At 55.6% G+C, this 57,671-nt stretch carries 53 protein-coding genes and 1 other RNA gene (1 of these 54 running past the window's edge); 14 read left to right on the plus strand and 40 right to left on the minus strand.

Annotated elements, in window-relative coordinates; genetic code table 11:
• On the minus strand, positions 1-1,288 hold the 5' portion of the coding sequence (gene clpA, locus JJL52_RS05580) for an ATP-dependent Clp protease ATP-binding subunit ClpA (protein WP_202051418.1). The gene continues 983 nt to the left of window position 1, outside the view; 1,288 of the gene's 2,271 nt are visible here — the first part of the coding sequence; it begins with the start codon at positions 1,286-1,288; its stop codon lies off the left edge, out of view.
• 12 nt (positions 1,289-1,300) lie between these two features.
• Complete coding sequence (gene clpS / locus JJL52_RS05585; protein ID WP_202051419.1) at positions 1,301-1,624, minus strand: ATP-dependent Clp protease adapter ClpS; 324 nt, start codon at positions 1,622-1,624, stop codon at positions 1,301-1,303.
• A 256-nt stretch (positions 1,625-1,880) separates the two neighbouring features.
• Here clpS and JJL52_RS05590 point away from each other — a divergent pair, with 256 nt between their 5' ends.
• From JJL52_RS05590 to JJL52_RS05620, 7 genes are all read left to right on the plus strand, one after another.
• On the plus strand, positions 1,881-2,342 hold the full coding sequence (locus JJL52_RS05590; RefSeq protein ID WP_202051420.1) for an NUDIX hydrolase: 462 nt from the start codon (positions 1,881-1,883) through the stop codon (positions 2,340-2,342).
• Positions 2,335-3,426, plus strand: coding sequence for a tRNA 2-thiouridine(34) synthase MnmA (gene mnmA / locus JJL52_RS05595; RefSeq protein WP_202051421.1), 1,092 nt, complete (start codon positions 2,335-2,337; stop codon positions 3,424-3,426). Before JJL52_RS05590 ends, mnmA begins: the two co-directional genes overlap by 8 nt.
• Before the next feature lie 30 nt (positions 3,427-3,456).
• Entirely contained in the window at positions 3,457-4,824 is a 1,368-nt protein-coding gene (purB, locus tag JJL52_RS05600) for an adenylosuccinate lyase (RefSeq protein ID WP_202051422.1), read from the plus strand.
• A gap of 180 nt (positions 4,825-5,004) precedes the next feature.
• Positions 5,005-6,234: a nucleoside recognition domain-containing protein gene (locus JJL52_RS05605; protein WP_236994090.1), complete on the plus strand. Its 1,230-nt coding sequence runs from the start codon at positions 5,005-5,007 to the stop codon at positions 6,232-6,234.
• On the plus strand, positions 6,235-7,524 hold the full coding sequence (gene mtaB, locus JJL52_RS05610) for a tRNA (N(6)-L-threonylcarbamoyladenosine(37)-C(2))-methylthiotransferase MtaB (protein WP_202051423.1): 1,290 nt from the start codon (positions 6,235-6,237) through the stop codon (positions 7,522-7,524).
• A 29-nt stretch (positions 7,525-7,553) separates the two neighbouring features.
• Positions 7,554-9,032 (plus strand): lipopolysaccharide biosynthesis protein, encoded by a 1,479-nt coding sequence (locus JJL52_RS05615; protein WP_202051424.1) that lies wholly within the window; start codon positions 7,554-7,556, stop codon positions 9,030-9,032.
• A gap of 10 nt (positions 9,033-9,042) precedes the next feature.
• Positions 9,043-9,525: a GDP-mannose mannosyl hydrolase gene (locus JJL52_RS05620; protein WP_202051425.1), complete on the plus strand. Its 483-nt coding sequence runs from the start codon at positions 9,043-9,045 to the stop codon at positions 9,523-9,525.
• A 52-nt stretch (positions 9,526-9,577) separates the two neighbouring features.
• On the opposite strand, the gene JJL52_RS05625 is transcribed toward JJL52_RS05620, so the two are convergent.
• The 5 genes from JJL52_RS05625 to JJL52_RS05645 form a co-directional block, all read right to left on the minus strand.
• The gene (locus JJL52_RS05625; RefSeq protein WP_202051426.1) at positions 9,578-11,239 is read right to left on the minus strand and encodes a glutamine--tRNA ligase/YqeY domain fusion protein; all 1,662 of its coding nucleotides are present in this window, start codon (positions 11,237-11,239) and stop codon (positions 9,578-9,580) included.
• Positions 11,240-11,617: 378 nt separating this feature from the next.
• Positions 11,618-14,191, minus strand: a complete 2,574-nt coding sequence (locus tag JJL52_RS05630; RefSeq protein ID WP_202051427.1) for a GGDEF domain-containing protein — start codon at positions 14,189-14,191, stop codon at positions 11,618-11,620.
• Between the two features lie 17 nt (positions 14,192-14,208).
• Positions 14,209-16,347: an HDOD domain-containing protein gene (locus JJL52_RS05635; protein ID WP_202051428.1), complete on the minus strand. Its 2,139-nt coding sequence runs from the start codon at positions 16,345-16,347 to the stop codon at positions 14,209-14,211.
• Positions 16,348-17,533: 1,186 nt separating this feature from the next.
• The gene (locus tag JJL52_RS05640; RefSeq protein ID WP_202051429.1) at positions 17,534-17,944 is read right to left on the minus strand and encodes a hypothetical protein; all 411 of its coding nucleotides are present in this window, start codon (positions 17,942-17,944) and stop codon (positions 17,534-17,536) included.
• Between the two features lie 72 nt (positions 17,945-18,016).
• Complete coding sequence (locus JJL52_RS05645; protein ID WP_202051430.1) at positions 18,017-18,544, minus strand: hypothetical protein; 528 nt, start codon at positions 18,542-18,544, stop codon at positions 18,017-18,019.
• A 148-nt stretch (positions 18,545-18,692) separates the two neighbouring features.
• Between JJL52_RS05645 and JJL52_RS05650 the strand changes: the two genes are divergently transcribed.
• The gene (locus JJL52_RS05650; protein WP_202051431.1) at positions 18,693-19,193 is read left to right on the plus strand and encodes a DciA family protein; all 501 of its coding nucleotides are present in this window, start codon (positions 18,693-18,695) and stop codon (positions 19,191-19,193) included.
• 12 nt (positions 19,194-19,205) lie between these two features.
• Here JJL52_RS05650 and lpxC read toward each other — a convergent pair whose 3' ends face one another.
• From lpxC to rsmI, 19 genes are all read right to left on the minus strand, one after another.
• On the minus strand, positions 19,206-20,129 hold the full coding sequence (lpxC, locus tag JJL52_RS05655) for a UDP-3-O-acyl-N-acetylglucosamine deacetylase (protein ID WP_202051432.1): 924 nt from the start codon (positions 20,127-20,129) through the stop codon (positions 19,206-19,208).
• 162 nt (positions 20,130-20,291) lie between these two features.
• Entirely contained in the window at positions 20,292-21,431 is a 1,140-nt protein-coding gene (gene ftsZ / locus JJL52_RS05660; RefSeq protein ID WP_202051433.1) for a cell division protein FtsZ, read from the minus strand.
• Positions 21,432-21,461: 30 nt separating this feature from the next.
• Positions 21,462-22,688, minus strand: a complete 1,227-nt coding sequence (gene ftsA / locus JJL52_RS05665; protein WP_202051434.1) for a cell division protein FtsA — start codon at positions 22,686-22,688, stop codon at positions 21,462-21,464.
• Entirely contained in the window at positions 22,666-23,481 is an 816-nt protein-coding gene (locus JJL52_RS05670; protein WP_202051435.1) for a cell division protein FtsQ/DivIB, read from the minus strand. Before JJL52_RS05670 ends, ftsA begins: the two co-directional genes overlap by 23 nt.
• Positions 23,478-24,404 carry a D-alanine--D-alanine ligase gene (locus JJL52_RS05675; protein WP_202051436.1) on the minus strand — a complete coding sequence of 309 codons (927 nt, stop codon included), beginning with the start codon at positions 24,402-24,404 and terminating at the stop codon, positions 23,478-23,480. Before JJL52_RS05675 ends, JJL52_RS05670 begins: the two co-directional genes overlap by 4 nt.
• Complete coding sequence (gene murB / locus JJL52_RS05680) at positions 24,397-25,314, minus strand: UDP-N-acetylmuramate dehydrogenase (protein WP_202051437.1); 918 nt, start codon at positions 25,312-25,314, stop codon at positions 24,397-24,399. Before murB ends, JJL52_RS05675 begins: the two co-directional genes overlap by 8 nt.
• The gene (gene murC, locus JJL52_RS05685) at positions 25,308-26,747 is read right to left on the minus strand and encodes a UDP-N-acetylmuramate--L-alanine ligase (RefSeq protein WP_202051438.1); all 1,440 of its coding nucleotides are present in this window, start codon (positions 26,745-26,747) and stop codon (positions 25,308-25,310) included. Before murC ends, murB begins: the two co-directional genes overlap by 7 nt.
• The gene (gene murG, locus JJL52_RS05690) at positions 26,747-27,799 is read right to left on the minus strand and encodes an undecaprenyldiphospho-muramoylpentapeptide beta-N-acetylglucosaminyltransferase (RefSeq protein ID WP_202051439.1); all 1,053 of its coding nucleotides are present in this window, start codon (positions 27,797-27,799) and stop codon (positions 26,747-26,749) included. The genes murC and murG overlap by 1 nt, the downstream gene beginning before the upstream one ends.
• A complete protein-coding gene (gene ftsW / locus JJL52_RS05695; protein ID WP_202051440.1) occupies positions 27,784-28,959 on the minus strand; it encodes a putative lipid II flippase FtsW in 1,176 nt (391 codons plus the stop codon). Before ftsW ends, murG begins: the two co-directional genes overlap by 16 nt.
• Entirely contained in the window at positions 28,956-30,326 is a 1,371-nt protein-coding gene (gene murD / locus JJL52_RS05700) for a UDP-N-acetylmuramoyl-L-alanine--D-glutamate ligase (RefSeq protein ID WP_202051441.1), read from the minus strand. Before murD ends, ftsW begins: the two co-directional genes overlap by 4 nt.
• Before the next feature lie 23 nt (positions 30,327-30,349).
• Complete coding sequence (gene mraY, locus JJL52_RS05705; protein ID WP_202051442.1) at positions 30,350-31,432, minus strand: phospho-N-acetylmuramoyl-pentapeptide-transferase; 1,083 nt, start codon at positions 31,430-31,432, stop codon at positions 30,350-30,352.
• Positions 31,433-31,442: 10 nt separating this feature from the next.
• Entirely contained in the window at positions 31,443-32,798 is a 1,356-nt protein-coding gene (locus JJL52_RS05710) for a UDP-N-acetylmuramoyl-tripeptide--D-alanyl-D-alanine ligase (protein ID WP_202051443.1), read from the minus strand.
• 2 nt (positions 32,799-32,800) lie between these two features.
• Positions 32,801-34,267 (minus strand): UDP-N-acetylmuramoyl-L-alanyl-D-glutamate--2,6-diaminopimelate ligase, encoded by a 1,467-nt coding sequence (locus tag JJL52_RS05715; RefSeq protein WP_202051444.1) that lies wholly within the window; start codon positions 34,265-34,267, stop codon positions 32,801-32,803.
• A complete protein-coding gene (locus JJL52_RS05720; RefSeq protein ID WP_202051445.1) occupies positions 34,254-36,092 on the minus strand; it encodes a peptidoglycan D,D-transpeptidase FtsI family protein in 1,839 nt (612 codons plus the stop codon). The genes JJL52_RS05715 and JJL52_RS05720 overlap by 14 nt, the downstream gene beginning before the upstream one ends.
• A complete protein-coding gene (ftsL, locus tag JJL52_RS05725) occupies positions 36,089-36,337 on the minus strand; it encodes a cell division protein FtsL (RefSeq protein ID WP_202051614.1) in 249 nt (82 codons plus the stop codon). The genes JJL52_RS05720 and ftsL overlap by 4 nt, the downstream gene beginning before the upstream one ends.
• A gap of 27 nt (positions 36,338-36,364) precedes the next feature.
• Positions 36,365-37,291 carry a 16S rRNA (cytosine(1402)-N(4))-methyltransferase RsmH gene (gene rsmH, locus JJL52_RS05730; protein WP_202051446.1) on the minus strand — a complete coding sequence of 309 codons (927 nt, stop codon included), beginning with the start codon at positions 37,289-37,291 and terminating at the stop codon, positions 36,365-36,367.
• Positions 37,292-37,304: 13 nt separating this feature from the next.
• Complete coding sequence (gene mraZ / locus JJL52_RS05735; RefSeq protein ID WP_202051447.1) at positions 37,305-37,772, minus strand: division/cell wall cluster transcriptional repressor MraZ; 468 nt, start codon at positions 37,770-37,772, stop codon at positions 37,305-37,307.
• A gap of 370 nt (positions 37,773-38,142) precedes the next feature.
• Positions 38,143-38,539, minus strand: an RNA gene (gene rnpB, locus JJL52_RS05740) — RNase P RNA component class A.
• 57 nt (positions 38,540-38,596) lie between these two features.
• Positions 38,597-39,460, minus strand: a complete 864-nt coding sequence (gene rsmI, locus JJL52_RS05745; protein ID WP_202051448.1) for a 16S rRNA (cytidine(1402)-2'-O)-methyltransferase — start codon at positions 39,458-39,460, stop codon at positions 38,597-38,599.
• Between the two features lie 138 nt (positions 39,461-39,598).
• On the opposite strand from rsmI, the gene JJL52_RS05750 reads away from it, so the two are divergent.
• Positions 39,599-39,997 (plus strand): YraN family protein, encoded by a 399-nt coding sequence (locus JJL52_RS05750; RefSeq protein ID WP_202051449.1) that lies wholly within the window; start codon positions 39,599-39,601, stop codon positions 39,995-39,997.
• A gap of 11 nt (positions 39,998-40,008) precedes the next feature.
• Complete coding sequence (locus JJL52_RS05755) at positions 40,009-40,596, plus strand: D-sedoheptulose-7-phosphate isomerase (RefSeq protein WP_202051450.1); 588 nt, start codon at positions 40,009-40,011, stop codon at positions 40,594-40,596.
• Positions 40,597-40,605: 9 nt separating this feature from the next.
• On the opposite strand, the gene crp is transcribed toward JJL52_RS05755, so the two are convergent.
• The 3 genes from crp to JJL52_RS05770 form a co-directional block, all read right to left on the minus strand.
• On the minus strand, positions 40,606-41,259 hold the full coding sequence (gene crp, locus JJL52_RS05760) for a cAMP-activated global transcriptional regulator CRP (protein ID WP_202051451.1): 654 nt from the start codon (positions 41,257-41,259) through the stop codon (positions 40,606-40,608).
• Between the two features lie 171 nt (positions 41,260-41,430).
• Positions 41,431-42,474 carry a hydantoinase/oxoprolinase family protein gene (locus tag JJL52_RS05765; protein ID WP_202051452.1) on the minus strand — a complete coding sequence of 348 codons (1,044 nt, stop codon included), beginning with the start codon at positions 42,472-42,474 and terminating at the stop codon, positions 41,431-41,433.
• Between the two features lie 7 nt (positions 42,475-42,481).
• The gene (locus tag JJL52_RS05770) at positions 42,482-43,462 is read right to left on the minus strand and encodes an ATP-grasp domain-containing protein (protein WP_202051453.1); all 981 of its coding nucleotides are present in this window, start codon (positions 43,460-43,462) and stop codon (positions 42,482-42,484) included.
• Positions 43,463-43,583: 121 nt separating this feature from the next.
• Here JJL52_RS05770 and JJL52_RS05775 point away from each other — a divergent pair, with 121 nt between their 5' ends.
• Positions 43,584-44,267, plus strand: coding sequence for a HisA/HisF-related TIM barrel protein (locus tag JJL52_RS05775; protein WP_202051454.1), 684 nt, complete (start codon positions 43,584-43,586; stop codon positions 44,265-44,267).
• A gap of 65 nt (positions 44,268-44,332) precedes the next feature.
• Here the strand turns inward: JJL52_RS05775 and fae are convergent, their stop codons facing one another.
• The 10 genes from fae to JJL52_RS05825 form a co-directional block, all read right to left on the minus strand.
• On the minus strand, positions 44,333-44,842 hold the full coding sequence (gene fae / locus JJL52_RS05780; RefSeq protein ID WP_202051455.1) for a formaldehyde-activating enzyme: 510 nt from the start codon (positions 44,840-44,842) through the stop codon (positions 44,333-44,335).
• Positions 44,843-44,937: 95 nt separating this feature from the next.
• Entirely contained in the window at positions 44,938-45,789 is an 852-nt protein-coding gene (locus JJL52_RS05785; protein ID WP_202051456.1) for a triphosphoribosyl-dephospho-CoA synthase, read from the minus strand.
• Positions 45,786-46,706 (minus strand): RimK family alpha-L-glutamate ligase, encoded by a 921-nt coding sequence (locus tag JJL52_RS05790; RefSeq protein ID WP_202051457.1) that lies wholly within the window; start codon positions 46,704-46,706, stop codon positions 45,786-45,788. Before JJL52_RS05790 ends, JJL52_RS05785 begins: the two co-directional genes overlap by 4 nt.
• A gap of 9 nt (positions 46,707-46,715) precedes the next feature.
• Positions 46,716-47,699 (minus strand): methenyltetrahydromethanopterin cyclohydrolase, encoded by a 984-nt coding sequence (gene mch, locus JJL52_RS05795; protein ID WP_202051458.1) that lies wholly within the window; start codon positions 47,697-47,699, stop codon positions 46,716-46,718.
• Between the two features lie 2 nt (positions 47,700-47,701).
• Positions 47,702-48,790, minus strand: a complete 1,089-nt coding sequence (locus JJL52_RS05800) for an ATP-grasp domain-containing protein (protein ID WP_236994076.1) — start codon at positions 48,788-48,790, stop codon at positions 47,702-47,704.
• A gap of 48 nt (positions 48,791-48,838) precedes the next feature.
• Positions 48,839-49,801: a beta-ribofuranosylaminobenzene 5'-phosphate synthase family protein gene (locus tag JJL52_RS05805; protein WP_202051459.1), complete on the minus strand. Its 963-nt coding sequence runs from the start codon at positions 49,799-49,801 to the stop codon at positions 48,839-48,841.
• A gap of 65 nt (positions 49,802-49,866) precedes the next feature.
• On the minus strand, positions 49,867-50,526 hold the full coding sequence (locus JJL52_RS05810; protein ID WP_202051460.1) for an HAD family hydrolase: 660 nt from the start codon (positions 50,524-50,526) through the stop codon (positions 49,867-49,869).
• Positions 50,519-51,448: a hypothetical protein gene (locus JJL52_RS05815; protein WP_202051461.1), complete on the minus strand. Its 930-nt coding sequence runs from the start codon at positions 51,446-51,448 to the stop codon at positions 50,519-50,521. The genes JJL52_RS05810 and JJL52_RS05815 overlap by 8 nt, the downstream gene beginning before the upstream one ends.
• 180 nt (positions 51,449-51,628) lie before the next feature.
• Positions 51,629-52,249 (minus strand): response regulator transcription factor, encoded by a 621-nt coding sequence (locus JJL52_RS05820; protein WP_202051462.1) that lies wholly within the window; start codon positions 52,247-52,249, stop codon positions 51,629-51,631.
• Entirely contained in the window at positions 52,239-53,534 is a 1,296-nt protein-coding gene (locus JJL52_RS05825) for a two-component system sensor histidine kinase NtrB (protein ID WP_336885043.1), read from the minus strand. Before JJL52_RS05825 ends, JJL52_RS05820 begins: the two co-directional genes overlap by 11 nt.
• A 351-nt stretch (positions 53,535-53,885) precedes the next feature.
• Here JJL52_RS05825 and JJL52_RS05830 point away from each other — a divergent pair, with 351 nt between their 5' ends.
• The 3 genes from JJL52_RS05830 (at position 53,886) to ftsH (ending at position 56,900) form a co-directional block, all read left to right on the plus strand.
• Positions 53,886-54,092 carry a DUF2934 domain-containing protein gene (locus JJL52_RS05830; protein ID WP_202051464.1) on the plus strand — a complete coding sequence of 69 codons (207 nt, stop codon included), beginning with the start codon at positions 53,886-53,888 and terminating at the stop codon, positions 54,090-54,092.
• Between the two features lie 47 nt (positions 54,093-54,139).
• Positions 54,140-54,811, plus strand: a complete 672-nt coding sequence (locus tag JJL52_RS05835) for a hypothetical protein (RefSeq protein ID WP_202051465.1) — start codon at positions 54,140-54,142, stop codon at positions 54,809-54,811.
• Positions 54,812-55,043: 232 nt separating this feature from the next.
• A complete protein-coding gene (gene ftsH, locus JJL52_RS05840; protein WP_436231510.1) occupies positions 55,044-56,900 on the plus strand; it encodes an ATP-dependent zinc metalloprotease FtsH in 1,857 nt (618 codons plus the stop codon).
• A gap of 73 nt (positions 56,901-56,973) precedes the next feature.
• Here the strand turns inward: ftsH and JJL52_RS05845 are convergent, their stop codons facing one another.
• Positions 56,974-57,558, minus strand: coding sequence for a glycoside hydrolase family 19 protein (locus JJL52_RS05845; protein WP_202051467.1), 585 nt, complete (start codon positions 57,556-57,558; stop codon positions 56,974-56,976).
• Positions 57,559-57,671: the final 113 nt, after the last annotated feature.

Raw genomic sequence — 57,671 nt, forward strand, 5'->3', positions numbered from 1 at the left:
TTTCTTCAATTTCGCCCGCATCGATTACCTGTTTGCGCTCATCTTCGGGCAGCATGCGTTGCCGGGCACCGGCTTCGTCGATCACGTCGATCGCCTTGTCCGGCAAATGCCGGTCGTTAATGAAGCGATCGGACAACTCGGCGGCCAAGCGCAGCGATTCGGTCGAGTAAACCACGTCGTGGTGCTCCTCGAAGCGGGCTTTCAAGCCCTTCAGGATCAGCACCGTGTCTTCGACGGACGGCTCCATAATATCGACTTTCTGGAAGCGGCGCGCCAATGCATGATCCTTTTCGAATACGCCGCGGTATTCCTGGAACGTTGTGGAACCGATGCAGCGCATCTGCCCCGAAGCGAGCAGCGGCTTGATCAGGTTCGACGCATCCATCACACCGCCCGACGCGGAACCGGCGCCGATGATCGTATGAATCTCGTCGATGAACAGAATCGAATCCGGCTCCCGCTTGAGCTGGTTGACCAGCGCCTTGAGGCGTTTTTCGAAGTCGCCCCGATATTTGGTACCCGCCACCAATGCGCCCAGATCCAGAGCATAAATGACGCTGTTCTTCAGCACGCGCGGCACATTTTCCTCAACGATTCGTTTTGCCAGACCTTCGGCGATCGCCGTCTTCCCGACCCCGGCCTCGCCGACCAGCAGCGGATTGTTTTTCCGGCGCCGGCATAGAATCTGAATCGTCCGCTCGACTTCCGCCTCTCTCCCGATCAATGGATCGATCCGTCCGCGGCGCGCTTCCTCGTTCAAATTGGTCGTATATTTGTCCAGCGGGCTTCCGGAGGGTTCGGCATCCGGATTCGACGTGTCGGAATTGCGGTCCTCGGACGCCTGATTTTCCTGATCGATTTTCGAAATGCCGTGCGCGAGATAATTGACCACGTCGAGCCTGGAAATGTCCTGTTTGTTCAGCAGGTAAACGGCATGGGAATCCTGTTCGCTGAACAGCGCAACGAACAGATTCGCGCCGGACACTTCTTTTTTATCGGAAGCCTGAACATGAAAGACGGCCCGCTGCAGCACCCGTTGAAATCCCAAGGTGGGCTGCGTCTCCCGCTGTACGCCTTGAGGAATCAGGGAAATGGTTTCGTCGATGAATTGCGTCAATTGCCCCCTCAAAAGTTTCATATTACAGCCGCAGGCTTTCATGATCGCCTCGGCGGAAGGGTTATCCAACAACGCCAGGAGCAAATGTTCAACCGTTATAAACTCGTGCCTTTTCTCATGCGCATTCTTAAAGGCATTATTCAAAGTAACTTCAAGTTCTTTACTTAACATAAGCTCACCAATTTATGCTTCTTCCATTGTACACATTAACGGATGCTGATGTGCACGTGAATATTCATTGACCAGATAGACCTTGGTTTCCGCCACATCCTTGGAGTAAGTCCCGCATACACCGACTCCTTGCATATGTACCTGCAGCATCACATGAGTTGCTTTCTCATGAGGCATGCCGAAAAACTCCATCAGAATTTCAACCACAAAATCCATCGGCGTGAAATCGTCATTCAATAAAATAACCTTATAAAGCGGCGGTTTTTTCAGCTTCGGTTTGGCCTCCTGTAAAACGAGGCCGTTTTGGTTATCATGCAATGGATCAAAATCAGACATAGAAATCGCGGTGAAAAATCTTTACAGACTTAACAATAATACCAAACGACAGTTGATTTCAAGCTCATACTCACTGTATTTCCCCCCGCTTTCGCCTAATTGAAGTATAGCGCTTTTTCAACGCTATAAAACGGACAAATATCAGCAATCGCTTCTACTCGTTCCGTTTGACACGATTAATGCGAAGAGTTCAATTCGTTCCCCGCTGCCGCCCCAAATCGAGTAGAATGATCGTTTTGTCATCCGAGGAAAATGAATGGTTTGGAAGCCACATGTGACCGTGGCCGCAATCATCGAGCGCGAACAACGATTCCTGCTGGTAGAAGAGGAAACCACTGACGGAATCAAACTGAATCAGCCGGCAGGGCACCTCGAAGAAGGCGAAGACCTGCTCGCGGCAGCGCGGCGCGAGGTGTTCGAAGAAACCGCCTGGCGTTTCGAACCGGAACATCTCGTCGGAATTCAGCTTTGGCGCCGAACTCCCGAGTCTCCCAGCTTCCTGCGCCTCTGTTTCTCCGGCAGTTGCCACAGCCATGAACCGGAACTTGCGCTGGACGTCGGGATCATCGCGACCCACTGGCTCACGCGCGAAGAGATACTGTCCGCCCCCCAACGACTGAGAAGCCCACTCGTCGCTTTATGCGTGGACGAATACCTCAAAGGCGCCCGTTATCCGTTATCGTTAATCCAATCCCTGCTCGATCTGAACCATGTCTAAAAATATTATCGTCGGCATGTCGGGCGGCGTCGACTCCTCGGTCACCGCGCTGCTGCTGCTGGAACAGGGCCATCAGGTGACCGGTCTGTTCATGAAAAATTGGGAGGAAGACGACGGCACCGAATACTGCACCGCGATGCAGGATCTGGCCGACGCGCAGCAGGTCTGCGACAGGCTCGGCATCGAACTGAAAACGGTCAATTTCGCGGCCGAATACTGGGACGAAGTCTTCGAAGTTTTCTTGTCCGAATTTGCGAAAGGCCGCACCCCGAATCCTGACATCCTCTGCAACAAACACGTCAAATTCAAGGCATTCCTGAATTACGCGATCGAAGACCTGGGCGCCGAATACATCGCGACCGGCCATTACGCGCGCGTCGAAGAGCGCGGCGGCGAGTACTTTTTATTGAAAGGACTCGATCCCGGTAAGGAACAGAGCTATTTTCTGTACACGATGGGCCAGAAGCAGTTGTCGCGCACATTGTTTCCGATCGGCCACCTGCACAAAAGCGAAATCCGGGCGATGGCCGAGAAAGCCGGTTTCGAGAATTCCCGGAAAAAAGACAGCACCGGCATCTGCTTCATCGGCGAGCGCAAATTCCGGGAGTTCCTGCAGCGCTACCTGCCGACCCAACCCGGCGATATCCGCACCCCGGAAGGCAAAACGATCGGCCACCACCACGGCCTGATGTACTACACACTCGGCCAACGCCAAGGGCTCGGCATCGGCGGCGTTCAAAATACCCCTGATGAGCCCTGGTATGTACTCGACAAAGACCTCGACCACAACATACTGATCGTCGGCCAGGGCCACGACCACCCGCTGATGCTGCACAATGTGCTCGAAGCCGGCCAACTGGACTGGTGCAGCAATCGGCCATTGGTCGCAACGATCCGCTGCGCAGCCAAAACCCGCTACCGGCAGACCGACCAGCCCTGCACGCTGATCCCGTTGCCGGAAAACCGCTGCAAGGCGGTATTCGACGAGCCGCAGCGCGCGATTACGCCGGGCCAGTCGGTGGTGTTTTATGATGGCGAAGTCTGCTTAGGCGGCGGAATCATCGAAAGCAAAACCAACGAATAACCTTTTCAACTATTGCACTTGTTATTTTTCATGACTCAATCCTCCGCACTCACCGCCATTTCCCCGATCGACGGCCGCTATGCCCGCCAAGTCGAAAAGCTGCGCCCGATTTTCAGCGAATACGGCCTGATCCGCTTTCGCGTGCTCGTCGAAGTGCGCTGGCTGCAGGCTTTGGCTCGCGAGGCGAAAATCGCCGAAGTGCCGATATTCAGCGAGGCGGCCCTGCTAGCCTTGAATACGATTGCGGACGAGTTTTCGGAAGCGGACGCGGCGCGGGTCAAGGAAATCGAGCGGACCACCAACCACGACGTAAAGGCGGTCGAGTATTTCCTGAAGGAAAAAATCGCCGGCAACGCGGAACTCGAAAAAGTCTCCGAGTTTTTCCATTTTGCCTGCACCTCTGAAGACATCAATAACCTATCTTATGCGCTGATGCTGAAGGAAGGCCGCATGGTGATGCTGGAACAGATCGACACCTGCATCGCGGCCGTCAAGAAAATCGCAGTCGAAACCGCAGGCCAGCCGATGCTGTCTCGCACGCACGGCCAGTCCGCGAGTCCGACCACCGCCGGCAAGGAATTCGCAAACGTCGCGGCCCGGATGGAACGCCAGCGCAAGCAGTTGGCAGAGGTCGAACTGCTCGGCAAGATCAACGGCGCGGTCGGTAATTACAACGCGCACAGCGTCGCCTATCCCGAAGTCAACTGGGAAGCCTTCGCGCAAGATTTCGTCGAATCGCTGGGCCTGACTTTCAATCCTTATACGATCCAGATCGAACCGCACGATTACATCGCCGAGCTTTTCCATACCCTGTCCCGCTTCAATACGATTCTGCTCGATTTCGACCGCGACGTCTGGGGCTATATTTCGCTCGGCTATTTCAAGCAGAAAACCGTCGCCGGCGAAGTCGGCTCGTCGACGATGCCGCACAAGGTCAATCCGATCGATTTCGAAAACTCCGAAGGCAACCTCGGCATTGCCAATGCGTTGTTTGGTTTCCTGGCCGAAAAGCTGCCGGTGTCGCGCTGGCAGCGCGATTTGACCGACTCGACCGTGCTGCGCAACATCGGCGTCGGGATCGCCCATACTAGCATTGCGATTCAATCGACCTTAAAAGGCATCGGCAAGCTGCAGATCAACAGCGAGGCGATCGAAGCCGATTTAAACGCTAACTGGGAAGTGCTCGCGGAGCCGATTCAGACCGTGATGCGGCGCTACGGTATCGAAAAGCCCTACGAAAAACTGAAGGAGCTGACCCGCGGTCAGCGCATTACGCCAGAAGAGATGCGGGCATTCATCGAGAAATTGGAAATTCCGGAGCACGCCAAAGCCAGCCTCTTGGCCCTGACGCCGCGCGGTTATACCGGCTACGCCGAAACCCTGGCAAAAAAAATCTGATCCGCTCTTGAAAATTACGGGTTTTATCCTAAACTCCAATGTAATGATTTGCCATGGTTAATGCGTATTCATTGGACTTCTCCCCCGCTTTGAGAGTTTGGTATTTCCTCTCCCAGGCTGCACCGTCCGGTGCAGCCTTTTTTTTGCCTGCGCGGCCTGTCCGCGGAACGTAAGCCAGTGCTGCTCAACCTGATCTGGAGCGGCTTTTTCCTGATCGCCTTTCTCACTGCCGCGTTCAAACTGGTACTTTTCGACGACACGCAAATTTTTGCCGGCATTATGTCCGCGCTGTTCAACCAAGCGAAAGCCGCGTTCGAAATTGCCCTAGGCCTGACCGGCGTGCTGTCGCTCTGGCTCGGCATCATGCGGATCGGCGAAAAAAGCGGCTTCATCCAATTGTTGACGCTGGGCTTGACACCGCTATTCAGCCGCCTGATGCCGGACATTCCGAAAAATCACCCGGCACTCGGTGCGATCGTGATGAACATTTCGGCCAATGCGCTCGGCCTCGACAATGCAGCGACGCCGCTCGGGATCAAAGCGATGAAGGAATTGCAGACGCTGAATCCCACACCCGACACCGCCAGTAATGCGCAAATCCTGTTTCTGGTGATCAATACCTCGTCGGTGACGCTGTTCCCGGTGACGATCTTCACCTACCGCGCCCAACTCGGCGCGGCGAATCCGACCGACGTATTCATTCCGATCCTGATCGCGACTTATTTCTCGACGCTGGCCGGCCTCTTGGCGGTCGCATTCGTCCAGAAAATCAATTTGTTCGACAAAGTCGTGCTTGCCTATCTGGCCGGGATGACTCTGCTGGTCGGCGGCCTGCTCGCTTATTTTGCCGGCCTACCGAAGGAAGAAATGCTGGTGCAATCGGCGCTGATCAGTAATGCGATCCTGTTCGCGCTGGTGATCGTTTTCATCGCCGGGGCGCTCTATAAAAAACTCAATGCCTACGAAGCATTCGTCGAAGGAGCCAAAGAAGGTTTCCAGACCGCAATCACGATTATTCCGTATCTGGTCGCAATGCTGGCCGCGATCGGCGTTTTTCGGGCCAGCGGCGCGCTGGACATCCTGAACGACGCAATAAGGTTTTTAACAGGATTGTTTCAGGTCGACAGCCGCTTTATCGACGCGCTGCCGACCGCATTGATCAAACCCTTCAGCGGCAGCGGCGCCCGCGCGATGATGATCGACACTATGAAAACGCTCGGCGCCGACTCGTTTGCGGGGCGTCTGTCCTGCATCATTCAGGGCAGCACCGAAACGACCTTTTATGTGCTGACGGTGTACTTCGGCGCGGTTGGGATCAAAAATATCCGGCATGCCGCCGGTTGTGGGATAATAGCCGATTTTGCGGGCGTAATCGCCTCTATTTTGATTGGTTATCGGTTTTTCGGATAGATGTTAGTTCATTTGCAAACCCTCGGCTGCCGGCTCAACGAAGCGGAACTCGAAACCTGGGCGCAGGATTTCGAGCGAACCGGCCATCGGATCACCGCCCAGCCGGAAGCCGCCCAGTTGATCGTTTTGAACTCCTGCGCGGTGACCCGGGATGCGGCACGCAAATCGCGCCAATCGATCCGCCGCATCCACCGCGACAACCCGCAGGCGAAGCTGGTTGTCAGCGGCTGCTATGCGACGCTGAATCAGCAGGAAGCCGAGGCGGAGCTGGGCGTCGACCTGGTGATCGGTAACCGGGACAAGGATAAGCTGGTCGAGAAAGCGCTGAGCGAATTGAACCTGGACAGCATGCCCGCGCAGGCAACCGAGCCCGGCGAATTCTCGCTGTTCACGCGCGGCCGCCAGCGCGCGTTCGTGAAAGTCCAGGACGGCTGCCGCTACCGCTGTACGTTCTGTATCGTGACCGTAGCGAGAGGCGAGGAAAAAAGCCGGTCGGTCGAGGCTGTGGTCGAGGAAATCAATGCGCTCTACAGCCAGGGCATCGTCGAAGTGGTGTTGACCGGCGTGCATCTGGGCGGCTACGGCAGCGACCTGAATAGCAACCTGGCCGACTTAATCAGAGCAATTCTTACCGAAACGGACATTCCGCGCATCCGGCTCGGCTCGCTCGAACCCTGGGAATTGTCCGACGGCTTTTTCGAATTGTTCGACAACCCGCGCCTGATGCCGCATCTGCACCTGCCCTTGCAGAGCGGTTCCGACAGCGTGCTGCGGCGGATGGCGCGGCGCTGCAAAACGCAGGAATTCACCGAAATCGTCGAGCGCCTGCGCAGCCGGATTCCGCATTTCAACGTCACCACCGACATCATCGTCGGCTTTCCGGGCGAAACCGAGCAGGAATGGCGGGACAGTTACGATTACATTGCCGCAACCGGCTTCGGCCACATCCATATCTTCACCTATTCCCGGCGCGAAGGCACCAAGGCCGCGGCGCTACCCAGCCAGGTCAGCAATGCGGTCAAGAAGCAGCGCAGCGCCGACCTGCACCGTCTGGCCGAAGAAATGAAGCTGAAATTCTACCGGGACAATCTGGGCCGCAAGTTTCCGGTGTTGTGGGAAGGCTACAGCGAGCCTTGCGGCGATAACCAGCAGCGGGTTTTCGGCTACACCCCGAACTATCTGAAAGTCGGCTGTATCGTAAGCAGGGACAAATCGGTCGAAAACCGGTTGCTCAATGCCCGTCTGGCCGAAGCGGGGCAATACTGGATTGCCGGCGAATTGACCGAATAACTCCCTTTTCGACTTTAGCCGGACCCGATATGGGCATCATCAAAAAACTCGCCTCGCAAACCGCCATCTACGGCCTCAGCAGCATTTTCGGGCGGTTTTTGAATTACCTGCTGGTGCCGCTTTATACCTACCATTTCTCGGCCGCGGAATACGGGGTGGTGTCGGAGTTTTACGCCTATGCCGGATTTTTTGCGGTGCTGCTGGTGTTCGGCTTCGAAACCGGCTACTTCCGCTTCCGCGACAAAAGCGATCCGCAGCGCGACAGCGCCTATTCGACCGCCTTGTGGTTCGTGCTGGGGGTCAATCTGGTGTTTCTGCTGTTGATCTGGCTCGTCCGGACACCGCTCTCCGAAGCGCTGCATTATGGGCATCATCCCGAGTATGTGGAGTGGTTTGCGATCATTCTCGGACTCGATGCGATCGCGTCGATTCCGTTCGCAAGGCTTCGAGCCGAAAACAGGGCGTTCCGGTTTGCGGGAATCAAGATCCTAGAAATTCTGGTCACTGTCGGCCTGAGCCTGTTTTTCATCGCCTATTGTCCGCCGCTGTACGCGAAGAACGAACACATCTGGTTCGCGCCGATCTATGATCCCGGGATCGGCCTCGGCTACGTGTTCATCGCGAATCTGGCCGCCAGCGGAGTCAAATTCGTTCTGTTGACGCCGCAGTTGAAAGGGTTGCTCTGGGGCTTCGACAAGGCGTTATTCAAAAGCATGGTGCGCTATTCACTGCCGATGGTCGTGATCGGCTTCGCGGGCATCGTCAATGAAATGCTCGACCGGGCTTTGCTGAAATATCTGCTGCCACACGACCCGCTGACCAACATGCGCATGCTCGGGATCTACAGCGCCTGTTACAAGTTGTCGATCCTAATGTCGCTGTTTATCCAGGCATTCCGCTACGCGGCCGAGCCGTTTTTCTTCGCCTACGCGGACAAGAGCGATGCGCGCCGGGTGTATGCGGACGTAATGAAATATTTCGTGATCTTCTGCATGGCGATCTTCCTGCTGGTCACCCTGTACATCGATTTCTTCCAGTATTTCATCGGCCGGGAATTCCGTACCGGGCTCGGCGTGACGCCGATCCTGCTGCTCGCGAACCTGTTTCTGGGCATTTATGTGAACCTCTCGATCTGGTACAAGCTGACCGACCGGACGCTGATGGGCGCGTTCGTTTCGCTCGGCGGCGCGCTGATCACGATCGGCCTAAATTTGTGGTGGATTCCACACTACGGCTATGTCGGTTCGGCCTGGGCGACGCTGGCCTGCTATGCATCGATGGCCTTGGTTTCGTACCTGTTGGGGCGAAAATACTACCCCGTTGCCTACGATCTCAAGCGTATCATCTTCTATATCACGTTCGGCATCAGCCTCTATTGGCTGCATGTGCCGCTGACGAGCCGCGCCGGGCTGCCGGCCTGGTCGACCGCCGCGATGCTGATGCTGAGCTATTTATTGACCGCCGCGCTACTGGAAGGCTGCAGGCGCGCGGCCCCTGTCCTTGAGTGAGGAGACGAAGATGACGCTTGACGAGCGCGATTTTCTGGAAGTGATCGAGCGCACCCCGCTGGTGTCGATCGATCTGGTCGTACAGGATCAAGCCGGACGGGTGCTGCTCGGCTGGCGCACCCGCGAACCGGCCAAGAATACCTGGTTCGTGCCGGGCGGGCGCATCCGCAAAAACGAAACGCTCGACGCCGCGTTCTCGCGCATTGCCGCCGCCGAACTGGGGACCTCTCTCGCACGCTCGCAAGCGGCGCTGCTTGGCGTCTATACGCATTTGTACGAGACCAATTTCGCCGGAGCGGCGGGTATCGATACCCATTACGTCGTGCTGGCTTATGCGCTCAGCGCGGCCGAAGCCCCCCAAAGTTTGCCCAAGGAGCAGCACAGCGCGTATTGCTGGCTGAGCGCCGGCGAAGCGTTCCGTCACCCGGAAGTACATCCATATGTGCTGCCGTATTTTGAGGCGCTTTCAGGATTAGCCGGTAACGCTGCTTAGACCGTGACGACCGATCAGACCTGCCAGGTTTTAAAAACCTGGCAGATTTCTATCACTCCTTTACCCAGCCTTCCCGAAGTGTCACGGTCCGGTTGAACACCAGGTTATCGGCCCCGCTGTCCTTGTCGAGGCAGAAATAACCGATCCGTTCGAATTGAAAGCAACTTTCGGGCGCCGCCGTCGCCAGGCTCGACTCGACCCGGCAGCCGCTGACGACCTGCAGCGAATCCGGATTCAGCACGCTCAGGAAGTTATCTTCGTTGTCCGGCTGCGGCACGGTGAACAGGCGGTCGTACAGGCGCATCTCGGCCGCCAGCGAATGAGCTTCGGAAACCCAGTGGATCACGCCTTTGACCTTGCGGCCTTCCGGGTTCTTACCGAGCGTGTCGGGGTCATAGCTGCAGCGCAGTTCGACGACATTGCCGTCCGCGTCCTTGATTACCTCGTCGCAGCGGACCACATACGAACCGCGCAGGCGCACCTCGCCGCCCGGCACCAGGCGCTTGTATTTCGGCGGCGGATTCTCGGAAAAATCGTCGCGCTCGATCAACACCGTTTTCGCAAACGGAACAGTTCGCGAGCCGAGCTCCGGACGTTGAGGATGGTTACCCAGGGTCAGATTTTCAACCTGCCCGTCCGGATAATTGGTGATCACGACGCGGAGCGGTTCGGCCACCGCCATCACCCGCAGCGAATTCTGATTCAGATCCTCGCGGATGCAGTGTTCGAGCACGCTCATCTCGATCCATGAATCTTTCTTGGTCAGGCCGATCCGCTCACAAAAATCGCGGATTGCGGCCGGAGTCACGCCTGCCCGGCGCAGCCCTGCAATCGTCGGCATCCGCGGATCGTCCCAGCCCGAGACATGCTTTTCGGTCACCAGCTGATTCAGCTTGCGTTTGCTGACGATCGTATATTCGAGCTGCAGGCGGGCAAACTCGATTTGCTGCGGCCGCCACGGCGTATTCAACTGCTCCAGCACCCAGTCGTACAAGGGGCGATGGTCTTCGAATTCGAGCGTGCAGAGCGAATGCGTAATCCCTTCGATCGCGTCCGAAATGCAATGCGTATAATCGTACATTGGATACAGGCACCAGTCGTGGCCGGTGCGCTGGTGATGCACGCGGCGAATCCGGTAAATCGTCGGGTCACGCATGTTGATGTTCGGCGAAGCCATATCGATCTTCGCACGCAGCACATATTGCCCGTCCGCATACAGGCCGTCGCGCATGCCCTGGAACAGGGACAGATTTTCCTCGACCGAACGGTCGCGGTCAGGGCTGTTCTTTCCCGGCTCGGTCAAAGTCCCGCGATTGGCCCGGATTTGCTCGGGCGTCGAACTGTCGACGTAGGCCTTGCCGTCCTTGATCAACTGCACCGCATAATCGTAAAGCTGCCCGAAATAATCGGACGCATGGCGAAGTTCGGACCACTCGAATCCCAGCCAATGCACGTCGCGCTTGATCGATTCGACATATTCCTCGCTTTCCTTTTCGGGATTGGTATCGTCGAAACGGAGATTGCAGGTGCCGTGATATTCGAGCGCCAGACCGAAATTGAGGCAAATCGATTTGGCATGGCCGATATGCAGATAACCGTTCGGTTCCGGCGGAAAGCGGGTGGCAACTTTGCCGTTGTGCTTGTTGGTCTTTAAATCGTTGTTGATGATATGGCGAATAAAATTCGCCGGCGACGGATTTTCATTAATGGACATGAACTATAGGATTTAGGATTTTAGCTTCAGTTGCGCCGTGTAAGAAAGCGCCGATAAAAGGAAATGCAATGAATCATTTATGCTACTTGATTTAGGAAATCCAGTAAAGCGAGAAAACCCCCAAATCATTGAAGTGCAGGGTGCGGACATAAACCGATGGGTCATTGCCGGAAATCACATTAAATCACATTGTTGTCTACAAAGAGATTGATTGAAGTGCGCTTGGAAGACTTAACAATATTGTGGAATTTAATGAATCGAATCCGTTGAAAACGCCGTGCAACACGGCACACTCCCTGCTTCGGAATATGATGCCGAAGTGCCGGCCGCGCTAAGGATGCGGGCTTCTTTGAAGCGGTTTTACTGGCATAATGGGCGCTAGACCGGGAAAGCCGGAATATCCGAGAGCATTAACTCCGGCGGAGCCTGGCACAATGCGTCATTTTCGTAAAGCGGCTTGGGCTTGCCGGTGAAATAACCTTGCGCATAATCGACCTGCAGACCGTTCAAGGTTTGCAAAATCACTTGGTTTTCGACAAATTCGGCGATCGTTTTCTTGCCGAGCATATGGCCGATATCGTTGATCGATTTCACCATCGCCAAATCGACCGAGTCATGTTCGATATCTTTCACGAAAAAACCGTCAATTTTCAAGAAATCGACCGGCAGGTGCTTGAGGTAAGCAAACGATGACAGGCCGCTTCCGAAATCGTCGAGCGAAAACTTACAGCCGTATTCCTTCAGGCGCCGCATGAAATCGGTAGCCAGCGTCAGATTCGCGATTGCCGCAGTTTCGGTAATTTCGAAGCAGACCTTGGCCGGCGGCATCGCCGTTCTGACGAACTCGCTTTCGATAAACCCGAGCAGATGAGGATCACTCAGGCTCGATCCCGAAAGGTTGATCGAACACAGCGACAAATATTCCAGCCGTTTGTGGTTTTCCGTAAAATAGTTGAATACGTTGCGAATCACCCACCGGTCGATCTTCGTGGCTAATTGATAACGCTCCGCGGCCGGTAAAAACGCGTTGGCCGAAACCAGGTTGCAGCTTCTATCTTTCATCCGCAGCAGAATTTCGCAATGTTCGCCTTCCCCCATCCCGAGCGGCACGATATCTTGCGCATAAAGGCAAAAAAGATCCTGCTCGAGCGCATTATTGATCCGAACCGCCCAGTTCATTTCGCCGTGATGCTGCACCAGCGCCTTGTCGTCCGCCCGATAAATATGCGTACGGTTTCTACCGGCCTCCTTCGCCGCAAAACAGGCCATGTCCGCCTGTTTCATGTGAATGTCGGAGCCGCCGTTGCGAATATCGATCATTACCAGCCCGATGCTGACGCCGATCCGGAAACTTTTGTCCTGCCAGAAGAACTGGAATTGCTCGACCGCTTGATGAATTTTGTCGGTCACCGCAACCGCCGATTCCAGCGGGCAATTTTCCATCAGTATCGCGAATTCGTCGCCACCCAGCCGGGCCAGTGTATCGTTGCGGCGGATCACCTGCGAGAACAGGCTGCTGATCTGCCGGAGCAACTCGTCTCCCGCAGCGTGGCTGCAGGTATCGTTCACAATCTTGAATTGATCGAGATCGATATAGCACAGCGCATATTCGGCATTGGATTTACGCGTCAATGCCATCACGCGTTCAAGCCGGCGATCGAACTCCTGCCGGTTGATCAATTGCGTCAGGGCATCGTGGCTTGCCTGATGGGCCAGTTTCTCGGTCAATTGCAGCGCTTCGGTGACGTCTTCCTGAATCGCGACAAAGTGCGTAATTTCGTCTTCCGAATTGATAACCGGCGCAATGGATTCGCGAGCCCAGTAAAGCTCTCCGGATTTTTTCTGGTTTCGCAATACGCCGCGCCAGACTTGCCCGGCAGAAACGGTATCCCATAAGGCTTTTTGGCTGTCTGCCGACAATCCCGAACTGAATATTTTCGACGTCTTACCGACCACTTCCGAAGCGGAATAGCCTGTCGTTTCGGTAATTTTGCGGTTCGTGTATTCGATAATTCCGTTCCGGTCCGTAATGAAAATAAAATTCGGGCTGTTGTCCATCGCATGATACAGCTTGCAAAGATCGTTCTCGACCAGTTTCCGTTCGTGAATATTTCTGATTACGCCGAAAATTCTCGGCAGTTCTTGGACATGGCTCTCGGACATGCGGAATAAATCGATCGAATAAGGATCGATGCCCATCGCGGTAATTTCTACATGCCTGAATTCGGATTCATTCCGGCACAGCAAGCGTAACTGGACCGTCATGGGGCTTCGGTCGAGGCCCACGCTCTTAAAAAGGGCGTCAGCTTTTCTCGAATCTTCCTTACAGACGAACTTCGAATAATGCTGTCCCGTCATTTCGGCCAGAGGCCGTCCCAGAATCGTTTCCACGGCTCTATTCAGATAAGAAAAACTTCCGGCCTCGTTCATCAGAAAAATAATGTCCGGAGAATTTTCTACAAAGAACCGGTGCATCTGTTCGGAATGATGCAACCGGTTCAAAATCTGCTGATTTTGGTTTTGCAAACGGATAATTTTTTGCGCTTTCGCAACGGTATTTTTCAAGGCCTTGACTTCATAGGGTTTTTTAATGAAGTCGTGAACGAAGCTGTAGCGCAGGGTTCGCCTCGCCTCCATAAAGCCCGCCTCTCCGCTGATCACGATCACTTGGGCGCTTAATCTCATGTCGTCGACATGCTTCAACACATCATAGCCGTGGCAATCGGGCATGTTCAGGTCCAGCAAAATCAGCTCCACCTGATATTTGCCCAATATGTCGATGGCCTCCCGGCCGCTTTGCGCCGCGATGACTTTGTAGCCCTCAAACTCGAAAATCTTGCGCAAACTGTCCCGAACGAGCTTTTCGTCATCAACAATCAATAATTCAATCGATTCTCCCTTTGCGCTCTCCGAATCGGCCGTATGAGATATTAGCGTTGAATCAAAAAGCATGGCGTTCACCGTTACAATTATCGGGCTTGTTTAAGAATGATTCGAGGGATATAAACGTAAAAAGCCGTGCCCGTCGCTGCCGAAGAGTCGCAGCGTATCATTCCTTTCAATTCATCAACCAGACTTTTACAGATTGTCAGGCCGAGGCCGGAATGGTCTTTCCCTTTTGTACTCGTCACTGGCGAATATAAACATTGCAAAACATCTTCGGGCAAACCCGGACCTTTATCCTCGATCTTGATCTCGACAAATTCCCCGGACCCGAAATAAATGTTGTCTTTAGTGGATACCGTTATTTTACCGCCCGAAGAAGAGGCTTCTATCGCATTTTTCAATAAATTAATCAATATTTGTTTCAGTTTGTTTTTGTTGATCAATAACGGAGGAATCGCCTGATCCAACTTAACTTCAACCTTTATTTCACGGCCAGAAAACGTACCGCCTTGAAAAAGACCTTTCAAATCAGTAACCAGCAAGTTGATATCGGTCATACCGGAATCGTCCTCCGGGGCGTTTTCGAGACTTTGAGGCAAATGCAGGAGCAATTTGCCGACCCTGTCTATTTCGTCCTGGATGATCTTGATTTCATACGTATTTTCGCCGCTTAACCGCTCCGAAAGCAAATACAGATAATTTTGAATAATGCTGAGCGGGTTACTGACCTCATGCACCAGCTTTCTGGCATGCAGTTGGTAATTTTTTCGGATTTCTTCGGCTTTTTGCCGATCGACTCTTTCGTTCGCCACGACATTCAGCAGAGCGTGCGCCGCCTCTCTCGAAAAGAGCGTGATGAAATCGGCTTTTGAAGCGAGCGCCTGTGCATCGGATTTACCGATTCCTGCCGCAATAACACCAACATGTCGCTCTCCATCGAACAGCGGAATCAGCATCAGACCGTCGGCTCCCAGCAACCGGCATATCTGACGATCGATGATGGATTTAAGATTTCGGGAACATGCATCGAACGAATGCATGATGCGTCTTTGCAACAAACATTTGGCCAGCAGGCTGTGATCCGGAGAAAGGTTAATCGTGACCGATGGCCATAGAAAATCCTCTTCCGGAAAACCGGTTACGCCTATCAAATCGTTCGTTTCGGAACGGAATAGAAAAAAAGCGGCAACCTGAAAACCGAACAATGCGCACAAATCCTTGTGTACGACGCCGACAAGCTTAGCCAGTTCGGAGTTCGCCTCCAACTGCTGCCGAACAAAGGATGACAGCATCAGCGATTTGATCCGCTCCCCCAGACTTTTCCGGGCGGATTCCCTTTGATGTACGGAAGTCTGGCATTTTATCCCCTTGCCTTCAGGAGCGTCCACCTTTATCCCGATATCGTCTGCAGACTGCCGGACCAGGCCGCCGACCTCTTCGACTATGTCGTCGATCAGCGGTTGATGGATTCCGAAGAGCTTTTCGGCCAAATCCAGGACTTCCAGTCTATTGGCGGAGTCCATGCTGGCGATGCGCCCGGCAAGATTGACGATTTTCACCAACTGGCCGCTATCGGCGATGGCTTCGAACGGCTGATATTGATGCCATACCGCATCGGATATAAAAGACTGAAGATTCCAGCTTTCAATCAAAGCCCCTCCCACTTCATTGTGATTGGCACCGAATAATCGTTTTTCCAGTTCTCCTTCCTGCCCGTCCAAATGCTGCTTCAGGAAATTCGAATAGTCCTTCGAAAAGCATTCCAGGAGAATCAGCTGGCCAATTCTGTGCAGCAATCCCGTTAAATAAGATTCGTCCGGGAAAGGGTAACAGATCAATTTCGCCAGTCTGTGCGCCACATGTGCGCAGGTTAAGGAACGATACCAGATAAGCTCGAGAAAGTCATGATTTATATGCGGAATTTCGGAAAAATACTGCTGAACCGAGCGCGTAATTGCAATCGTTTTTACCGTAGAGATCCCTAACACGACAACGACTCTATTCAAATCCGTAATTTCTCCCCATCGACGGTAATAGGAAGAATTGGCGACGGCGAGCACCTTCGAACTCAGGCTGGCATCCTGGCCTATAATGCCCGCCAGTTCGCTTATATTTACCTCGCTGTTTTGGGTAGCCTTAATCAGGTCAAGCAATACTTTCGGAACGACCGGCAAATTATTGAGGTCAACCTTGGATAAAATTGACAGTACGGCATTGTCCATATTTTTTACGCTACCCGAGTTAATCCTGTATTGATATTCGGCCTAACCCATTCTGTTGTAAAGCCATATTGGTATGCGCAAGGAAGAAGTTCTCATTTCAATAATGCGATGCGAGACTCAAAATTTCGTAACCGAAGGCAACAGGATGAGAAAAACGAGGGACACTTTTTCCGGTTCTGAATCAAATTGCAATTCCGTTTTAGAAATGAACGCGCAAAAATATCTTTCAATTATGACGCCCTTATTAATTCCCTGAAAATAATTTTCCCAGGATCCGGGGATTGATACACGACCAGATCGCGGGCGCTCTGCGGGAGCATTAGTATCACCATTCTCCGTAGTGAATGGCTGACGAAACGGGAGACGTACCGGCACAGCATCAAAGACAAAGACAGGGATTTCGCACCCCGCAGATAGAATCAGACTAATGTATTACCGGCACCTGCGCAATCTCTGTTTAAGTTTAGCCTAATTTTACCGACAGTATAGTTCTTAACTCGCGGCTATCCAACCGCGCGGCGTATAGTACGGCACGGATTTTACAGCCGCCCGGCAATGACGGCTTGAGGGATGAGTACAGATTCATGTTTGCCGATATATTGTTTTTATTCGATTTGAATGGATGGGAATAACTCGACCGATTTTGCACGGATGGCATCAAAAAGAATGAATCCAATTAAATCACCCCCTCAGATATACAGATTTTAAGGGATTATCTGCCGCCACGGCCGGCTGCATTGACCGACATAAGGGTAATAGCCTGCCGGCTCGTCACAGTAATACCAGTAGCCCGGCATCTGTCCATCAGGACATGGCCTAACGGTCTGCCAACCTTCCGGGCAAACGGTCGCTTGAGGATAATAGCTGCCGGAACTGGAACAGTAAGACCAATACCGAGCACCGTAAGCCGGATTTCTTCCGGGCGGTTGTATATAAACGGGAGGAGGAGGCGGAGCCTGATAGACCGGGGGAGAATTATAATAATAAGGCGGGTAATACGGCGGATACCCATGCGGAAAACCGAAATAGAGGCTGAAGCCCGGCGGCCGGCCCCAGACACCCCAGTAACCGCGTCCATAGGCGAATATTTCTCTGCTATTTACCGATAAAAGGATGAATGCGCTTATCGTAAAGAACCTGCTTAATTTCATCAGCCTCTCCTGATTTGCTCATACTGGCTTGAAGATCAGCGTCGGCTTCGTCCCCCGCCGCCGCTGAAAGGACTTTGCGGTCTTGACCGAATTCCGCCGCCGTCCCCACGCAGGATGCCTCCGCCTCCCCCCCATCGGCGGCCGCCCCCGCCCCAGCCTCTAGGCGCGTCCCAACGATTAACACCACCCCAACGCCTGCCTCCGCCCCAATTCCAGTTCCGGCGGGTTCGCCAGTCATAGTAGGGACGGTACGGCCGGTAAGGATAGGAATAATAGTAAGGCCGATAGCTGTAATAGGAATAAGGCCAATAACCGTAGCTGCCGTAATAGCTCACACCGACGGAAGGATAGTAAGAATCGTAATAAGCACCGGCCGGCCCGTAATAATAGCAGCCTTGCAATAAGAGCATCCCTGACAGCCCGATCAATCTGAGATATCGTTTCATTTCAACTTTTCCTCAATCTAATCCGATTGGACAATTCGTTGCCTGCCTGGGATGGGCCTATGCGGCCGAATTTCATCGGGGCGGCGATGCCGGCGCCTGGGTTCCGGGCGGAGGCGGATAAAGTGCGCCGCTTTCCGCCGGCCGATCATCAGGGTATTCATCGATGAAGTTGCCGCTGACCGGCACCCGGTTGCCGGAAGCATACATGCACTGGATATAGCTCATGTCGTACCGTTGCTGAGCCTCATAGCCAGCCGCGCTGGCTGTCCCTGAACCGGCGACCGAACCGGCCAGCAAACCCGTTCCTGCGCCGATCGCCGCACCTTCGCCCCCACCCAGCGCCGCGCCTGCCGCGGCGCCGACCGCCGAACCGGCCACCGCCGTTCCGACACCGCTGCGTGTTGCGGTCTGCCCCGGCGTTATGCCGCCGGTTTGCGCATAAGCATATTGCCGGCATTGCATATCATCGGCGCGAAACTGCTCGAATGTCTTGTTTATGCCCGGCAGCACCAATACGCTGGGTCCTGTCGGCAAAGTTGCGCAGCCGGCGGCCGCCAGCGCTGACAGAACCGGCAAAGAGATCGATCTTATTGCATTCATTGAAACTCCCCCCATTAGCGGACTATCGGTTTTCATGTCGGGATAAAATGTATAATTAGATAAATATAGGAGGAGCGGGTTCCTCAGTGGCCGTGCCTGAGCTTCCCGGCCGACCTGCTATTGACCGGAACCCAGCCGCTCTTCTATCATGGGAGCTCGCATTCGCCAACAAAAATTGGCCCCGCTTCGCCCACACTTCCGACCGATGGCTTTTAAACTAGCTCACTCTTTTCAAAACCGCGCACTGGATGTATTTCAGATCCGGCTGGCCAAGCAGCAGTCTCTGCTGCTTGCAATCCGCAGCAGGCTTCCGCCCCCCGTGACTGATCATGTTCTGCATTGCGTGGTTAATGAGAAAAAGCTGCTGCTTTATACCGATTCGGCAGCTTGGGCTTCGCAGCTGCGCTTTCTAAAGGAGGAAATTTTACAATCCGCCCGCGATGCGCATGGGGGAACGATCGATAAACTGCAAATTCGCATTTTAGCCGATCAAATCAGCGAACATCCGCAACCTCGCAGAAAGGCGAGTCTGCCTTCCTCCGAAAAAATTGCAATGCTCAGTGATCAGGCGAAAACTATGGGAGACAGCCAATTAAGGCAAGCGCTGCAGCGGCTCAGCGCAACGCTTGCGAAACTGGCAGACGAATAAAAAGGGGAAAAATCAGGCTGCCGGCCGGGGCGCTTCGGCGGAACGCATGAAGGAAATCGGCGCCTCGCTCTCGTTTTCGAACGTGACCATTTCCCAGGCATCCTTGTCTTCCAGCAAAGTCCGGAGGAGCTGGTTGTTCAGGCCGTGGCCGGATTTATAACCGGTGAACGTTCCGATCAGGCTGTGTCCGAGCAGATATAAATCCCCGATTGCATCGAGGATCTTGTGCTTGACGAATTCGTCCGCATAACGGAGACCGTCTTCATTCAAAATTTTCGCGTCGTCGACGACAATCGCATTGTCCAGGCTGCCGCCCAGCGCCAGATTGTTGCGCCGCAGCATGTCGATGTCTTTCATGAAACCGAAGGTTCTGGCGCGGCTGACTTCCTTGACGAAGGTGGTCGAAGAAAAGTCCATCGTCGCGGTTCTGAGATGTTCCGCGAAGGCCGGATGTTCGAAATCGATTGTAAAAGTCACTTTGAAGCCGTCGAACGGATCGAAAGCGGCCCATTTATCGCCGTCTTCGACCCGAACGCTCTTTTTGATCCGGATATACTGCTTCGGCACGTCCTGTTCCTGAATACCGGCCGACTGCAGCAGAAACACGAACGGCCCGGCGCTGCCGTCCATAATCGGCACTTCGGATGCGCTGACATCGATCAGCGCGTTATCGATGCCGAGCCCCGCGAAAGCCGACAAAAGGTGCTCGATCGTCGATATTTTAACGGTGCCGGCCACCAGCGTAGTCGACAGCACGGTCTCTCCGACATTGCTCGGCGAAGCTTGAATCGTGACCGGCTGATCCAGATCCACCCGGCGAAAGCGGATGCCGGTGTTCGGCTCGGCCGGATGCAGGGTCAAATAGACCTTCGCTCCGGTATGAAGACCGACGCCGGTGGCTCTGATCGAATTTTTCAAAGTGCGCTGTTTAATCATAAATGATCTGTAGAATTTAAAGCAGGGAACAGTCCATTCTATCATGTTCGGTCCGCAAAATCAGGAACCGCAGGCTCCGCCTTGGACTAGCGCTAAGATAGTCCGATAAAATGCCGTAGCGCCGGGCTGTTTGACTCGCCCGGCCTACGCGATGGCGGCCGATCAGTCGGCCTGACGCCGCAAGAATGCCGGAATATCCAGAAGCTCCAGATTGGTTTCTTTGCTGAAACGGGACTCGCGGCCTTCCGGTTTGTTGCGCATCACGGTCGGTTTATCGAATTCGTTGTAACTGGCTTCGCCGACGGCCGCCCGCTGCATCAGTTTGACCGGCGCCTTGGCCGGCTGCCGCGATCCCATACCGGTTGCGACGACCGTCACCTTCAGCTCGTCCCCAATGCTCGGGTCGATCGCGGTACCGATCTTGATGATTGCATCTTCGGAAGCGAATTCATGCACAATTTGCCCGACTTCATTAAATTCGGCAATGCCCATGTCGGCTGCGGTAATATTGACCAAAATACCTTTCGCGCCCTGGAGATTGATGTCCTCGAGCAACGGGCAGGCAATCGCTTTTTCGGCCGCTTCGCGGGCGCGCTGATCGCCGGTCGCGGAACCGGTGCCCATAATGGCAGCCCCCATCCCCTTCATCACGGTGCGTACGTCGGCAAAGTCGACGTTGATCATGCCCGGATGGACGATCAGTTCGGTAATACCTTGTACCGCATCGAGCAATACATGGTTCGCCGCCTTGAACGCATCGATCAGAGAAACGTTATGACCCAGTACCGGCAGCAATTTCTGATTCGGGATTGTGATCAGGGAATCGACATATTTTTCAAGCTCTGCGATGCCTTGCTCCGCAATTGCCTGTTTCTTTTTGCCTTCGAACAGGAACGGCTTGGTAACCACCGCCACGGTCAGAATGCCCATCTCGCGCGCCAGAGATGCAATGACCGGAATCGCGCCGGTACCGGTGCCGCCGCCCATGCCGGCGGTCAGGAACACCATGTCCGCACCCTCCAGTACTTCTTTGATGCGGTCGCGGTTTTCTTCGGCGGCCAGACGGCCGACTTCGGGGTTCGTGCCGGCGCCCAGCCCTTTGGTCAGTTCGACGCCCAGCTGGATAATCGTGCCCATATTCAACTTTCTGAGCGCCTGCGCGTCGGTATTCGCGCAAATAAACTCGACGCCCTCGATATGGCTGCTCACCATTTGCGCGACCGCATTACCTCCGCCGCCTCCGACCCCGATGACCTTAATCACCGCCGACTCGGTGCATGTATCGATTAACTCGTACTTCATAAACCACCCCTACAATTCGTCTTCATTAAGTTAAAAATTACCTTGAAACCAATTCTTTATTTTCGCCCACCAGCCCACGCCCTCATTTTCGATGTGTCTTCCGTAACTCTGGTGTTCCTTCCCGTAAATCAACAACCCAATGCCGGTCGAATAAATCGGATTTTTAACCACCTCCGGCAAGCCCATGACGTTTTGCGGGATTCCCATCCTCACCGGCATGTGAAAGATCTCCTCCGCCAGTTCGATCAATCCCGTAACCTTCGAACTGCCGCCGGTCAACACGATGCCGGCCGCAATCAATTCTTCGTATCCGCTGCGCCGGAGTTCCGACTGCACCAGCATCAGCAATTCTTCGTACCGCGGCTCGATAATTTCCGCGAGATTCTGCATCGAAATCTTGCGCGGCGCGCGGTCGCCGATGCTCGGCACGTCGATCGTGCCTTCCACATTGGCGAGCTGAGTCAAGGCGCAGGCGTATTTGCGCTTGATCTCTTCCGCGTTTACGGTGGGCGTCCTCAGCGCGACTGCGATGTCGTTCGTCACCTGGTCTCCGGCAATCGGTATCACCGCGGTATGCTTGATCGCACCGTCAACGAATACCGCAATATCGGTAGTTCCGCCGCCGATATCGATCAGGCAGACGCCCAGTTCCTTTTCGTCCTCGGTCAGCACCGCATTACACGAAGCCAACTGTTCGAGTACGATATCGTCGACCTCAAGCCCGCAGCGGCGAATGCACTTGATGATGTTCTGCTGGGCGCTGACGCTGCTGGTTACCATGTGCACTTTCGCTTCCAGGCGAATCCCGGACATCCCGATCGCTTCCTTGATACCTTCCTGCTGGTCGATCAGGAACTCCTGAGGCAAAATGTGCAGGATTTTCTGGTCGGCAGGAATCGCGACGGCACGCGCCGAATCGATTACCCGGTCGATGTCATACTGGGTGACCTCCTTGTCCCGGATCGCGACGATCCCATGCGAATTCAAGCTTTTTATATGGCTGCCGGCGATTCCCGCAAACACCGACTTGATCTGGCAGCCGGCCATCAGTTCCGCTTCTTCGATCGCGCGCTGGATCGAAATGACGGTCGACTCCAGGTTTACCACGACGCCTTTTTTCAGCCCCCGCGATGCGGTCTGGCCGACGCCGATCACCTCGATATTGCCTTCGCTGGTGATCTCTCCGACAATGGCAGCGACTTTGGTAGTGCCGATGTCCAGACCCACGATTAAATTACGCTCTGTTTTTTTTGCCATTTTTCCTGTTCTGTGTCGCTTTATTCGTAGTTTTATCACCCGTAGCCTGATCGCCCTCCGGCTTCGGCTCCGCCAGTTTGCTCCAGTCGATCTCGGGCGCATCGGGTCGCCACGTCACCGCATAACCGTTCGGATAGCGCAGATCCGCGATCGCGATGGCATCCGTCTGCTCCGGTCCCAGAATCGGCAACGTTCTTAGAAAGCGCTGCAATTTTTTCAACTGGTCTTCCCGTCCCAGCAGAATTTCCATTCCGTTCGCCAGTTTAATCCGCCACGCCCCCCGGTCGTTGATCGCAAATTCGGTCAATATCAGCGCCTGGTCTTCCAGCGCGGTCGTAACGCCTTTCATGATTTCCAGCACTTTTTGTTCCTGGCGCTGCGGCCCCGATACCTTCGGCAACATCAGAAACTGGTCGACATTGCGCGGCGAAAAGATCACCCCTTGTCCGGTAATCAGACTGTTTTCGCTCCAGCGCGCAAAAGCGGTTTTCTCGCCGATCCGGATGTCGATCGCATCCGGCCAGACCCGCTTGACTTCCACATTGTCCACCCAGGGCAGTTTCGCGACCGCCTCATGCACCGCCTGCATGTCGGCCGCCAAAAATCCCCCCTGCACCAGCGGCAACAGGGTATTTTTAATTTCGTCCTTGGTCAGGTATTGGAAAACGCCGCCGGTTCTGACATATTTGACCGGCGTCATCTGCGAGCCGTAGGCCTTGATGCCGTAACCCAATCGCCAGAACAGGACGCCGATCACCCCCAACGCGGCGAGGATTTTCCAGCTTGCATTCATTCGTTACCGTAGCTGGTCGCCAAAATCCGCCACACCAATTCGTCAAAATCCATACCGGCCTGCCGCGCGGCCATCGGCACCAGGCTGTGATCGGTCATGCCCGGCACCGTATTGATCTCGATCAGTTGCGCCTGCCCGGCATGATCGACAAACACGTCGGCCCGCGCCCATCCTTTTACGCCCAGCACTTGGCCGGCGCTGACCGCAAGCGCCTGCAATGCGTTTTCCTCGGTTTCATTGAGGCCGCAAGGGCAATGGTATTTGGTTGTGTTCGCGTGATATTTGGCTTCGTAATCGTAAAACGTGTGCGGCGTTTCCAGGCGAATCACCGGCAGCGCTTCGCCGTTCAGAATGCCGACCGTGTATTCCTGTCCTGTTACCCAAGCTTCCGCATAAACATCGCATTTATACGAAGCGGCCAGCCGATAAGCCGCGATCAACTCTTCGCGGTTATGCGCCTTGCTCATGCCGATACTGGAGCCCTCCTGCGCCGGCTTTACGATCACCGGAAAACCCAGTTGTTCGATACAGCAATCGACATCGCTTTCGCCCTTCAGCAAGGTCCAGGGCGGCGTAGGCAATCCATATCCGCGCCAGCACAGCTTCGTGCGCAGCTTATCCATGCTCAGCGCCGACGCCAGCACACCGCTGCCCGTATAAGGGATCCGCATCGCTTCGAGAACGCCCTGCAGCACGCCGTCCTCACCGCCGCGGCCGTGAATGATGTTGAAGACCCGGTCGACGGCGATGCCTTGCAAAGCCTCGACGGGACTTCCGGTTACATCGATCGCCACCGCGTCGACGCCCTTGCGTTTCAATGCTTCGTAAACCGCCGCGCCGCTTCTCAGCGAAACCGGGCGTTCCGCGGCGGTTCCCCCCATTAACACGGCGACCCGCCCAAATTGTTCCGGATTGTTATGCACTCAATGCCTCACTCGTTTCGCCGACCATGCAGACCTCGGTCTGCAGGTCGATACCATAATTGTTCTTGACGGTTTGCCGGATATGGACGATCAGCGCCTCGATATCGGCCGCCTTCGCATTGCCCAGGTTCACGATAAAATTCGCATGCTTTTCGGAAACACAGGCGCCGCCGATCGCATAACCTTTCAAACCGGACTGCTCGATCAGTCTCGCAGCATGGTCGTCCGGCGGATTCTTGAACACCGAACCGCAGCTCGGCTGGTTGGTCGGCTGCGTTCTGCCGCGCCGGTCCAGCAGTTCCCTGATTTTTTGCTGGCTGGCTTCGGTATCGCCCTCGGGTAATCGCAAAAGTGCCGAGATAAACCATTCTTTCCCGATATCGAATCCCTTCACCGACCGGTAGCCGATCCGGAATTCCTCTTTTCCCCGCACGTAAATTTCCCCGTCCGCGGACAGCATCTCGACGCTTTGCACGATCTCCCAGGTTTCGCCGCCGAAAGCCCCCGCATTCATTCTTAATGCGCCGCCCATCGTTCCCGGAATACCGGCCAAAAACTCGGCGCCGCACAGTCCCTGCTCCCCGCAAAAGCGCGCCACGTGCGCGCACGGCACGCCGGCTTCGACATACACCGTTCCGTCGGCCAGGCGCTCCATTGCCTTCAAGCGGCCCTTGGTATTGATCACGGTGCCTCGGATGCCTCCGTCCCGGACCAGCAGGTTACTGCCGAGACCGATCCAGAACACCGGCTCTTCGGGCGGCAAATGCCGGATGAAATCGATCAGATCCTGCCGGTCGAAAGGGATGTACATCCGTTCGGCGGGACCGCCCACGCGCCAGCTCGTATGTTTGGCGAGCGGCTCGTTTTCGAGCAGGCGGCCTTTCATGCTCTCGATTACCGGATTCAGCATGCGGCCAGCGCATCCTGCAGCATGACCGGCAACTGCGTTGCAATCTGGCCGACATTGCCTGCGCCCATCGTCATGATCACATCGTCCGGCTTCACGATACTCGACAGCACTTCCGGCAATTCTTCCCAGTTCTCGACGAATATCGGATCGACCTTGCCCCGGTTCCGTATCGCCCGGCTCAGCGCCCGGCCGTCCGCGCCGTGAATCGGGGCTTCGCCGGCCGCATACACATCCAGCAGGACCAGCACGTCGACCGTCGACAGCACATGCACGAAATCTTCGAACAGATCCCGCGTCCGGGTATAACGGTGCGGCTGGAAGACCAGCACCGAACGGCGCTCCGGCCAAGCCTGGCGCAGCGCTTCGAGCGTCGCGGCGATTTCGCGCGGATGGTGCCCATAATCGTCGACCAGAGTCAGCTTGCCCTCCGGCAGTTCGATATCGCCCATCATCTGGAAGCGCCGGCCGACGCCCTTGAACGCGCGCAAGCTGGCGACGATCGCCTGATCGTCCACGCCCAGGCGGGTCGCGATGCCGATCGCGGCCAGCGAATTGAGCATATTATGCCAGCCGGGCAGATTCAAAGTGACTTCGAGCGGCGGAAAATCCCCGCGCCGGAGCACGGTAAAAGCCGTATGCATACCTTGCTGAACGATATTCACCGCGCGCACGTCCGCTTCTTCATGCACGCCGTAAGTCGTGACCGGCTTCGAAATCGACGGCAGAATTTCGCGCACGCCTTCGTCGTCCATGCACAACACCGCCATGCCGTAGAACGGCAAATGGTGCAGGAATTCGATGAAAGTATCCTTCAGCCGCTGGTAGCTGCCCTGATAGGTCGCCATGTGGTCCTGATCGATATTGGTCACGATCGCCATCATCGGCTGCAAGTACAGGAAAGAAGCATCGCTTTCATCGGCCTCGGCGACCAGGTAATTGCCCAGGCCCAATTTCGCGTTCGTGCCGGCGCTGTTCAAACGGCCGCCGATCACGAAAGTCGGGTCGAGGCCGCCTTCGGCCAGCATACTCGCGACCAGGCTGGTCGTGGTCGTCTTGCCGTGCGTGCCGGCCACCGCGATCCCGAAGCGGAAACGCATCAGTTCGGCCAGCATCTCCGCGCGCGGAATCACCGGAATCCGCTCCAGATATGCCTGATCGACTTCCTCGTTCGTCCTGTCGACCGCGCTCGAAACAACCACAACATCGACCTCAGCGACATTCTCACGCCGGTGCCCGATGGTAACATTCACACCCAGCGCGACAAGCCGCTGGGTGACCGAGCTTTCCTTGATGTCCGAGCCGGAAACCTCGTAGCCCAGGTTCAACAGAACTTCGGCAATTCCGCTCATGCCGGTGCCGCCGATCCCGACGAAATGAATCCGCTTAATATTGCAGAGAACCGCCGCCGGCCCATTGATATTCGGTATGTTCATCAGTTTGCCTCGGCAATACAGTAATGGGCGACCGTCTCGGTCGCATCCAGCCGCGCGCATTGTTTCGCCGCCGCCGCCATCACCGGCAGGCGATTGCGTACATCCGCCACAGCTTCCGCCAAGGATTCCGGCGTCAAATCTTTCTGCAATAAAATGAGGCCCGCGCCGGCATCGGCCAGATAGTGCGCATTCGCGACCTGGTGGTCGTCGATCGCCCAGGGCAGAGGCACTAAAATGGCGGGACACCCGATGGCGGCCAGTTCGCTGACCGTCATTGCGCCGGCCCGGCAAATCGCCAGATCCGCCCACTCATATGCCTCCGCCATGTCCTGGATAAACGCCCTCGCTTCCGCATTGACGCCGAGCTCCCGGTAGCGCGCCGCCACCTGCTCCTGCATCGCCGGGCCGGTTTGATGAATCACATGAATGCCGCTCAAACGGCCCATCGCTTCCGGCACGATCTCGTTCAGCCGCTGCGCCCCCTGGCTGCCGCCGACGATCAAGAGTTTCAAATCCTGCTCGGGCTTGGCATGCTGCATTTCAGACGCCAGCAAAAATTTTTTCCGCAGCGGATTGCCGGTGCATATGGCCTGACGTTTCTTGTCGAAACTGTCCGGGAACGCCTCCAACACCCGGCTCGCCAGACGTGCCAGCCAGCGGTTCGTGGTGCCGGGCACCCGGTTCTGTTCGTGAATGATCAGCGGTATCCCCAGCATTCTGGCCATCAGTCCGCCGGGGCCGGCCACAAAGCCGCCCATCCCCAGCACGACATCCGGTTTTCGCTTTCTCAGCAAGGAGGCCGCCTGCAAACAGGCTTTCAACAGTTTGAACACCGCAGTCGCTTTCGACAGCATGCCTTTGCCCCGGACGCCGGCGACCGACAGCCAATCGATCGCGATGTCGTGCTCAGGCACCACCCGCGCTTCCAAACCGTTCCTCGTTCCGAGCCAGCTGACTTCCCAGCCTTTTTCCAATAACGATTCCGCAACCGCAAGGGCCGGGAACACATGACCGCCGGTGCCGCCGGCCATGATGACTATGCGTTTTGCCATTTCGATTTTCCTTTTGGCGTGCTGGCGTGCAGTTCCGCGATCTCGGTATGGACCCGAAACAATAACGCAACCGCCGCACACATCACGATCATACTGCCGCCGCCGTAACTCATCAGCGGCAACGTCAAACCTTTCGTCGGCAGAATGCCCATGTTCACCCCCATGTTCACGAAGGCCTGGAAGCCGAACCATAATCCCAGCCCATAGGCAATGAACGCAGCAAACAGCTGCCCCGCTTTTTCGGCCGCGGCCGCAATTTCGAACGTACGCCAAAAGAACAGCGCGAACAGTCCGATCACCGTCACCACGCCGATCAGGCCGAGTTCTTCCGCGATCACCGAAAACAGGAAATCGGTATGCGCCTCGGGCAAATAAAACAGTTTCTGGATGCCGCTGCCCAGGCCGACGCCGAGCCACTCGCCGCGCCCGAACGAAATCAGCGCCTGCACCAGCTGGAAACCGGTGCCGAGCGGATCGGCCCACGGATCGAGAAAACCGGTGATCCGCTTCATTCGGTAAGGTTCGAAATAAACCAGCAACGCGAACGCCACCACACCGACGAGACCCAGCGGAAACAGAATCGACAGGCGCGCTCCGGCCAGAAACAGCATCCCGATCACGATCAGCAGAATGACCACCGCCGAACCGAGGTCAGGCTCCATCAGGAGCAATAACGCAACGACGGCGAACAAGCCCAGCGGAGCGACCAACCCCATCGCCGACGATCGAAGTTTTGCCTGGCGGCGGTTCACGTAGCCTGCCATGTAGATGACCGAGAAAAACTTGACTGCTTCGGAGACCTGGATTCTGAGCCCGGCAATCGTCAACCAGCGGGTGCTGCCCTTGACTTTCACGCCCAGCCCCGGAATCAGCACGATCGTCAGCAGGATCATCCCGACGCCCAAGAGGGCCGGGCCGATTTTTTCCCAACTGGCGACCGGCACTTTCATGATCGCCCAGCCCATTCCAAACCCCAGCAGGATATGCGCCAGCTGGCGAAGCGGATAATGCAGCGAGGTTTCGCCCTGTTTGACGCCCAGATGCAGAGAAGACGACGTCACCATCACAAAGCCGATCAACAACAGGCTGGCGGACGCAATCAACAGCATCGAATCGAAATGCCAGCGCTTGACCGGAGAAGGGCGGCGCTCGCTGCTCATGCTTTCAGTTCCAGGACGGCTTTGGCGAATATGTCCCCGCGTTCCTGGTAATTTTTGTATTGATCGAGGCTCGCGCAGGCCGGCGACAGCAGCACGGTATCGCCCCGCTGGGCCTGGCCGGCGGCAAGCCGCACCGCTTCGCGCATGTTCTCTGCGCGCAGGACCGGCACACAGCCGTCCAGCGCCTGTTCGATCAGATCCGCATCCTTGCCCATCAGCACGATGCTTTTGACTTTTTCCTGCACGGCCGGAAGCAACTCGCGCATGTCGGCGCCTTTCGCATCGCCCCCTGCCAGCAGGACCACCTTGCGTTCATAACCCTGCAGCGCCGCGACACAGGCACCGACATTGGTCGCCTTCGAATCGTTGATCCAGGTCACCTCGTCGATTTTCGCGACCCGCTGCATCCGGTGCGGCAGCCCTTTGAAACGTCTGAGCGCATCGCACATCGCTTCGGGGTTCAGCCCGACGGCAGTCCCCAACGCGAGTGCGGCCAGGGCATTGGCAGCATTATGGCGGCCTTCCAACGGCAATTCGGAAAGCGCCATCAGTTTCTTGCCGCCGTAGACCAGGCATTCGACGCCTTTGATTTTTGCGAGGGCAAAATCGGCGGCTTCCTTAATCGAATACGCATAAGTCCGCCGGCCTTTGCGCCGCATCGCATTTACCCGCGGATCATCGGCGTTGATCACCATGACCCCGTTGCCGTCGAAAATACGCTGTTTCGCCGCGGCATACTCTTCCACATCACGGTGCCGGTCCAGGTGATCGGCCAAAATATTCAGCACGGTCGCGGCGGCCGCATTCAGAACGGTTGTCCTTTCCAGCTGGAAACTGGACAGTTCCAGCACGAACAAATCCGCCGGCGTGTCGAGCAGCTCCAGCGCCGCCGTACCCAGATTGCCGCCGACGCCGACCAGCTTGCCCGAAATCTTGGCCATCTCTCCGAGCATCGTGGTGACCGTGCTCTTTCCGTTCGAACCGGTAATCGCAACAATCGGCGCGTTGGTCGAACAGGCAAACAGATCGATATCGCTCACGAGCACAGACCCGTTCGCGATCGCCTGGGCGATTGCCGGCTCGGTCAGCGCCACGCCGGGGCTGACCACCAGATGCGTCGCAACCTGGAAAGCTTCTTCGCTGAATTTGCCGGTAAAGACCGGCACATCCGGCATCTGCCCGGTAAATTCTTTCAATGACGGCGGATTGTCCCGGCTGTCGACGGCGGCAAAATTGAAGCCCAGCTTCGACAAATATTTCGCAACCGACAAGCCGGTCACGCCCAGACCGACAACCAGCACCTTTGCGCGCCGGGGATCCAGCGCGAAACGGGAAATCAGCTTTTTTATCATGGCAGCGTTTTCCATGTTTCACCTCACTATCACATGCTTCAACGCAGCTTCAGGGTCGCAAGACCGATCAGCACCAGGATCACCGTAATGATCCAGAAACGCACAATTACGCGCGGTTCGGGCCAGCCTTTCAATTCGAAGTGATGATGAATCGGCGCCATTTTGAACACCCGCTTGCCGGTCATCTTGAACGAGGCCACCTGAATGATCACCGACAGGGTTTCCATCACGAAAACGCCGCCCATGATCACCAGAACGACCTCCTGACGCACCAGTACCGCCAGAAGGCCGAGCGCCGCGCCGAGCGAGAGCGCGCCGACATCGCCCATGAACACCATCGCAGGGTAAGCATTGAACCAGAGAAAGCCGAGCCCGGCCCCGATCAGCGCCGAACAGAACACGATCAGTTCGCCGGAATGGGGCAAAAACGGAATCGCCAGATAATTGGCAAATTCGTTATGCCCGGAGAGGTAGGCGAAAATGCCCAGTCCCCCGGCCACCATCACGGTCGGCATGATCGCCAGGCCATCCAGCCCGTCGGTCAGATTCACCGCATTGCTGCTGCCGACGATCACGAAATAGGTCAACACGACATACAGCCAGCCCATGTTAAACACGACATCCTTGAAAAACGGCACGAAAAACTGGGTTTCGGCAGGCAAAGCCGCGGTTTTGTATAAAAACACGGCCGCAACGAGACCGATCACCGATTGCCAGAAATATTTGGCTTTGGCGGACAGGCCGTCGCTGTTCCGCTTGATCACTTTCCGGTAATCATCGATAAATCCGATAATCCCGTAACCGAGCGTGACCAACAGGATCGTCCAGACATAATGGTTTTTAAGATCGGCCCACAACAGCGTGCTGACCGCGACCGCCACCAGAATCATCGTGCCGCCCATCGTCGGCGTGCCTTTTTTTTCGTAATGCGACTGAGGACCCAGTTCGCGAATGCTTTGGCCGATATTCTTGTTGGTCAGCTTCCGGATCATCGCCGGCCCGAACAGCAAAGAAATGGCCAGGGAGGTCAATACTCCCAAAATCGCTCGGAAAGTCAGGTAATGAAAGACCCGAAAGGCACTATCAAACGACATTAAAAAATCTGCAAAATACAGTAGCATTCTTGGTTTTTTACGCTCTAAAATTTTCGACCAGCGCCGCCGCAACATTTTCCATTCGGCGCATTCTCGATCCCTTGATCAGGACCGTTTCGTCTCCCGTCAATTCGCTCTCCAGCGCCGCAATCAACGCCTCTTGAGTTTCATAAAAAGAGGCTCCTTTGCCGAAGGCTTCAACCGCGGCCCCGGCATCGGAGCCCGTGGCTAACAGGCGCACAACGCCACTCGACTTGATCAACGTCCCCATGTCCCGGTGCATATTCAAACTTTCGGGCCCCAGTTCGGCAAATGCGCCCAGCACCAGCCAGGGCTTTTTCCCGATGCCGGCCAGCACGTCCAGCCCGGCCTTCAGCGAGCCGGCGTTCGCGTTATAGGTATCGTCAATCACAATATTGCCTTTGCGGCCGACCCAAGGCTGAAGCCTGCCGGTAACCGGCTTGACCGATTGCAGGCCTTGCGCGATCTGCTCCGGATTCAGCCCGAGCGCCAGTCCGGCTGCCGCGGCCGCGAGCGCATTCAGCACATTGTGCCTGCCGGCCAATTGCAAGCGGCAGCGGATTTGGCCGGCCGGGGCGGATAATGTAAAACCGGTCGCGAATCGACCCTCGATAATTTCGGTTTTAATGTCCGAAGCGCTCACCTCGCTGCCGTCGCTCAAGCCGAAAGACAGGATTCGGCGCGGGCTTGCCACGGATTGCCAATAACCGAAAAATGCGTCGTCCCGGTTGATGATCGCCACCCCGTCCGGCCTCAGCGCCGCGAACAGTTCGCCTTTCGCCCGTGCCACGCCTTCGACGCTGCCGAAACCTTCGATATGCGCAGGTCCTGCATTCGTGATGATCGCCACGTCAGGTTTGGCATAGGCCGCGGTATAGGCGATCTCGCCCGGATGGTTGGCTCCCATCTCGATTACTGCGTAACGATGCCGTTCGGCAAGACGCAGGAGCGTCAACGGTACGCCGATATCATTGTTCAAATTGCCCTTCGTATAGAGCACCTCGCCGCCTGTACCGAGCACCGCCGCGACCATTTCCTTCACAGTGGTCTTGCCGTTGCTGCCGGTTACGCCGACGACCTTGGCGTTCGCCCGGCTGCGCCAGACGCCTCCCAGTTCGGCCAAGGCCAGACGGGTATCCGCGACTTCGATCGTCGGAATATCCGCCTTGACGCCCTGGCGCACGACAGCGGCGACCGCTCCGCTTTGCGCCGCCTGAGCGACGAACTCATTGCCGTCGAAGCGCTCGCCCGCAATCGCGATGTACAGATCGCCCGGCTGCAGGGTGCGGGTATCGATGCTGGCCGATCCGAAGACCCGATCGTCTCCGCTCAATTCGCCGTTCAGCCGCTGTGCGCATTCACTCAACCGCATGTTCACCTTACTCTCATTTCCAATGCTCTTTGCACCGTTTCGGCATCGCTGAACGGATAGCGCCTGCCGGCTATTTCCTGATAATCTTCATGCCCTTTGCCGGCAATGATCACCCAATCGTTTGCGTCCGCTTCGCAAATGGCGTTTTCAATCGCCTGTTTTCTGTCTCTGACCACCCGCACCCGTTCCTTTCGGCAGCCGGCCAGAATGTCGTTCACGATGTCACGGCCGTCTTCGTCGCGCGGATTGTCGTCGGTCAGGATCACATGATCGGCCCAGCGCGAGGCAATGGCGCCCATCTCGGCACGCTTGCCTTTGTCCCGGTTGCCGCCGCAGCCGAACACGACCCACAAATTATCCCGGCAATGCTCCCGCGCGCTGGCCAACACCTTGTCGAGCGCGTCGGAGGTATGCGCGTAATCGACGAAAACCCGCGGCTGACGATGGCCGCCGAACCGCTCCATGCGCCCCTGAACCGGAACCAGCGTCTTCAGTTGCATGGCTGCCTGCTCAAACGACTCGCCGGTGGCCAGCATCGCCGCCATGACGCTCAAACAGTTGTCGATATTGAAATCCCCGATCAGCGAGGTACGCACGGCCGCCCGCTGCGTTCGCCAGCACACATCGAACGCGATGCCGTCCGGCTCATGGCGCACATTGACGGCCTGCAGGCTTTCGCCTTTTGCGGCCGACTTTCCCCGACGGCTATGCCCCCACACCTCGACGCCGGCCGGCACTGCCGCCAGCATTTGTCCGCTGTAGCCATCATCGAGATTCACCGCCGCAAACGTCAGGCCCGGCTGTTTGAGCAGGGATAACTTCGCCTCGGCATAAGCTTCCATCGTGCCGTGATAATCCAGGTGGTCGCGGCTGATATTGGTGAATACCGCGCCCAGAAAGCGCACGCCATTGACCCGTCCCTGTTCGAGGCCGTGCGAGGAAACTTCCATCGCAACGGATTTTTTGCCCCGTTTAAGCAGTTCCGCCAGCATTCGCTGCACCGCAAGCGCATCGGGCGTGGTGTTCAGCGTGGCGTTCAGCTTTCCCCATTCGCCCCAGCCCAAGGTCCCTATCACCCCGCAGTCGGGCAACAGTTGGCTTAAAAATTGGGAGCAGGAAGTCTTGCCGTTGGTGCCGGTAATGCCGATCACTTTCATTTTCCGGGACGGGTCGCCATAAAAGCGCGCGGCCAGCTCACCCAGTTTCCGGTCCAAATTTTCGACAGCCATCAGCGGCGCATCCTTCAACTCAGCCGCCAGTTCGGCACCTCCGCCCGCCGGATCGTACAGAACGACGGTAGCGCCGCGTTCGAGCGCCTGCGGCGCATATTTCAGCCCGTGCTGATTCGCGCCGGATAACGCAATAAACGCTTCGTTCGGCGCAAGCTTCCGGCTATCGAGGGCTAAGCCGGCGATATCCCTGTCCTGCACTGCTCCGATCGGGCCGGCGCATAACTCAGTCAATCTCATGGCCGTCTGTCGATGCGTCTTTTCGGGATAATACGATCGGCATCGTATCTTCCATGTCGGGCGCGACATCGAGCACGCGCAACGCGCCGCTCATGACGCGGGAAAATACCGGCGCCGAGACCAGTCCGCCGTAATATTTGCCTGCCGAAGGTTCGTCGATCATGACCGTGATGATCAGTTTCGGGTCGCTGGCGGGAGCAATTCCCGCGAATACCGCGAAATATTTACCGCCGGCATAACCGTGCCGGCCGTCGGATTTTTTGACCGTCCCGGTCTTGCCCGCGACCGTGTAGCCGTCGACCCTTGCCTCGTAAGCGGTGCCGTCTTTCATGATCACGCTTTCCATCATCTTACGTACGCTTTTGACGGTTTTGGCCGAAAACACGCGTACCGGGTTCGGGTCTTCGTCCCGTTTCAACAGGCTCACCGTATGCAGAACGCCGTCGTCGGCCAGCGCGGTGTAGGCTCTCGCCAGTTGCACGACCGAAGCGCTGAGGCCATAGCCGAACGACAGCGTCGCCCTGTCGAAATCCTTCATCTTCGAATAATGCAGGAGCCGCCCGGCAGCCTCCCCCGGAAAACCGGCCTTCGCCGAAGCTCCGAAACCGAGCTGGCTGTAAATGTCCCACAAGTATTTCGGCGGCATCTTCAGCGCCATCTGCGAAACCGCGACATTGCTGGATTTCTTGATCACATGGGTCAGATCCATTGTGCCGTAGTTATGCACGTCTCTGACCGTATGCCTGCCCACTTGTAAAGTGCCATGAGTCACGAACAATTCATTCGGCCGCACATAACCGCCGTCCAGGGCGGCAGCAACCACGAACGGCTTTACGGTCGAACCAGGCTCGAAGATCTCGGTCATCGCCCGGTTTCTGTAAAGGCTTTCCTTCAAATCTTCACGCGCATTCGGATTGAAAGGCGGCAAACTGACCGCGGCCAAAATCTCGCCGTTTCTTGCATCAAGCACCACGAGCGAGGCGGACTTGGCGTTATTTTCGGCCACTGCGCGCTGCAACTCTTTATACGCGATGTATTGAATGCGCTGGTCGATGCTCAGCTCAAGATCGCGTCCCGGCGCCGAATCGCTGATGTTTTCGACATCCTCGATGATATGCTGCTTGCCGTCGCGAATCACCCGCTTGCGTCCCGGCACTCCTTTCAGGACGTCTTCGTAACCTTTTTCGATGCCTTCCTGGCCCCCATCGTTCAGATCGGTAAAGCCGACGACATGAGCGGAAACCGCGCCGGTCGGGTAAAAACGTTTGAACTCGCGCTCAAAATTGACGCCAACGATCTTTAAATTCTTTACCCGCTCGGCCAACGGCGGCTCGATCCGGCGAATCACATAAGCGAATTGCCGCTTGGGATTGTCGTTCAGCAAGCCGGCGACTTTTCCGGCCGGCAAATCGAGCAGACGCTCCATCTCGCGGATCGCGTCGCGGGTCCTGCGGCGGTAGTCTTCAAGCAGAATCGCGGCTTCTTCCGGACTTTTTTTGCGCTTCTTCAGATCGTCCTCGAAATCCTGCTCGGCCTGATGATGGTCCTTCGCATTGACCCAGACCGACTGCATCGGCGTACTGACCGCCAAAGGCTCACCGTTCCTGTCCCGGATCATCCCGCGGTAAGCCGGCACGACGACATCGGTTACATAGGTTTTACTGCCTTGCTGCTGGAGAAAATGCCTGTCGAATACTTGCAGATCGATCGCACGCACAACCAACGCGGCCATGCACAGCATTACCGCTAGGACGAGCAGATTCCGTCTTCGGCCGCAATCGACCGGTGCTTCCCCCGATTTGGCTCTGCCGCGAAAATCTCTCATGGTTTCAGATAAATAATTTTGTCGCGCTCGGGCATGACCAATTTCAGTTGCTCGCGCGCGCTCAGTTCGATCTTGCTCTGGTCGGCCTGAGTCGTCAATTCCAATTGCAGTTGTCCCCACTCGACATCATATTGGTCCAGAATTTTTTCCTGTTTCTGGATTTCGATAAAAACCTGACGCGAATGGTATTTGCTGTAGATCGCGGCCAAGGCGGACGCGAGCAGCAGCGCGAACAGCGCACCCATTGCCAAATTTTTGAATGCCGCCACCTGCTAAATTCTCTCTGCCGTTCGTAAAACCGCACTGCGCGCACGCGGATTCCGCTCAATCTCTTGCTTGCCGGCCTTAATCGAAGAGCCGATTTTTTTCAATACGCCTTTTTCGATCTCGCTCTCCCTGATCGGCAATTTGCCGGGATCGTGCTTGCTCCCCGACTCGCTGCGAATAAACCGCTTTACAATCCGGTCTTCCAGCGAATGAAACGAGATTACAGCCAGACGTCCTCCCGGTTTCAAAACCTCTACAGCCTGCTGCAGCGCTTTTTGCAATTCGTCCAGTTCGTGATTGATTTCGATCCGTATCGCCTGGAACGAGCGTGTTGCAGGATGCTTATGCCTCTCCGTGGCCGGTGCCGCCTCAGCGACCAATTCGGCCAGCTGCCGGGTCGTTTTGATCGGCCCGGCAGTCCGGCGGGTCACGATGGCTTTCGCAATGCGGCGCGCATAACGCTCTTCGCCGTATTCGAATAACACCCGAACCAATTCTTTTTCAGAAACCGACGCCAGCCAATCCGTAGCCGAAAGCCCTACTGCACTGTTCATACGCATGTCCAGCGGGCCATCCTTCATAAAGCTGAAGCCGCGCTCAGGATCGTCTAATTGGGGGGAAGAAACGCCAAGATCGAGCAAGATGCCGTCGATCCGTCCATTCAAGCCTTCGCGCCCGACGATCTCGGCCAGCTCCGAAAAACAACCGTGAAACAACTGGAAACGATTATCCCGCAGCAGGTGCTGCGCAGCTTCGGACTTTATCGCGTCCGGGTCCCGGTCTATCGCCAGCACGCGTCCGTCCGTATTCAGGCGCTGCAATATCGCCCGGCTGTGCCCGCCGCGCCCGAACGTACAGTCCAAATATATTCCATGACGCTTGATTGCCAATTGCTCAAGCGCCTCTTCCAGCATGACCGGTAAGTGCGACACCGCTATTCTCTAATTAAAACGACAACGTGCCGAGCTCTTCCAGTCCGTCATTATCTTCGCCGGCCAACCATTCCGCTTCTTTCGTCGTCCAAGCGTCTTCGTTCCATATCTCGAATTTGTTCAACTGTCCGACTAGAACGATTTTTTTTTCCATATTGGCGAAACGTCTGAGTTTTTCCGGCAACAGTAGCCTGCCCTGTGCATCCATTTCACATTCCGAGGCGTTACCGATCAGAAAGCGGCGCAATTTGCCGGCCATTTTATTCAGGGTCGGTAATTTACTGATAGTTTGTTCGAGTTTTTCCCATTCGGGCAGCGGATAAAGCCAAAGACAACCGGCTTCGCCGACGCATAACTCATTGACCGCAACGGTGACGACCAACTGACGCTCGCAACAATCCTGCAATTCATCCCGGTAGCGAGTCGGAATCGCCAGACGGCCTTTGTCGTCAAGATTGAGCGAACTGATGCCCCGAAACAAAAACTCCCTCCGAAACTAGAAAAACCAAAATTTTCCACTTTTTCCCACTGAGACTCCACTATAAGATTCTAGCGAACCAGAGTCAAGAGCCTGCATAACAAATTTCTTTCTTTTTTGACAATGACTTACGCTTGCCGAATTCGCCCGGGCAAAAACCCTAAACACCCCTTTACAAAAAATTTGTTGTATCAGGCGTTTATCTAGCAATAATGAGAAACTACTTTAAAAATATACAAAGCTTACGCCCTGCCTGGGGAAGAATCCGAGAAGGAAAGAAAAGAAAAGAAACGCCGAGGTAAAAAGCGATGAAGCAGAAAGGTAAATTTTGACGTTTGGATCGACAGATCACAAACGGTAAAGAAAAGAGGATTGAAAGAGCCAGCCTGTAAGCCGGGTTCTGTCTTGAACAGCCATTCATCTAGGTTGCAAGTTACCCTGCAACTCAAGCAATCTACCCAGGAACCGCGCGGGCCGCGCGTTTGTCCCTCTATTTGATCTTGCTCCGGGCGGGGTTTTCCCTGCCGCCTCTGTTACCAGAGACGCGGTGCGCTCTTACCGCACCTTTTCACCCTTACCCTGCACCTAAATTTCCTGAAAAAACGGAGCGCTCCATTTCTTCAGGTAATTTAGGTGCAGGGCGGTATATTTTCTGTGGCACTTTCCGTAGGCTCGCGCCTCCCAGGCGTTACCTGGCGCCCTGCCCTATGGAGCCCGGACTTTCCTCTGTCTTATCATTACGATAAAACAGCGACTGCTCAGCCGACTCTTTCAATCTGTATAGTCTATCATAGTTTCGCAGTGATCGCCGAACGGAAATTGCCCGCTTATTCATCATGCCCCTCCCCATGCTGAAGCCTCAGGGCCGCCTGATAGAGCGTTTTTTTGCGCGCCCCGGTAATCTCGACTGCCAGCGCGACGGCGGTTTTGATCGGGCATTCTTTCAGCAAACTCCCAAGCACTCTTTCCTGTTCGACCGTCAGCGCCACCGGTCGATCCGCTTTCGGCACACCTTCAACGAGGATCACGAATTCCCCTTTCTGCATATTCCGATCGGCTTCGACCAGCGCCGCCGCTTCGGACAGCGTCGTTTTGACAATCGTTTCGTGCAATTTGGTCAGCTCGCGGGCGATAACGATCCGACGCTCCGACGGCAATACCTCTTTCATATCCTGCAAGGATGCCAGCACCCGGTGGCAGGACTCGTAAAAAATCCAGGTGTCCGGAGAATCGGCTTTTGCCTTGAAAAAAGATTTTCTTTCCGAAGACGTCCTCGGCGCGAAACCTTCGAAAGAAAACCGGGAGGTCGGCAGTCCGGCCGCGGACAGAGCCGCAATCAGCGCACAGGCACCCGGCAGCGGCGACACCTCGATCTCGGCATCCCGAGCCGCCTGCACCAACGGCATACCGGGATCGCTGACCAGCGGCGTCCCGGCATCGGAAACCAGCGCAATCGACAGGCCATCCCGAAGTTTTTCCAGCAAATCGGCCGCGGCGCGCTCTTCATTATGCTGATGCAGCGAGACGACTTTCCGGTTGATGCCGTAATGCTGCAGCAAGGCTTTGATATGCCGTGTATCCTCGGCGGCGATCAGATCGACCTGCTTGAGCGTTTCCACCGCCCGGTAACTGATATCGCCGAGGTTCCCTATCGGGGTCGCCACCACATACAATTTGCCGCATTCGCTCATTATCCATTCGCCTCAAAAAGCGCTCGCAAGACAGTTACGAAAAACTATGCCAAAATCCTCCGACCCTCGAGCAAGCGCTTGTTAACCGTCAAATCAGGCAATTATAACCCGGCCAACCTTCAGGAATCTTTTTTCTCTATGAAGAACGATCCATTCAACCTGCTAAACCTGCTAGCCAAAATCCCAGAGAAAGCACCCCACCTTTTGCGCGGCGACGCGGCGGAAGAAAAAGCCCGTCAATTTCTGATCGGCAAAGGGCTGACATCGATATACCGGAACTTTCGCTGCAAGCAGGGCGAGCTCGACCTGATCATGCAGGACGGGAAAGTTTTGGTGATCGTAGAAGTCAGATTCCGCAAATCCGGCCGTTACGGAAGCGCCGCGGAAAGCATTACCCGCACCAAGCAATCGCGTATAATAGCCGCAACCCAGGTTTATTTAACCCAGCAAAAACTCGACTGCCCGGTCCGCTTCGACGTGGTAGCGATCACGGGAAACGGCGGCATCGACTGGATAACCCATGCTTTTTCAGCGTAAAACGAACGGACATGAGTTTGCAAGAACGCGTCATCAATCATTTCACGAACAGCATCCAGACCCAACAGGAAGCCGTGGTCAATCTGTCCGAACTGATCGGCTTTGCTTCACAGCGCCTCGTTCATGCCCTGCTCAACGACAAGAAAATCATCGCCTGCGGCAACGGCGGATCGGCGAACAACGCGCAGTTGCTGGTCGCCTCGCTGATCAATCGCTATGAGCGCGACCGCCCTTCGCTGCCCGCGATTGCGCTGGGCACCGGCATGACTATGCTGACCGCCATCGCGAACGACATGCAGTACGACGATATTTTCGCGAAACCGCTCCGGGCGCTCGGGCAGAGCGGAGATATTCTGGTTGTGTATACGATCGGCGGGCATTCCGCGAATATATTGAAAGCGGTCAACAGCGCCCACGATAAGGACATTTCGGTGATCGCGCTGACCGGCCAGGAAGGCGGCAGCATCGCCCCGTTATTGCATGAAAACGATCTGGAACTCCGCGTACCGTCAAATTCGGCCGCCCACGTTCTGGAAACGCATCTGATGATTACGCACTGCTTGTGCGACCTGATCGACTACCAGATCTTCGGCGGTTGATCCGGCGGGCTACCGGGTCCCAAACACCACGATCGTCTTTCCGTGGGCAGTGATCAATTTTTTTTCCTCCAGCTCCTTCAGGACGCGCCCCGCCATTTCCCGGGAACAGCCGACCAGCCGGCCGATTTCCTGCCGGGTGATATGCAGCTGCATCCCGTCCGGATGGGTGAGCGCATCGGGCTGCTTGCTTAAATCGAGCAGCGTTCTGGCGATGCGGCCTTCCACATCCATAAAAGCTAAATCACAGAACCTGCGGCTGGTCATCAACAACCTCGACGCCAATTGATCGCCGAGCATATATAGCAGATCGGACGCATAGGCCAGCAATTCCTTTTTCAATACCTGCCTGAAACGGTCATAACCGATTTCGGCCAATTCGCAGGGACTCCGCGTTTTCACGCTCACCTTGCGCACTTCCGTCCCTTTGAATACCCCGACCTCGCCGATGAATTCATTCTTATTCAGATATGCCAGAATGATCTCCTGATTTCCCTCTTCGTCTTCGGCAAAAATACTGACCGAACCTTCAATGATGAAATAGAGCCGGTCGCCAACATCGCCAGGCCTGATCACGGTCGCTTTGGCCGGATATTTTTTTCTATGGCATAAGTGCAGGAATGCGTTCAGGGCTTCCTGATTGATTGCTGGCGCGTTTTTTAACATAATGCTCCCCACGAATGATCCTAACCAGAAGTATTTTTGGCTGCATCGAGTTTAGCAAAAAAACCGCATCGCCTCGGATAGAGCCTCTATATTTTTATTTTTCTCCGATTTTCTCGGAACTTAGGACGAAATAACGACTGTTCCGAATTCCGCCGAAGTCCGGTAAAATCGTTAATCCTTTCCGGACAGACACGCAACCGCGGCCGCCGGCGCACAATCAGCCGCGGACATCCCGTTTTCGTTTGATAATGCCGGAAATAGCGCCGAGAAATCGAGATAAGACTTTCCCATCGACTCGGCCAACTGCCTCACCAGAAAACGTCCAATACCCGCACCGATGAAAGGGCCGGAGCCGGAGAGAGCGCTTCGAGCTAACTGCCTTTCGCAGCCCTGCCGGATTCTTGATAATTGTTTTTCGCGCAGATTGTGCGCCAGCTTTTGCCACCGAGGCAATTCGGCAGGATCAAAATCGCAGCCGATCATCCGCGACAAGCGCCTGGCGCTGGCGAGTACCGACTTCTCGCCACCGTCCGCCGTATCCGACTGATCGTGCACTTCGTCCAGCTCGCCGGTTAGCCGGTACACATCGGCCGCGGTCGCGAAATATTCGGCCATCAGGCCGACTTCCCTTCCCTGATCCTCGACGCATTCGGCGAGCGCCATCACGGCGGTTCTGACAATGCCGGTATAAACCAGTTCTTGCGTCGCCAAACGTTCATAATCGCTATAGCCTTCCGCGGCTACCTGCCCGCGATCGAGCAGCAGAATATCGGTAGTAGTGCTGCCGATGTCGACAAACAGGCCGCTGCCGACTTTTCGCGCCGCATAGCTTGCGCTGGCCAGCCAGTTAGCAGAGGCTATCGCCGCATATTGGTTATGCTTGACTACTGATGCCTCCAGAAAACCCAGCCTACCGGCATAAACCAAAAGCTCACCCTTTGGCAGTAGCTCGACCATCGTGGCGAGGATCGTTTTAACTCCGTCGTCGCGGCCTGCAAACAAATCGACCAATTCGCCGGTCATCGTGATCGCGTGGCGATAAGAAGATACCGGCAATTCACTTAGAATCGCCTCAACCGCAAAACGGAGTTTGTCCACTCCCTGCCATAACGGACACGGTTTTTGAAGAACCGCGGTCAACTCGCCGCGACCGTTCATCGCGGCAGCCTTGACATGCGCCCCGCCGATATCCCAGCCGATCATCTCATTCATCATTTATCTTTTATTTGATTTGAACAGTTACCGTTTTATTTGCGCTAGGCCGGATCACGGGATCGCCCTGCAATAACTGCAACACCAACGCGGCAACATTGACACCCAAAGCATCGCTCAAACCTGCGAAAGAAGAAGTCAGCCGCGGATTGACTTCCAGAACCAGCACTTGGTCGGCCGTTTCGATCAGGTCGATGCCGGCATAACCCCACAGCCCAGGCATCGCTTTGGCCAAATGGCCAACCAGATTTCGATAAGAACTTAGATCATCCCGATAATTGACCTGAATGGCTGCCAGCCGATACTGATTATCCACCATATCGAACTCCTGCCGATTGACCGACAGCAGCCAGGCCCGCCCGCTTTTGAATAAGCAGGACAGGCTGGTCTTCTCGCCGTACAGATGAGGCTGAATGATGTAGCTTCCTGTTCCTTGCAAGTACTCGACGGTCCGCTCGAATTCCTCGGCATCGCGGATCAGGCAGCTGCCGCCGCCCGCTCCGTCGACCGGCTTGACAATCGATTCCCCCTGAAAAACGGAAACCTTTTCCAGACGGCAGGTGTGGACGGCCGGAATTTGCCGGCACAGCAAACACCGGTAAGTCTCGTATTTATCCCCCGCCAACCGCACGGCTTCGGAGCCGGACCCCAGAAGCGTTCTGCCGAGCCTTTCAACCGCGTTAGACAGCGAAAACAAGATTCCTTCGAACTCCGGTGCAATCGGCCAGACCGCATCATGCTGCTCAACCAGCTGCTCGAACCGGATAAAACAGTCGTCTTGGCGGCCAATCAAGACCGTCCGAACATTTGGCGGCACCACCACCTCTGCTAGGCGCACATCGAGCATCACGGTAACCGCTAGGCCCGGAATTTCCCTCAGGCCTTCGAGCAAAGCCTTCAGCATCAACAGACCTTCGCGCGCCAGCGAATCGGGCAGCTCTTCCCGATTACAGCCGCCGCCACTGATGTATTCGAATACCAGAATCTTCACGTCCCCTTAACCCCACCGGCATCCTTGTATTAGCACAGCATCCAAGGAGACTTCGGCGCCTCCAAAGGGAATATTGTATCATTGCCGCCATACACCTTACTCAGATGGAGCCTTTGAGTTCATGCAAGTCATTCCGGTCATCGATTTGAAAGGCGGAACCGTCGTCCATGCCAAACAAGGCAGGCGCGACGCCTACCGGCCGATCCATACCGTACTGTGCCCTTCGGCAGACATCTTCGACGTGATTGGAGCTTATCTGGCATTATACGATTTCCGGACTTTTTATATTGCCGACCTGGATGCGCTGGAGGGAAAAGGCAACCATGAGGAATTGATCCATGCCGCAGCCGAACGCTTCCCGAACCGAAATTTTTGGCTCGATCGCGGCTTGCCCCTTTCAGCCTCGGCTTCACGACGGCCGTCAAACCTCAAAACGGTGCTGGGAAGCGAATCGTTTCGGGCCGAAACGCTAAGCCTGCTGGATATCTACGCCAAAGATTTCGTTTTATCGCTGGATTTCAGGGGCAAATGGCTGGGTCCGGAGAGCCTGTTTACAAACTCCGAGTATTGGCCGAACGACATCATCATCATGACGCTGGAGCGGGTCGGCAGCGACTCCGGCCCCGACATCGAAAAACTGACCGCCTTCCGTAAGACTTATCCCGGCAAAAATTTCATCGCTGCAGGCGGCATCAGAAACCAAGAAGATTTGGCAGCACTGCAAAAAATCGGAATAAGACAAGCCCTGGTGGCGAGCGCACTGCATTCAGGCGCTATCGGACACGCCGACCTTACCGCCTTTTAGGCAAAAAAATACCCCAACAAGTGGGGTATTTTTTGTCAAGCTTATTAACTAAACTTGGATGCCGATTAACCAGCAGCGAATGGATGTTTCGCAGTCGCTTTGCCGGCAACAACTTCAGCCGCAGTCGGAGTGCCTGCAACCGCGCGAGCGATCGCTTCTTTGGTTGCTTTATAGTTGTATTCTTGGATTTTCGCGTCGTCCTCAGCCGCCCAGTGGATGAAAACACCAACGCTGATGAACAGATCGTCAGCCTCATCAGCAGGAATGGTGCCGTCTTCAACACTGTCAGCAACAGCCATTGCTACGCCGCGTTGCGCTGGGCCAAACATTTGCACGGCTTGTTTTGCACCTTTGATGGTCACTTTGTTGAACATCACAGTCGCAGGCTTAACCATCAGGTTCGGAGCGACAACGGCCAACAGGCTGGAGAAGCCGTCTTTGTTGTTGGTCAGGCAGATTGCAAATGCGCTTTCAGCCGCAGAACCTCTTGGTCCCAAGATCAGGTCGATATGCGCAACTTCGTTGCCTTCGCCCACTAAAGATTCACCTACGCACATTTTATTGATTTTAGCCATGCTTGTTTTCCCCTGTGAAGAAAAAATAAAAATTAGATAATATGATCACCGCAGTCGGCCGACGTTTGCGATTGACATAGCTAGGCCTAGCGAAATCAAACGCTTGATATATCTTCCAACAATACGGCAAATAAAGTTGCTACGGTCAGATCAGCCGTCGTACCTGGATTGATTCCCTGCGACTTGAATTCCTGATCTATCTGATAGAGCAACGGTAATGTTTGCTCGGGATTTTCCGCTCGTTGCAGAGCATCCTCAAGCACAGCCATCCTGGCGACAACCATCCCGGTGTATCGATTACCATATTTCCTTTCAATGTGACTATCGGGAAACCGGCGCAGCAATCCAACATAAACAGCCAGAGCAGCCCAATTACGACCAATCCTTCCACATATAACATTATAGTATAATTTTGTGGAGAAATCGAATATATCTTGATACCCTGAACTATATTGAAAAGCTATACGATCCCTCGAAGCCGCTAATTTCATCGCTTCGAGCAGATTCACCGTCGCTTTTTGATGCACATCCTGTTCGCCGGCATTGCCGAGCCCCCCCGGCGCAGCCAGCGTGATCGCCTTGAAAACCCAGTCGGCATCCTCGATCGTTGTGGACGCCAACACCTGATCCAAAGCCTGCCTTAAAGTAACCCCTTCGGATTTATCGGCCGCCGCCTGCGCCAGCGGCGCGCACAGCAGCACTATTCCCAGATTGGTGTTGCAGCCGACCGCCTCCCGCGTGGCTTTCACTGCATAATAGATTTTTTCGCCGAGCGAATAGGCGGGATTGCACAACGGCCCGGAGCTCGCCTCGGCGCTGCGCCTGAAATCGGCCACCGTCATGTCATGACCGTCCGCATAAACGCTGACATTGCCCGGCTTGAACGCCTGCAGCTCGATTTCGCAGGCTTCCCGGTACAGGGCTTCGAGCCGCTCGGGAGCGATCACCGGATTTCAATCGCCGGCTGAACGCGGCCCAGCCCCAAATAGCGGCCGAGCAAGTCTTCGGCCAGCAAGGCCGCGATATTGACATCACAGACGCTCTCCAATCCCTTCCAGGCCGGCACGCTGTTCACTTCGATCACGGTATAGCGGCCGTCCCGGCCGAGCATGATGTCGACCCCCGCATAATCCATGTCGAGCGCCAGCGTCGCCCTGACCGCCAGCTCGGCCAACTCACCGCTCGCCTCGACCCATTCACACTCCGCACCCTGCGCAACGTTATTCAGCCACGACTTGCCGCGCCGCCGCATCGCTGCGACTGCGCGACCGTTGATCACAAATACGCGATGATCGTAATACCCCTCCCCGGCGGCATGCACGAACCGCTGCAGATAGTAGACGCCGCGGCTCGAAGTCAGCCAGAACAGGTCGGTCATTTTTTCGATCCGGCGGATGCCTTCGCCCTGCGAACCGAACAGCGGCTTGCAGATCAATAAATGACCGTTTTGCAGTTCGTTTTCGGCGATCCGCTGCGCTTCCTCGGGATCGCGCAATACCCAGGTCGGCGGTGTCGGAAGTCCTGCGCGCTGCAGCAGAAAACTGGTCATCCCCTTGTCGACGCAGCGTTCGATCGCTCGGCCGTCGTTATAAACCGGAACGCCGAGGAGCTTCAACGCATGCAGAACGTCCAGATACAGCACCACTTCTTCGAGCGAACCGCCCGGCACCCCGCGCACGAAGGCCGCATCGGGAAGCGCGTGCTCAAACCCGGGTATCCACAGAGGCAGTTGTCCCGACGCCACCGTCAAGCGGCAGTCGGTCAGCGAGACATATTCCGCGCGATAGCCGTGCTCGGCAAACGCCAGGCTGAGCTGTCTGCCGTGCCAGCCCGGATCGTCGGTAAAAATCGCAATGCGGCGCACGAATGTCCTTTATGCGCCGAAAGACTGGTCAAGCAATGCATTGTCGAGTTTGCCGGCGCGGAAGCTCTTGCCCGACTCGACAGCCGTCACAATCACGCTGGCCGGACTGAACAGCATCGGATCGATCTTGAAAAAATCGTATTCGTAATGCTTGAAAATATCCGCAAACGGCTTGCCGTAGTCCTTCGAAGTCGAACTCGGCAATTCATTAGCAAGCTTTTCGGCCGCTTCGTCGCTGCCTTTCACGAACAAATGGACTTGGCCTGCAAACAGGATTGCATCGTTCGTGCGCCCCATTGCCTTCACGAAGTTCGGATGCGGCGGACACAGCGGCGCACTGCCGAAGCCGTCGACGATGTTTTCGAGCGGGAAATGCAAAGCATGGGCCTTGTGCATCGCAACTTCGAGCACGCGCGCGACGACCTGCAGGCCGCCGGCCAGCGAACTGGTCGGGGTCACAATCACGGTCAACTTGGAAGGATCGACCTTGCAGGCCGCCGCGACTTTTTCGATGATCGCCAGCGGCGGAATCGCATCGTTCTCGATCACCAGCACGGTCGAATCGAAACTGTCGCGGTAACCGAGTTCCTTGTAAAGCTCCTCAACCGGCTCTTCGTTACTCTCTTTGACCTTGGTCGCCATCGCCCGGGCCGGCCCCGAACCCAGCGCATAATATTTTTCGTGCGACAAACTCCAGCCCGCATACTGGCTGCCAAGGCATCCCAACACCGGATTGCCGGTATGCACATTGACCGTCAACGGCCAGTTGGCGGTATAAGGGCTGTGGCTCAGCGTGACCGTTCCCATCCCGCCGAGGCAGATTTCGGCGACGATCCGTCCGGCTTCGAGGCCGCCGGGCACCTTGATGCCCGCGTCGATGACCGTGCAGCCGTTGTCGAGAGTTTCGACCGCCACCCGCAGTTTGTCCGCATTTGCAATCAAATGCTGCACCAGAGGCTGGGTCAATTTATTCACACTCGCTTGATATTCCATAATTAAACCTTGACTAATTGATTGAAAATTTGTTGCTGCCTGCCCGCCAACTCCGCCTCCACCTGCTCCGGATCGCTTCGGCGGGAAATCACGCTGCACACAGGTTGACCGGCATGACACAAGACGCCGGCCTCGGGTCTGTCCATCACCCATTCGGGCCAGACAAACCCCTCGGGAATCCTAAAATCTTTAGCGGCATAAACGATCCGGAAACCGGTAAATCCCTTCTGCGCCGGCAACGCCTCCGGAAGGGCGCCCTGGCAGGCTGCAATATGGCAAGTCACCAACTCGCCATAACATTGCATGCTCGCAGACGGGCGCGGATTGATCTCCAACACATAGATCCGCTCGCCGTCCTGAATGAAATCGAGCGTGTTCAGACCTTTCAATCCAAAGGCACGGACGCATCGAGACAGCCAGCCGGCCACCCGGGATTTCTGGCTGCCGGATAAAATTGCATGGTTAATGAGGCCGGAAAACGCAAATTCAAGGCCGGCGCTTAAATCGGCATGAAATTGGGTATGGAAGCCGACCACACATGCCCTGTGCGTATCGGCCAAAAACAAAACGGAGCCCGGCGTTCCCTCCTGGAATTTTTGCCAGTAAACGCCGCGATCGGCTGAACCGGGAGAATAAGGGTGAATACCCAGTCCGCCCTGCCCCTGCATCGGCTTGACCAGCCAGCTCCCGTCGGCGTCGGGCGCAACAAACGTCACCACCGGGAAGGGAATCCGCAGATCGGCCAGCACCGTAAAAAATGCGGCCTTGTCCTGAAGGCGGCGAAAGACGGCGGGCACATTCCCCAGCAGAGCCATTCGCCGATCCAGATAATCCAGGGTTTCCGGATAAGGCTCCAGGCCGCTGCCATAAACGACTTGATTAACCCCGTAACGCCTGACAAGTTCATCCAGAACCGGGGCGACATCTTCGACCGCCAGCGACGGCAGGCGGCAGGCCTCGAGCGTGTATTCCCGGGTGTCCAGATCGGCATAAAGATCGATCACCAGCGCTTTCAGGCCGGCCTTGGAAGCCGCCTCTGCCAGCATGCGGCCGGAGCCGGCAATGATCAGCAAATAATCGGAAGAATTCAAATGATGCGCAGGCCCCAAGCTCGCCTCAAAAACCGATCCGCTTGGAACCTACTCCACGGCAACCAGACCGCCGCTGTTGCGCGCGCTCGCGCTGGAGAAAACTAAGGTACCGCCGTCCGCGAATTTCCGTTCCGCCATTTCGATGAGAGCCGCCGCGCGATCGGCGCCGTTTACCATGCAAAAACCGGTCGGCCCCCAGGAGGTCTGTCCGACCGCGACCGCGCCCTGTTCGGCCAGCCACTGCATGGCCGAGGCCACTTCGGGACTGGTGTAAACGCCGCCCTGAACCGCCGCAAAATGCTCCCCGACCGACCGCTGCAGGCGTGTGATCACCTCGCCGAACTTGGCAATGTCGTTCTCGGCCACCGCGGGCAACGCCTGCATCAATAACAGGTAGCACAACTGCTCGGCCTCGCGCCGAGGGAACAGCGGCAAGTCCTGGAACGCCTGAATTTCCTGCAAACCGTGCAGCCCCTGCCCGCGCCTGTCGAAGACCAGGATAAACCGCCAGGCATCAGGAAGCGCCATCCGGACCAGCAGCGGGGGCGTAACCGTGTGCTCGCCGCGGCCGCCGTCGACAACCAGCCCGCCTTGTTCGAACACGCCGATGCCGATCCCGGAGCGCTGCCCCCGGACCATCACCTTCGCGATGTCGCGAATAGTCAGTCCCAAACCGTAAAATGCGTTTAACGCCGCCCCGATCGCAAGCGACATCTGGGTGCCCGACCCCAAACCGACATGCTCCGGTATCGCGCTTTCGATTCGGATTTCGAGCGTATCCGGCACGCCGAGCGCTTCGCACAGCCTCGTCAGACATTTTTCGGCGCGCCCAGCCGCAGGCCCCGAAACACTTCGCCGGTCCGCCCCGGCAACGGTCAAACGCGTCGCCTGCTCATTCAGCGCCACACCGATGCTGCCGAAATGTCTTCCCAAGGCCCCGCTCAAATCGATAAACCCCATATGCAAGCGGGCCGGCGCGGTCACCGATACTTTCTGATGTCGAAATTGCAAAGGATCAGGTCGAAAGTTGCATTGAAAAACAGGGCATTATACACGAACAGGCGGGCGGCGGCGAACTAGCCCAGCATTCCCGGCAGTTCCCCCAGATCGTTCAGCACGAACCGACAGCGGGCTAGCGTTGCCGCATCCACCGGCCGCATCGACGGCACCATTACCGGCACGGCCGCCGCTTCGAAAGCAGCTTCAATGCCGGCGGGCGAGTCTTCCAAGACAAGGCAGCGGCCGACCGGAACCTTCAGCACGGACGCTGCCTGCAGAAAAACATCGGGCGACGGTTTGGGACGCCGAACGTGATCGCGCGCGACGACAACGGGGAAAACGTCGGCAAGCCCCGCCAACGCTAAACAGGCCTCCGCGTTGACCAAAGCGCTATTCGTTGCCAGACAAAACGGAATCGCTTCCCGATTCAGATAATCCCGAAGCGCGTGAAAACCGGTCTTGACCTCGATCCCGTGCACCGCCACATAATCCCGCCAGCAGGCTGTCGTCAGCCGGTTGAATTCGCCGGGATCGAAACCGGGGCCGCAAAAGTTTGCGATCCCTCGGAGCACCGCATCGCCCGCCAGCCCCGCCAATCCTTCGAGAAAAACGTCCGGAAAATCGTAACGCATGGCCCGTCCCGCTGTGCGCCAGGCCGCCTGATAGGTTTTTTCTGTGTCAAGCACCAGCCCGTCCATGTCGAAGATGACCGCCGAAATATCGGCCCGCCTAACCATGGATTACCCGGATATGTTCGCCGTGCGCTTCGCGGCTGGAACCGACCACGATATGCCGGACGCCTTCGGCGTTCCGTTCGAGCATGCCGGCCACCTCCACCGTTTCGCCCTTGAACGCCTGCCCGGCATAAGTCGCGGTAAAACAGACGATCGCCGCGATCGAATCATGCTCGATCCGGTAAATGGATGGATAGCCGAACGCCTGGGTGTCATCCGTAATCCGGCAGGTTAATGTAACCGGCTCGAGCTTTTGATAATGCTGTTGCCTGTCCGATTCGTTTGGCTCGATCAAGCTCAAGTCGAACTTGCGCCCGTTGACCAAGGCCTTATTGTATTTCCGCTTTTCGTGCCAGATGTACTCCTCGAAACTCAACGAACAATTGCGGCGATGGTAAGATGCCTGCCAATTGCTGTCGCTCAGATCCTGCAGGCGATCCTGTTCGATCAATGCTCTTACGCCGGCACGGCAGCGATGAAAAGCCTCGCCCCCGTAGCAAACCAGATCGATATCGGAACTTTCTTTTTGCACGCCGACCAGCACCGAGCCGGTAATGCCGATCCGGTTCAGGTCCACCCCTTGCTGCCTCAGCAAGCCGCAGAGCTCAACGACGTCGCGTTCGACCGGATCATAGCGAGACTGCCGCATGATATGGCGAAGTCGGTCCTGCGGCCGATGGTGCCTGACGATCCGTTCGATGTCCACCGCATGCAGGCGCGCATCCAGAACCGGAGAATAATGCAGATAATGAGGATGATTTCGGCGCAAGAAGGCGTTCGCCTCGTCGGTCGCCTGCTTGCGCCAAAGCCTTTCAATGTTGACGTAGCGCAAAAAACACAGCACTTTGCCCTGTTCCGGATGCGGATTGACGACCGCGAACAAGAGACCTTCGGCAGTTTCGATGAAGTCTTTGGGAGAAAACACGAATATTGGAGAAAAAATGAACGCGGAAAAAATCAGGTCGGCAGATTTTGAGACCGTCTCGGCAAGCCGCGAAAATCCTCCCGCCGTTAACCCAAACTCATATCAGGGGGCATCTTTCCCCCATGAAATGATTAGGGCCTTATGACATACGGATTCGAAACGCCGCCGCATCACCGGCCATTATAACAAATCGCACTGCATCGCAATCTTCATCAACTCCGCGAGACTGTCCGCCTGCAGTTTTTCCATGATGCGCGCCCGGTGCGCATCGACGGTGCGATTGCTGACCTTCAGGATTTTGGCCGATTCCTTATTGGAATGGCTGCTGATGATCAAGCGCAGGACTTCCATTTCGCGCGGCGTCAGTTGCCCCAGCCGCTGCAGGATCTCGCGCTTCAGGGACTGCTGGGATCGGGCATAGATATCCTTATGGATGCCCTCGGCGATGCGTTCCAGCAACACGCTGTTTTCGAAAGGCTTTTCCAGGAAATCGATAGCGCCCGCACGGAACGCTTTCGCGGAATCGGCAACCTCGGCATGGCCGCTAATGAAAATGATCGGAATATCAAGACTCCGTTCATTCAATGCCTTCTGCAGTTCCAGGCCGCTCATCTCCGGCATTCTGACATCCAGCAACAGGCAGCCCGGCCGTTCGGGGTCGTAGCAGTCCAAAAACTCCAGCGCGGAAGCAAAGCTTTGCACGTCGAATCCGGCCGTTTCGATCAGCAAGGTCAACGAATCGCGGATCGCAAACTCATCGTCTACCAGATAAACCACCGGGTTGTTCTGTTCAAAAACCATTCGCCTGCTCCTTCGAAGGCAAAGTGACATAAAAAGTACAGCCGTTGCCGGGGAGACTATTAAAACGCAACGCCCCGTGATGCGCCTCGATCAGCGAGCGGCTGATCGACAATCCCATGCCCATGCCGTTTTTTTTGGTCGTATAAAAAGGGGTCATGATTTTCGCAAGTTCGGCAGCGGCAATCCCGGGCCCGTTGTCTTCGACTCCGATCTCGATGAATCGGCGACCATCCAGCCGGGTGTGTATCGCGAGCCGGCGCGGATGATCGTGAGCAAGATCTTTCATGGCTTCGATTGCATTTCTAAGCAAATTCAACACCACCTGTTCGATTTGGACCTCATTGACATAGACCAGCGGCAAATCATTCGTCAACTCCAAGCCGAGCTTGATATTTTGCAGCTTGATATCGTCCGAACAAAGTCCAATGCAATCCCTGATCAATTGATTGATGCAGACCAGTGTCCGCGTAGCGGTTTTCGAGCGGATAAAATCGCGCATGCGGTGAATGATCTGGCCGGCGCGCAGCGCCTGCTGATGGGTTTTAGCGAGAATCCCGGCCAGTTTTTCGGTATCGAGGCGAGGCATTTTAAGCAGGTTCAAACTGACTTCCGTATAGGCGACGATGGCGGTCAGTGGCTGATTCACTTCATGCGCGATGCCCGACGCCATCTCGCCCATCAAGCCGAGGCGGGTGACATGCGCCAGCTCTTCCAAATGCTCCCGGTTTTCCTGCTCCTGCAACTTGCGCTGACTGGTATCGCGCAGGATGCCGGTAAAATAAATCTCGCCGTCGATAAAAAACTCGGCTAACGACAAATCCAGCGGCACGGTCCACCCGCCTTTGTGCAGGCCTTCGACCTCCCGTATGCTGCCGATGATTTTAGAATGGCCGTGATCGATATAATCCTTTATATGCCGGTCATGCTGTACGCCTTGTTCGGACGGCATCAGCATATTGATGCTCCTGCCTACCAACTCTTCTTCGGCATAGCCGAGTATCGCCTTAATTGCGGCATTCGCGGTGACCACACAACCGTTGCGGTCTATCGTGATGATGCCTTCGACCGCCGCATTAAAAATCGAGTTGAGCTTGGCCTCCCGTTCCCGCAGGCGCTGCTTTGACTCCTCAAGCGCCGCAATATTCCGTCTCAACGCCTGGTTGCTCTCGGTCAGCTCGCGCGTCTGCTCGGCTAATTTTTGCTCCAGTATTCCGATTCTTTCTTCAGACGCCAGCAGCCTTTGCTGTGCGATAGACAGGCATTTTCGCAATTCGGCGGCTTCCACCGACGGTTTATCGCAAAATCCGAGGGCAATTGATGAATTGGATTCGGAGGTCATAAATCAATAAATCGGCAAATGGCCAAATGTCGCTATTGCATATCCGTTAGAATAAGGAGAGCGCCGTGGTTTTTAACTCGAGCGGAGATTCTACAGTATCAAGATCCCGCGGAAACTATATTATCTTAACAACTCCCTGATAAAAGCCTCGGTAAATGCTTGTGTCCGGTGAATACTGAGACTTCGGCCTTCATAAAAAAGCTCAATTTCGTATAGGTATTTGTACGAATTGCCGAATGCCGATTATTGTTGCTAGCATCCTAAAGTCATTAGGTTAGCGATTATTCAGGAGCTCCAATGAATATACCCGATAAATCCTTGAATACTGATACATACGGAAATACGGACCCCGACAAATTCCGACTGATGGTTGAGGAACGGGCCTACTTTAAAGCCGAAAGGCGAGGATTTGCAAGCGGACATGAACTGGACGACTGGCTGGAGGCCGAACAGGAAATAAGCAACCAGTGCCGCTATTGGTATTTGGATAACGACCCATCCTGATCTCAGGGCATTTTTTAAACCCTATCTGAAAAAGAACGAGGTATACCATGAGACGCAACATTCATGTCAATAATGCCGCCGCGTATACGCCGGAAATACGCAGACGCTGCGTCGCCTATCATGAAGCCGGCCATGCCGCAGCCATTTATCTGATCAACCGGATGCGCAGCATTCCTCCGCTCTTATTCAACCTGAGATTCAGCGTCGCTCACTCCGATACCGTTACCGATTTTCAGACCGCTTACGAAAACTATATCGCCTGCATCGAAGGTGGCCGCCTGCTGCACACATTGCCCGATACGCTGGACGATTTCCGGTATATATCGGTGGAAAACGGGCAAGATTGGATTCGAAATCCGGAAAATTTATTGAATGCCTTCGAGGCGGACGTGATTAATCTGCTCGCCGGCTCCCTGGCGGAAGCCAAATTTGTCGCGGAAATGGATGACGAAATCTTTACTTACCGGCTGGTCGATCCGCCCGCGCTGGAAAATTACGGCGGTTCCTTCGACCTGGCGCTAATCGAGGACTACTTGCAGCGCTACTCGCCCGATCAACAGACCCGGGATCAGAAATTGAACCAATTACATCAGGTAGCATTCAATTTCATAAATGATTATCATAACTGGCGCGCCATCTCCAAACTTGCGGAATTTATACTTGCGGCCGATAAGGATACGATTTGCTCCGAAGAAGTCGCGACAATCTTGGGGGAGTAAAGCCTCCTGCACGGGCTTTTTTTACCGCGTCGAACGCAGGCGATTCCATCGCCGCAGCGTGGTATCGATCTTTATTCGGATTGATAAAAACGCATCGCCGACTCTCCCATCAGGATAAAAAACCAACCTCCGGGAAAACCTCATGGAAAAGCGTGAAAACGATATTGTGAAATTAGTGATCGCATCTTTAAGCCAGTTTATTAACTTTTTGAAAAACCTGCTGGGACGCGCGATGCATTTTCTGACCGACAAGGAACGGCCGGTCGATCTGAATAAAGCGCCGGACATGGATCCGAAACAAAAAAGAATCATCATTTTTACGCTCGGCTTCATCCTGCTGCTGCTCGCCTTCAATAACCTACAGGAAATCCGTCAGAGCGAAATCCCGTTCAGCCAATTCATGACATTGATGCAGGAAGGGAAGATCGACAAAGTGGTCGTCTCGGAACATTACCTCAGCGGCGTCATTAAACCCGAAGCCGGCGAAAGCACAGGCAAACCTTTCACGACGGTGCCGCTCTGGCACTCCGACCTGGCCGAAATGCTCGCCAAGAACAAAGTGGATTTCGTCGTCAGAAGCGGCGACAACTGGCTGTCCAATCTGATTTTCAACTGGATCATCCCGATCTTCATTTTCGTGTTCATCTGGTCCTGGCTGCTTCGCCGCAGCGGTGCTGCCGCCGGTCCGCAGGCATTTCTGAATATCGGCAACAAGGCCCGGATTCACCAGGATACGCAGCCAAAAATCACTTTCAAGGATGTCGCCGGCGCCGACAGCGCCAAGCAGGAACTCGGTGAGTCGATCGATTTTCTGAAAAATCCGGAAAAAATCCAGAAACTCGGCGGCCGCATGCCGAAAGGCGTGCTGTTGGTTGGCCCGCCCGGCACCGGCAAGACGCTGCTCGCCCGCGCAGTTTCGGGTGAAGCGCAAGTACCGTTTTTCAACATCAGCGGTTCGGAATTCATCGAACTGTTCGTGGGCGTCGGCGCGGCCCGCGTTCGCGATTTATTCGAACAGGCGCGCAACAAGGCGCCGTGCATCATCTTCATCGACGAACTCGATGCAATCGGCCGCTCGCGCGGCGGCCCGGTAGTCATGGGTGGACACGACGAACGCGAGCAAACCCTGAATCAACTGCTGACCGAAATGGACGGCTTCGACACCTCCGTCGGGGTCGTGGTGATGGCGGCCAGCAACCGGCCCGAGGTTCTCGACAAGGCGCTGCTCCGCGCCGGCCGCTTCGACCGCCAGATCATTGTCGACAAGCCCGATCTGCAGGACCGCATCGAAATCCTGAAACTGCATACGCAGAGAATGATCCTGGCCAAGAACATCGATCTTGCAGTGATTGCCCGGCGCACGCCCGGCCTGGTCGGGGCCGATCTTGCGAATATTGCGAATGAAGCCGCGATTCTGGCGATTCGCAACGGTCACACGCAGGTGGAAATGCAGGACTTCGAAGCCGCGATCGACCGCATTCTGGCCGGTCCGGAAAAGAAGAGCCGGGTGTTGAACCCGGAAGAAAAACGCCGGGTCGCTTTTCACGAGGCCGGACACGCGCTGGTCGCGGAAACCGTACCGACCGGCCAGCCCGTGCATAAGATCTCGATCATTCCGCGCGGTGTAGCAGGACTGGGGCATACCTTGCAACTGCCGGTCGAAGAAAAATTCCTTGCGACCGAAGACGAACTGAAAGACCAGATCGCGATTCTGATGGGGGGACGGATGGCGGAAGAAACCGTGTTCGGCAATGTTTCGACCGGCGCGCAAAACGACCTCGAAAAAGCGACCGAAATTGCACGCAATATGGTCTGCAGCCTCGGCATGAGCAAGAAGCTCGGGCCGCCGGTCTACGGCAGACGCCAGCATTTGCAGTTTCTGGAATCCGAAGTCTCCGAATACCGCAATTACAGCGACATCACGGCCAGCCTGATCGATGCCGAAATCAAGATGCTGATCGAGGAAGGCGAAAGCCGGGCGCGCGAAATTCTGACCACAAAGCGCACAATGCTCGACAAACTGGCCAATCTGCTGCAGGAAAAAGAAGTCGTGAACCGGGAAGAAGTCACTGCCCTGATGGGCAAGTAATTTTTACCCTTCAGCCCACCGCACCCTTACCGGTGCGGTGGCTTTTCTTTTAGCGACCGATACGCCCCCGGATTCAGATAAGAATATTCTTCGCAATCGCATAGAATCTTTTCCGCTCTTCGATGCCGTTCAAGCCGCCGTTAATCGAAATGCTGATAAATTCGACCGGAGAAACGTCATGAACCTGGCCGCCGTATTTCTTCTTTAAAACTGCGCCGTCGGGTTCGTTGGCCGCATCGTTCAAATGCCGTCCGTCCCAAAACTCGCAGGCGCTCCATACCGCATATTCGGGCTGTTCGAGTAATTCGGGGGAATCAATGAACAAATTTTCATTCCCTTTTTTGATTCCTAGCTGCAAATAATTGGCGCGCCCGGTGGTCTGAAAAATCCCCCGCCCTTTGAACCGGGCTCCGTCTCCCGTCTTTGTATTGCCTAAATCCTTGCGTCCTTCATAAGCATTGCCGGAGGCATATTCTTCGAGCGTCCGGAACCGGTCTGTTTCGTGGCAAGCCTGCGCCAGAAAATGCGCATATTCATGCGGCCTATCGATTTCATAGGCAGGGCAGATTTTATTGATCCAATCCGCCAATGCGGACATTAGAGGGGTAGATTTGCCCGCAATGGCAGCCAAATGTTGTTCAGTAATGGTATAAGACATAAATACTCCTCAAGCAGAAACCGAAAGCCGCCGTTCATCAGTCCCGTGGATCGTACCGGACTTAAATCCGCAGAAGGATTATGACAATAGAATTTTCCGACGCCGAATGCATT

The organism is Candidatus Methylomicrobium oryzae (assembly GCF_016745425.1).
GTDB classification, from domain to species: Bacteria; Pseudomonadota; Gammaproteobacteria; order Methylococcales; family Methylomonadaceae; genus Methylomicrobium; species Methylomicrobium oryzae.

What these genes read in the sequence shown, in the direction of transcription:
- clpS (WP_202051419.1), bottom strand. Translation starts at nt 1,624, where the DNA reads ATGTCTGATTTTGATCCATTGCATGATAACCAAAACGGCCTCGTTTTA.
- JJL52_RS05590 (WP_202051420.1), top strand. Translation starts at nt 1,881, where the DNA reads ATGGTTTGGAAGCCACATGTGACCGTGGCCGCAATCATCGAGCGCGAA.
- mnmA (WP_202051421.1), top strand. Translation starts at nt 2,335, where the DNA reads ATGTCTAAAAATATTATCGTCGGCATGTCGGGCGGCGTCGACTCCTCG.
- purB (WP_202051422.1), top strand. Translation starts at nt 3,457, where the DNA reads ATGACTCAATCCTCCGCACTCACCGCCATTTCCCCGATCGACGGCCGC.
- mtaB (WP_202051423.1), top strand. Translation starts at nt 6,235, where the DNA reads ATGTTAGTTCATTTGCAAACCCTCGGCTGCCGGCTCAACGAAGCGGAA.
- JJL52_RS05615 (WP_202051424.1), top strand. Translation starts at nt 7,554, where the DNA reads ATGGGCATCATCAAAAAACTCGCCTCGCAAACCGCCATCTACGGCCTC.
- JJL52_RS05620 (WP_202051425.1), top strand. Translation starts at nt 9,043, where the DNA reads ATGACGCTTGACGAGCGCGATTTTCTGGAAGTGATCGAGCGCACCCCG.
- JJL52_RS05625 (WP_202051426.1), bottom strand. Translation starts at nt 11,239, where the DNA reads ATGTCCATTAATGAAAATCCGTCGCCGGCGAATTTTATTCGCCATATC.
- JJL52_RS05630 (WP_202051427.1), bottom strand. Translation starts at nt 14,191, where the DNA reads ATGCTTTTTGATTCAACGCTAATATCTCATACGGCCGATTCGGAGAGC.
- JJL52_RS05635 (WP_202051428.1), bottom strand. Translation starts at nt 16,347, where the DNA reads ATGGACAATGCCGTACTGTCAATTTTATCCAAGGTTGACCTCAATAAT.
- JJL52_RS05640 (WP_202051429.1), bottom strand. Translation starts at nt 17,944, where the DNA reads ATGAAACGATATCTCAGATTGATCGGGCTGTCAGGGATGCTCTTATTG.
- JJL52_RS05645 (WP_202051430.1), bottom strand. Translation starts at nt 18,544, where the DNA reads ATGAATGCAATAAGATCGATCTCTTTGCCGGTTCTGTCAGCGCTGGCG.
- JJL52_RS05650 (WP_202051431.1), top strand. Translation starts at nt 18,693, where the DNA reads ATGGGAGCTCGCATTCGCCAACAAAAATTGGCCCCGCTTCGCCCACAC.
- lpxC (WP_202051432.1), bottom strand. Translation starts at nt 20,129, where the DNA reads ATGATTAAACAGCGCACTTTGAAAAATTCGATCAGAGCCACCGGCGTC.
- ftsZ (WP_202051433.1), bottom strand. Translation starts at nt 21,431, where the DNA reads ATGAAGTACGAGTTAATCGATACATGCACCGAGTCGGCGGTGATTAAG.
- ftsA (WP_202051434.1), bottom strand. Translation starts at nt 22,688, where the DNA reads ATGGCAAAAAAAACAGAGCGTAATTTAATCGTGGGTCTGGACATCGGC.
- JJL52_RS05670 (WP_202051435.1), bottom strand. Translation starts at nt 23,481, where the DNA reads ATGAATGCAAGCTGGAAAATCCTCGCCGCGTTGGGGGTGATCGGCGTC.
- murB (WP_202051437.1), bottom strand. Translation starts at nt 25,314, where the DNA reads ATGCTGAATCCGGTAATCGAGAGCATGAAAGGCCGCCTGCTCGAAAAC.
- murC (WP_202051438.1), bottom strand. Translation starts at nt 26,747, where the DNA reads ATGAACATACCGAATATCAATGGGCCGGCGGCGGTTCTCTGCAATATT.
- murG (WP_202051439.1), bottom strand. Translation starts at nt 27,799, where the DNA reads ATGGCAAAACGCATAGTCATCATGGCCGGCGGCACCGGCGGTCATGTG.
- ftsW (WP_202051440.1), bottom strand. Translation starts at nt 28,959, where the DNA reads ATGAGCAGCGAGCGCCGCCCTTCTCCGGTCAAGCGCTGGCATTTCGAT.
- murD (WP_202051441.1), bottom strand. Translation starts at nt 30,326, where the DNA reads ATGGAAAACGCTGCCATGATAAAAAAGCTGATTTCCCGTTTCGCGCTG.
- mraY (WP_202051442.1), bottom strand. Translation starts at nt 31,432, where the DNA reads ATGCTACTGTATTTTGCAGATTTTTTAATGTCGTTTGATAGTGCCTTT.
- JJL52_RS05710 (WP_202051443.1), bottom strand. Translation starts at nt 32,798, where the DNA reads ATGCGGTTGAGTGAATGCGCACAGCGGCTGAACGGCGAATTGAGCGGA.
- JJL52_RS05715 (WP_202051444.1), bottom strand. Translation starts at nt 34,267, where the DNA reads ATGAGATTGACTGAGTTATGCGCCGGCCCGATCGGAGCAGTGCAGGAC.
- JJL52_RS05720 (WP_202051445.1), bottom strand. Translation starts at nt 36,092, where the DNA reads ATGAGAGATTTTCGCGGCAGAGCCAAATCGGGGGAAGCACCGGTCGAT.
- ftsL (WP_202051614.1), bottom strand. Translation starts at nt 36,337, where the DNA reads ATGGGTGCGCTGTTCGCGCTGCTGCTCGCGTCCGCCTTGGCCGCGATC.
- rsmI (WP_202051448.1), bottom strand. Translation starts at nt 39,460, where the DNA reads ATGAGCGAATGCGGCAAATTGTATGTGGTGGCGACCCCGATAGGGAAC.
- JJL52_RS05750 (WP_202051449.1), top strand. Translation starts at nt 39,599, where the DNA reads ATGAAGAACGATCCATTCAACCTGCTAAACCTGCTAGCCAAAATCCCA.
- JJL52_RS05755 (WP_202051450.1), top strand. Translation starts at nt 40,009, where the DNA reads ATGAGTTTGCAAGAACGCGTCATCAATCATTTCACGAACAGCATCCAG.
- crp (WP_202051451.1), bottom strand. Translation starts at nt 41,259, where the DNA reads ATGTTAAAAAACGCGCCAGCAATCAATCAGGAAGCCCTGAACGCATTC.
- JJL52_RS05765 (WP_202051452.1), bottom strand. Translation starts at nt 42,474, where the DNA reads ATGATGAATGAGATGATCGGCTGGGATATCGGCGGGGCGCATGTCAAG.
- JJL52_RS05775 (WP_202051454.1), top strand. Translation starts at nt 43,584, where the DNA reads ATGCAAGTCATTCCGGTCATCGATTTGAAAGGCGGAACCGTCGTCCAT.
- fae (WP_202051455.1), bottom strand. Translation starts at nt 44,842, where the DNA reads ATGGCTAAAATCAATAAAATGTGCGTAGGTGAATCTTTAGTGGGCGAA.
- mch (WP_202051458.1), bottom strand. Translation starts at nt 47,699, where the DNA reads ATGGAATATCAAGCGAGTGTGAATAAATTGACCCAGCCTCTGGTGCAG.
- JJL52_RS05810 (WP_202051460.1), bottom strand. Translation starts at nt 50,526, where the DNA reads ATGGTTAGGCGGGCCGATATTTCGGCGGTCATCTTCGACATGGACGGG.
- JJL52_RS05820 (WP_202051462.1), bottom strand. Translation starts at nt 52,249, where the DNA reads ATGGTTTTTGAACAGAACAACCCGGTGGTTTATCTGGTAGACGATGAG.
- JJL52_RS05830 (WP_202051464.1), top strand. Translation starts at nt 53,886, where the DNA reads ATGAATATACCCGATAAATCCTTGAATACTGATACATACGGAAATACG.
- JJL52_RS05835 (WP_202051465.1), top strand. Translation starts at nt 54,140, where the DNA reads ATGAGACGCAACATTCATGTCAATAATGCCGCCGCGTATACGCCGGAA.
- ftsH (WP_436231510.1), top strand. Translation starts at nt 55,044, where the DNA reads ATGCATTTTCTGACCGACAAGGAACGGCCGGTCGATCTGAATAAAGCG.
- JJL52_RS05845 (WP_202051467.1), bottom strand. Translation starts at nt 57,558, where the DNA reads ATGTCTTATACCATTACTGAACAACATTTGGCTGCCATTGCGGGCAAA.